This window comes from Bradyrhizobium sp. SZCCHNPS1003 (genome assembly GCF_032381555.1).
Taxonomy (GTDB): Bacteria; Pseudomonadota; Alphaproteobacteria; order Rhizobiales; family Xanthobacteraceae; genus Bradyrhizobium.
The window spans coordinates 57,672-114,852 of the sequence record NZ_JAUHIU010000018.1 but is presented as its reverse complement, the minus strand read 5'-3'; the positions used below and the strand labels follow the sequence as shown (position 1 = coordinate 114,852).

The window sequence follows — 57,181 nt, the reverse complement described above, 5'->3', positions numbered from 1 at the left end:
CGCTCGGGTTCGGTGCGCGGCTGAAGCTTCTGGAGCCCAGTGTGAGGACGGTGATCGCCTCGTCGTCCAGCTCCTCGCAATGAGGCGGAAAAGATCAATCCCGACGGAACACGATCGAGGCCATCCATCCCGTCATCAGTGCCATCGCGGCGGTGACGAGACCAAAGACGAAGCCGTTCTGCCGCGCTGAGTTCGCGACGAACTGCTCGAAGCCGACCTTGACGATCTCGAACGCGGTCTCGGTCTTGGTGACCAGCGCGCCGTCGGCGAGCAGCTTGATCTCGACCTCATAGGTGCCGATCGGCACCGCAGCGGGCAGAGGGATGCCGGTACGGAACAGGGTCGGCGTCAGGAGGGTCACCGCGGACGTGTCCTCGCGATACAGGCCGTGCTGCGACTGCAGTCGCACGAATGCGCTGCGGAACGCGTCGTTCGGGACCACGTCGGCATAGTCGGGACCGACGCGCTGGGTCAGCAGCACGTTGTTGAGTCCGAGCTGCTGCCGGCGCAGCACCTCGGGCGCGGCCATCGCATCGAACGGGCGGTTGGCGAACAGCGCCAGATAGCCGGGCACTTTGAGGAACTGGCGCGAGTCGGTGTTGATCCAGATGCCGAACTTGCGCTCCTTGCGCCGCGTCACCATGTCGGCGCGCGGGCCCCGGACGGTGACGACGAGGTCATAGGCGGTGCGACCCGGCGGGGTCTGGACGTCCTTCTCGACCGAGCCGAACAGCACCAGCTCCTCCCCGGAATAGTTCGGCGTCACCGTCACGCGATGGTTGGAGACCGAGACGATCAGCCGCTCGGCGCGCGCCGATGCGGCGCCGGCAAGCAGCAGCATGAAGGTGAGGCTGGCGAGGCGGAGCGGCGTCATCGGCTGATCTCGGTCTCGCGGATCGTGAACAGGTCGTCGGGCTTGATCACGAGCTCGATCGCGAACCGGATGCCGACGGCGAGGATCAGCAGGCCGAGCAGCAGCCGCAGCTGCTCGCCGCGGATCATTTGGCCGGCGCGGGCCCCGAACTGCGCGCCGGTGACGCCGCCGACCATCAGGATCAGCGCCAGCACGGCGTCGACCAGATGATTGCTCATCGCGTGCAGCATGGTCGCGATCATCATGGTCGCGAGCGTCAGGACCATCGAGGTGCCGATGACGGTCGAGGTCGGCACGCGCAGCAGGTAGATCAGCAGGGGCACCAGAATGAAGCCGCCGCCGATGCCCATCACGGCGCCGAGGAAGCCGATGATGAGGCCGATGGCGACCACCGGAATGACCGAAACGTAAATCTTCGAGCGCTTGAAGCGCATCTTCAGCGGCAGGCCGTGGATCCAGACATGGCTGCCCGGACGCCGCACGGTCGCGACCGCGCCCTGGCGCGCGCGCATCATCGCGCGCAGGCCTTCCCAGAACATGGTGCCGCCGACGCTCGTCAGCAGGGCGACATAGGACAGCGCGATCATCAGATCGAGCTGGCCGAGCGAACGCAACAGGGTGAAGGTGGCGACGCCGAGCCCGGTGCCGAGCGCGCCGCCGATCATCAACACCGAGGCCAGCGAGGGATCGATCGCGCGCCGCCGCCAATAGGACAGCGCGCCGGAGAACGAGGAGGCGGCGATGTGGCTGGAGACCGAGGCGACCGCGACCGCGGGCGTGATGCCGACGAAGATCAGAAGCGGCGTCATCAGGAACCCGCCGCCGATGCCGAACATGCCGGAGACGAAGCCGACGGCCGCGCCCATCGCCAGCAACAGGAAGATGTTGACCGGGATGTCGGCGATCGGAAGATAAATCTGCATCGGCGCGGCCTCTGCGAACCTTCGAGCGAGCATCCCGCGCATGCGAAGCAGGACGCCGGGCTCCTGCATAACCGAAAATGGGAGCGAAGGGATCAGTCATTCCCACCCAAAGTGACATCCACCGGCGCCGAGCGTGGGGGTCTGGGCGCTCCGTCAGAGGGCCTTGAGCGGCGCGGTCACCAGCCTCATGGCCTCGGCATCGCTCGGATCGAGCCAGCGGATCTCGCGGGTCTGCGACATCGCCTCGATGACCTGCGACGATACGCCCATGCGTGTCATATAGCCGAGGATGGCGCCGGTCACGCGCTGGGTGTCGGCGACCGCGTCGGCGCCACGGGCCTCCGACGTGAAGCGGTGCACGCCGAGCGCCGAGCCATCGAGGCCATAGCGGGTCTGCCCGCCGGCAAAGGCGAACACGCAGGCGCTGGCGCAGAAGCCCGGACGGATGCGGCCGGAATTGTCGGCCACGCCGACGGCGGTGGCGAGTCCGTGAGCGCGGATGATCTCGCCCATCAGCACTCCCTGGTCGAGGTTGCCGCCGGGTGAGGACAGCAGGATCACGTCGCCCGGCTTGAGATGGGCCTCGCTGATCCGCTCGCGCAGCCAGCCGGCCGCCGCGGGTCCGATGTGGCCGCTGACGGCGAGCACGGCGCGCCTGTCGCCCAGCCCGGCAAGCACGGGGTCGGCGACCAGCGCCGCCGAAAGACTCGGCGAGATGTACTGATCCTTCCAGAACGACCAGGCGTCGGGTCGCGACAGGTCGCGGTAGGCGCGAATGCCCCCGCCGAGTAGGATTGCAACGAAGAAAATGACGGAAGCCAGCCGACGCCATCGGAACGCCGCAGGATAGCCGTCGGTCACTTGCTGGATTGGTTGGCGAGGAGGCGGAGCGGGGGCGACGTTCGCCGTGGTCCGCGGCGGCACGCGGGGGCCCGTCGGCGACTGCAGGAAGCGCGCGCCGTCGTGTTGTTCGTTCCCCGCTGACACGCGTCGATGCTCCCTCGCGGCGCTCGTGATGATCCGCCGCGACAACCTATATCGATCGACCGCGCGACACTATGGCGGCGCGGTCGCAAGCCGGGAGGATTTTGCAGGCCGCGCGCGAGCGCTCGTCAGCCTGCCCAGAGAAATGCCCTCGTCAGCGCAGCGCCGTCGCAGCCGCGCGCTTCGCCAGCGCCGCCTTGGCCGCGGCTGCCTTGGCGATCGCCTGCGTGCCATCCCAGCCGCCGGCGGGTGCCGGCACATTCACGGCGTCGTCGGGCTGCGGTTCGACCGTGAAGGTCTGGATCGCGAGCTTGGCCGCGGCGAGCGACTGGACATCGAGCCGCTTGGCGACATCGTCGCGCTTGCGCCCGGCATCGACGTCACCCTGCGCTGCGGCCAGGGTGAACCATTTGTAGGACTCGGCGAGGTTCTGTTCGACGCCGATGCCACGGGCATAGAGAATGCCGAGGTTGAACTGGCTGTCGGCGACGCCGCGCTCGGCGGCCTTGCGGAACCATTGCGAGGCGCTCTTGTAGTTCGCGCCCTTGCCGCCGCCGTCGGCATCCAGCACGGCGAGATTGTGCATCGCCTTGGCGCTGCCGCGCTCGGCGGCGACGACGTAGTAGCGGCGGGCGATGTCGGCGTCCTTCTTCACGCCGAGACCCTTCTCGTAGAAGGTGCCGAGACGGAAGACCGCCGGGATCAGCCCCGCCTGTGCCGCGCGGTCATACCACTTCGCGGCTTCCTCATAGTTCGCCGCGACACCCTTGCCCTCGGCAAAGCGCACGCCGACCTCGTAGGCGGCGGTCGGATCGCCCTTCAGAGCGGCGTTGCGCAGCGCCAGTCCGCCGACGGCATCAGGCAGCTTCTCGGAGGCGGGCACCTGCACCAGCCCGAGCTTCTGGCCGTTGGCGGCGGTTGGGATCGTGCCGGTGACATCAGTGGGGACGGCAGCGGGTACCGTGGCCGGCTTTTCGACGTCCTGCGGGATCGCGAGCATCGCGATCGTCTCCGCTTCGCTCGGCATGGCCCGGTTGTAGGACTGACGGTCGATCGGCGTCGGCGACGTCAACGACGGCACGCTCTGGTCGGGCGTCGTCGGCCGCGGCGACAGGCCCGGCGAGGCCGACGGCATTTGCGCCCGCGGCGCTTCGCCCTGGGTTTCCATCGGCGAGATCGGCGGCGGCGTGCTGCCGCTGTCGAGCAGCGACATCGCAAATTTGAAGGTGCCGAGCACGATCACCACGACGCTGGCACCGACCAGCAGCGAACGGATCTTCGACCCGATGGTCGAGACCTCCTCGTCACCCTCAGCTGTGAGAGCGAACGTCGGCTTGTCCTTGGGTTTGGCCTTGGGCTTGGCGACGTCGCTGGCGACTTCCTTGACGACGTCCTTGGGCGGCTCCTTGGCCTTCTCCTTCGGCTTGTCCTTCTTCGCCTTCTTGGCGTCAGCGGGCTGTGCGGCCGCCGCGGCCTGCGCCGCGCGGCGCGCAGCCGCGATGAAGCTCGACGTCGAGACCGGCTCCCGCTTGCCGGCGGGAAGCTCACTCAGGGCATCCTCGGACGCGGCGATCCGCTCCGCGGGCGATGCGGTCCGGCCAGGGGGACGGGTGCCCGGTTCGAGCGGATGATCCGGTGGCAGCTCGGGGACGATGACGGTCGCGCGGGGCGCCTGTGCCGCGTGCGGCTCCAGGATGTCGGCGATCGCTTTCGGCGGAATCGGCGGCGGCATGGTAGCCGCCGGCGCCTGAGCGGCGTGGAAGTCGCGCGAGGCGGCCGCGAACGCCTGTTGACCCGCGGCCGGAGCGACAATCTGTCCCGCTGGCTGCTCGGCCGCCGGATTGGGCAGCTCCGGCCGGTAGGCAGGCTCTGGCCTGGCCGGCTCGGCATGGGCCTGGGGCGCCGGCGCGCGTGCAGCCGGCATCGGCGACTCGATTGGCGGTGCCAGCGGCGGCAGCGCGGCCGGCGGGCCCGCGGTGGCGCGCACATTGCGCAGGTCGCCTTCGATCATGGCGAGGCGGTCGACGACGTGCCCCAGCGTGTTGTGGACGGCCTCGAGCGAGTCCTGGGTGTTGCGGTCGGTCTCGGTCTGGCTGAAGCGGATGTCGGACAGCTCGCGCTTGACCATGTCGATCAGGCCGCCGTCCTGCGACGTTTCGCGCTGCGACCGGCTCTCCGCCAGCGCTGCGAATGTCGCCTGCTGCCGTTCGAGATAGCGCAGGATGTCCTGCAGGCCGTCCTCGACGCGGGTCATGTTGCCGCCGCGCGGGTCGTTGGCGGCCTCGAGCCGCTCCAGCAGATAGCTGATCCGCTGTTCGAGATGGGTGATCGCCGATGAGCCGTCGTTGCCGACCTGCAGGCGGTCGATGCGGTCGGACAGGCCGCGCAGCGCGTCCTCGATCTGGGCGGTGTTGTCGCGCGCTGCCGGCGGCGGCTCGCGGCTCTCCAGCGTCGAGGTCAGCGCGGCGATGCGCTGTTCGAGCGCCGCAAAGGAATCATGGAACGACTCGTGATTGTCGCGCGCCTGCGTGACCTGGTCGACCTTCGACGACAGCTGCCGAAGATCGTCCGACAGCCGTTCCAGGGCGTCGTTGGAGGCGACATTGGCGACGATCGCACGCAGCGCCGCGATGGCGCTTTCGAGCTGCTGCACGGTGCCAGGGTCGTCATTGGCGCGCAGGATCAGGTCGAGCTTGGCGCCGAGATTGCGGATCGCCTCGTCATAGACGGCGAGCTGCTCGGCAGGCTTCAGCGAGCCGACGACCTCGCGGATGTCGGTCAGCGCGCGCTCGATCCCGGCCAGTGCCTGGCCGTCGACACCGGTGTTGCGGTTCTCGTCGATGCGGCGCGACAGCGAGCGAATCTCGTTCTCGATCGACTCGATCGCCCGGCGCGGCATCGCCTCGGTGATGGCGTGACGAATCTCGGAGAGCTCGTTGCGGAAGCCGGCGATCGACTGCTCGATGCCGTCGTCGGGGCGATGCAGCGCCTCGATCTGGCTCGTGATCTTCAGCAGATGGCGTTCGAGCAGTGAGAAATCGGGCGTGGGGGCGGCCGGTTGCGGCGGCGTCAGCGGCGCGCTGATCGGGGTCATCAACGGCGCTGCTGCGGATGCCATGGCAGGCGCGGTCGGCGGCGCCTGGTGCGGCGGCAGCGGGCGCGCATTGTCGAGCTCGCTCTGGCGGGCGCTGATCTCCGCGACGGCCACGTCGAACGAACCCGCGCTGAGCGGCTGGGCGGGCCGGTAGAGCTGCGCAGCGGCGCGCTCGACGCCGTCAGGACCACGATAGCGGTCTTCGGTGTCCGGCTTGCGCAGCGGCGTCGAGATCTGTGACAGGCGGGCGTCGAGCCGCGAGATCGCATCGTTCAGCTGACGCGCGACGCCCTGCTCGTCGCGTGGCGCATCCTTGCGCGCGACGGGGCGCGACATCTGCTCGATCTGCCGTGCGATGGAGTCGAGCCGCTGGTGGATGTCGGTCACCTCGCGGGCATCGCGGCTGACGGTCGGCGTGCTGCGCGGCGCGTGGCTGCCACGGAAGTCGGGCGGGGTAGATGCGCCGAGCGTGGAGTTGATCCAGTCGTTCAGCGTCATGCCGGCGCGTTGCGCCGCGGCCTCGGCCCTTTCACGGACGGACGGGTCGATGCCTTCATTACTCCACGGTACGCGCGAATTCATGTCTCGTCCGGTTCCGCTTCCAGCGCTCCACCAAGCGCCTCCAGCCTCTCCACGCGTCCCGGACATGAACATGAACGGGTCCGCGCAGATCGTCTGCTCCAGGTCCCGACTTTTGACTTTTACGGTAAATAACGCGTTAAGTTTACCGCCGGCGCGGTCAGAAGTTTTGCCCTATCGAACGGCGGGTATCAGCCGGCATTTTCACGCGATGATGGATCGAGCGATCGTGCGCTGCTGGCGCCGGATATCGTCGAGAGCGCGGTGATCGCTTCCTCGCACCATTCGGCCACCATGCGTTCGTGGCGCAGGCCGAGACGCAGGTTGAGGAGCTTGCCCATATCGGCCGGGGCCACGTTGCCGTCCGCATAATGCTTCTTGAGGATGCGATCGTAGCGCTCGGCGCGGTCGCGATGATGCTCGAGCCGCGCCATCAGGTCGGCCCGGATCGGCCCGATGTCGGCGGCGCCCAGTGCATAGAGCCGGACGAGAAGATCGTCCTTCGTCGAGGCCGGCGTGCTCGGCCGCGCCGCCCAGCTGCGAAACGCCGCGCGGCCCTCCGCGGTCAATGTGTAGACCAGCTTGTTGGGCTTGCCGGTCTGCACCACCTCGCGACCCTGGATGTAGCCGCGGTCGCGCAGCCGCGACAGCTCGCGGTAGATCTGCTGGTGGTCCGTCTTCCAGAAGAAGCCGATCGAGGAATCGAACGTCTTGGCGAGCTCGTAGCCCGTCATCGGATGTTCGGTGAGGCAGGCGAGGATGGCGTCGCCGAGGGCCATGGCCGGAAACTGCTCCCGTTTTTCTGATCGTGTTCTGCCCCGCTCCACGCTTGACATTATGCACATTGGCGCATATGCGTCAATGTGCATATGGGGTGGTTGTGGTGCTGGCCTGTTCCGCCCTGAGGAGACGCCCAATGACAATGACCGGCCTCGATGGATGGTACGGCTATATGAGGTCTCACGATCTCGGCGCGCTGCGGGAGCTGCTGCACCCGGACGCCGTGTTCGAGAGTCCCGTCGTGCATACGCCGCAGCGCGGCCGCGACATCACCTTCAAATATCTCGCGAGTGCTGAGAAAGTCTTAGGCGGTCCCGGATTCAAGTATGTCGGGGAGTGGCGTAACGCCACGGGCGCCGTGCTCGAATTCGAGAATGAGATCGAGGGCATCAAGCTCAACGGCGTCGACATCATCACCTTCGATGACGCCGGCCGCATTACCCATTTCAAGGTCATGGTGCGGCCGCTCAAGGCCATCAACCTGCTGCACCGCCTGATGGGCGAACAGCTGGCCGCGATGAGCAAGCCGTCGTGATGTGACCGACAGCCGCAAACGAATGGCTGCCGCAAGCTCTTAGAAGTCGCTACAGTCCGCGGCCAGCATTGCCTGCCGCGTCCGCACAATTTCAGTCTGAAACTTCAGCCTTCCTGCCGGAGACGCCGATGCCGATCTACAAAGCCCCCGTGGAAGATGTCACCTTCCTGCTCAACGACGTGTTCCAGATCGACCGCTACGACAATCTGCCGGGCTTCTCCGATGCCTCGGCCGATGTCCGCGAGGCGATCCTCGGCGAGGCCGCCAAGCTCGCCGAAGAGGTGCTGCACCCCCTGAATCGCGTGGGCGATCTCGAAGGCTGCAAGCGCCATGACGACGGCAGCGTGACCACGCCGAAGGGCTTCAAGGAGGCCTACAAGCAGATCGTCGAGGGCGGCTGGCTTGGCCTGTCGGCGCCGACCGAATATGGCGGGCAGGGCCTGCCGGTGACATTGAGCCAGACCGTCAACGAATTCCAGTGCTCTGCCAACATGGCGTTCTCGATGTATGGCGGCCTCACCATGGGCGCCACCGCCGCGCTGATCGTGCATGGCAATGAGGAGCAGAAGAAGACCTACGTGCCGAAGATGGTGGCGGGCGAGTGGACCGGCACCATGAACCTCACCGAGCCGCATTGCGGCACCGATCTCGGTCTCTTGCGCACCAAGGCGGTGCGCCAGCCCGACGGTAGCTTCAAGATCTCCGGCACCAAGATCTTCATCTCGGCCGGCGAGCATGACTTGGCTCCCAACATCATCCACCTCGTGCTCGCCCGCATCGAGGGCGCGCCGGCGGGCATCAAGGGCGTGTCGCTGTTCGTGGTGCCGAAATTCCTGGTCAATCCGGACGGCAGCGTGGGCGCGCGCAACGGCGTCAGCTGCGGCTCGATCGAGCACAAGATGGGCATCCACGGCAACTCGACCTGCGTGATGAACTACGACAACGCCACCGGCTGGCTGATCGGCGAAGAGAACAAGGGCATGCAGGGCATGTTCGTGATGATGAACGAGGCCCGGCTCGGCGTCGCCGTGCAGGGGCTCGCGCAGTCCGAGGTCGCCTATCAGAACGCGGTTGCCTATGCGCGCGAGCGCATCCAGGGCCGCTCGCTGACCGGCGCCAAGGCGCCGGACAAGGCGGCCGATCCGATCATCGTGCATCCCGACGTGCGCCGCACGCTCTTGTCGATCCGCGCCTTCAACGAGGCTGCGCGCGCCATGGTGGTGTGGACCTCGCTGAAGAGCGACGTCGCGCACCGCTCGCAGGATTCGAAGGATCGCCAGGCCGCCGACGACCATATGGGCCTGATGACTCCGGTCATGAAGGGCTACATGACCGACATGGGCTTCGCCAACGCGGTCCAGGCGCAGCAGATGTATGGCGGTCACGGCTACATCGCCGAGCACGGCATGGAGCAGTTCGTGCGCGATGCCCGCATCGCGATGATCTACGAAGGCGCCAACGGCATCCAGGCGCTGGATCTCGTCGGCCGCAAGCTGCCGCGCGACGGCGGCCGCGCCGTGATGGCGTTCTTCGCCGAGGTCGGCTCCTTCGCCAAGGAGCAGGGCGGCAATGATGCGATGAAGCCGTTCGTCGCTCCGTTGTCGACCGCGCTCGGCCATCTGCAGCAGGCCACGACCTGGCTGATGCAGAACGCGATGACCAAGCCGGACAATGCCGGCGCCGCCGCGACGGACTACATGCATCTCTTCGCGCTGGTCACCTTCGGCTACATGTGGGCGAAGATGGCCAAGGTCGCGCAGGACAAGATTGCGGCCGGCGACAGTTCGCCCTATCTGACCACGAAGCTGGTCACGGGCCGCTTCTTCATGGAGCGCGTGATCCCTGAGACGGCCGCGCATCTCGCCCGCCTGCAGGCCGGCTGTGCGACCGTGATGGAGCTGCCGGCGGAAGCCTTCTGATGCTGCGGCGGGAGCCGGTGCGCCGCTCGCGCGCCGGCTACCGTCGAACACCAACAACAACGAATCCGATCAGATGAGGAGGGCGTGATGCCTGAGGCCTTTATCTACGACCACGTGCGTACCCCCCGCGGCCGCGGCAAATCCGATGGCAGCCTGCATGAGGTGACCGCGCTCGCGCTCGCCACGGTGCCTTTGAAGGCGCTCAAGGACCGCAACAACATTCCCGAGGACGCGGTCGATGACGTCGTGCTCGGCGTGGTCGATCCGGTCGGCGAGGCCGGCTCGGACATCGCGCGTTTCGCCGCGCTGAATGCGGGTCTCGGCGACGCCGTCCCGGGCATTCAGATCAGCCGCTTCTGCGCCTCCGGCCTCGACGCCGTGAATTTCGCCGCCGCGCAGATCATGAGCGGCCAGCATGAGCTGGTCATCGGCGGCGGCGCGGAGTCGATGAGCCGCGTCGGCATCGGCGCCTCCGGCGGCGCCTGGCCGATGGACCCGTCGATGGCGGTGCCGGCCTACTTCATGCCGCAGGGTGTCTCCGCCGATCTGATCGCGACGAAGTACGGCTTCTCGCGCGACGACGTCGACGCCTACGCGGTGCAGAGCCAGCAGCGCGCGGCGAAGTCCTGGGAGGAAGGCCGCTTCGACAAGTCTGTCGTTCCGGTCAAGGACATCAACGGCCTGACCATCCTCGCCAAGGACGAGCACATGCGACCGTCGACGACGATGCAGTCGCTGGCGCAGCTGCAGCCGTCATTCGCGGCGATGGCGCAGATGGGCGGCTTCGATGCGGTGGCGATCCAGTCGCATCCGGAGATCGAGCGCGTCAACTACGTGCATCACGCCGGCAACTCCTCGGGCATCGTCGACGGCGCCGGTGCGGTGCTGCTCGGCAGCAAGGAGGCCGGGGCGAAGTATGGCATGAAGCCGCGCGCGAAAATCCGCGCCTTCGCCAATATTGGATCCGAGCCGGCGATGATGCTGACCGGCCCGGTCGACGTCACTGAGAAGCTGTTCGAGCGCTCCGGCATGAAGACCTCGGACATCGACCTGTTCGAGCTCAACGAGGCGTTCGCCTCGGTCGTGCTGCGCTACATGCAGGCGTTCGAGATCGACAAGGAGAGGATCAACGTCAATGGCGGCGCGATCGCGCTCGGCCATCCGCTCGGCGCCACTGGCGCGATGATCCTGGGCACCGTGCTCGACGAATTGGAGCGCACCGGCAAGGCCACCGCCCTGGTCACGCTGTGCATCGGCGGCGGCATGGGCACCGCGACCATCATCGAGCGGGTGTGACGAACCCCTAACGTAGGGTGGGCAAAGCGAAGCGTGCCCACCATCGTCTTCATCGACACCGTCGGTGGGCACGGCGCAAGGGCGCCTTTGCCCACCCTACGATCGCAGGATTTTTTGCCGCGCCGACCGGCTGCAGGCACGAGGGAGCACCACATGGCCTTCAAGAACTTCAAGCTCGAAACCGATGCCGACGGCATTGCGCTGATCACCTGGGACATTCCGGGACGTTCGATGAACGTGCTGGACGAGACCTCGGCGATCGAACTCGAGACCATCGTCAAGGAGACCACTGCTGACGCCGCCATCAAGGGCGTCGTCATCACCTCGGCCAAGGAGGCGTTCTGCGCCGGCGCCGACCTGTCCATGCTCGAGGGCATGAACCGCACCTATGCCGAGGTGCTGAAGGGCAAGGGCGAGGAAGCCGCCAACCAGATGCTGTTCGACAACAGCCGGCGCTTCTCGCAGATCTACCGGGCGATGGAGACCTCCGGCAAGCCGTGGGTCGCCGCGATCAACGGCCTCGCGCTCGGCGGCGGCTTCGAGCTGACCTTGGCCTGCCATCACCGCGTCGCGGCCGAGAACCCGAAGACCCGTCTCGGCCTGCCCGAGATCAAGGTCGGCCTGTTCCCCGGCGCCGGCGGCACCCAGCGCGTGCCGCGCATCGTGCAGCCGCAGGACGCGATGAACCTGCTGTTGAAGGGCGAGGCGCTGACGCTCGACAAGGCCAAGGCGCTGAAGCTGGTCGACGCCATCGTTCCGGCGGCTGACCTCATCAAGGCCGCCAAGGACTGGATCAAGGGCGGCGGCAAGGCCGTTCAGCCGTGGGACGAGAAGGGCTTCAAGCTGCCCGGCGGCCCGGTGTTCTCGAAGAACGGCATGATGATGTTCCCGGCCGGCAACGCCATCTACCGCCGCGAGACCTACGACAACTATCCGGCCGCGCGCGCGATCATGAGCTGCGTCTATGAGGGCCTGCAGTTGCCGATCGACGCCGCGCTGCGCGTCGAGTCGCGCTACTTCGCCCACATCCTGCGCTCCAAGGAAGCCGCAGCGATGATCCGCAGCCTGTTCCTGTCGATGCAGGAATTGAACAAGGGCGCGCGTCGTCCGGCCGACGTGCCGCCAAGCAAGCTGAAGAAGATCGCCGTGATCGGCGCCGGCTTCATGGGCGCATCCGTCGGCTACGTCTCGGCGCGCGGTGGCCTCGAGGTCGTGCTGATCGACCGCGACCAGGAGAGCGCCGACAAGGGCAAGGCGCATGCGCAGAGCGTGGTCGATGGTCTGGTCAAGAAGGGCCGCGCCAAGCCGGGCGAGGCGGAGGCGATCATGGGCCGCATCACCGCGACCGCCGACTACGCCGCGCTGAAGGATTGCGACCTGGTCATCGAGGCCGTGTTCGAGGACCGCAAGGTCAAGGCCGAGACCTACGCCAAGGCGCAGCAGCATCTGAAGGACGGCGCGATCTTCGCCTCCAACACCTCGACCTTGCCGATCACCTCGCTGGCCGAGGAGTTCAAGGACCAGGGCCGCTTCATCGGCATTCACTTCTTCTCGCCGGTCGAGAAGATGATGCTGGTCGAGATCATCATGGGCAAGGCCACCGGCGACGTCGCGCTCGCGACCGCGCTGGACTATGTCCGCACCATCGGCAAGACGCCCATCGTGGTCAACGACTCCCGCGGCTTCTTCGCCAACCGCTGCGTGATGCGCTACATCGCCGAGGGCAACGAGATGTTCCTCGAAGGCGTGCCGCCGGCGATGATCGAGAACGCGGCCAAGATGGCCGGCATGCCGGTTGGTCCGCTGTCGCTGTCGGACGAGGTCGCGCTCGATCTCGGCCTCAAGATCATGAAGGCGACCGAGCACGATCTCGGACCCAACGCGATCAACCAGGACCACAAGAAGCTGATGGTCGAGCTGGTCGAGAAGCAGGGTCGCTTCGGCCGCAAGAACGCCAAGGGCTTTTACGACTATCCCGAGAAGGGCAAGGGTCAGAAGAGCCTGTGGCCGGATCTCGCCAAGCTCCAGCCCAAGCATCTCGATCCCGACACGCTGGACGTCGAGGAGCTGAAGCAGCGCTTCCTGGTGGTGCAGGCGGTGGAGGCTGCGCGCACCGTCGAGGACCACGTCATCACCGACGTGCGCGAGGCCGATGTCGGCTCGATCCTCGGTTTCGGCTTCGCGCCGTTCACCGGCGGCACGCTGTCCTACATCGACTTCATGGGCACCAAGAAGTTCGTCGAGCTGTGCCACAAGTTCACAGAGAAGTACGGCTCGCGCTTCGCCCCGCCGAAGCTGCTGGAAGAGATGGCCGCCAAGGGCGAAACCTTCTACGGCCGCTTCCCGCCGAAGAAGGCGGCGGCTTGACGATTGCGGGCTGCCTGATGAGTCTCGATAGCACCGCATCGACGGTGCGCTCTCCTCCCCGCAAGGGGGAGGGGAGCTCACCGGCTTCGTGGCATCGCAATCGCTTCGGTAAGAAGCAATCGCTCACCCCGCCTTCATCAGCCCTTCCTTGGTCAGCGCCTCCTGCACCTTCGGCCGCGCGGCGACGCGGTTCTTGTAGGCCACCAGATTCGGCATCGCCGACAGGTCGAACTTCATCCGGTCCGCCCAGGTCAGGATGGTGAACAGATAGCCGTCGGCGACCGTGAACTGCTGGCCCATCAGATAGTCGTGGCCGGCAAGCTGGCCGTCGATATATTTGAACTTGCCGATCACGCGGTCCTTGAAGAACGCCTTGGCGTCGTCGGCGAGCACCGGCGAGAACATCGGGCTGAAATTCTTGTGCAGCTCCGAGGTGATGAAGTTCAGCCACTCCAAGAGCTTGTAGCGCTCGCCGCTGTCGCGCGCCGGGGCGAGGTTCTTGGTCGCCGCCCGGTCGGCGATCATCTGGACGATGACCGGGCCTTCGGTCACGATCTCGCCGCTCGGCAACCCGAGCGCCGGCACCTGGCCCTTCGGATTGACCTTGAGGTAATCGTCGCCATTTTCCAGGGTCTTGGCGCGCAGATCGACCTTGACGAGATCGTAGGGCAGGCCGGCCTCGAGCAGGGCGATGTGGGGCGAGAGCGAGCAGGCGCCGGGTGAATAATAAAGCTTCATTGGGTATTCCCTCCGTGAGACCATCGTCGTGGTTGGAACCGATCGCGGCGTCACACCCGCCCTTACATGCACTTGCATGGAATAGTCAAGATTGATGCAGGTGCATCGAATGCGCTAGAACGAGGACCTGAAGGATACGAGCCGGCCCATGAAACGCAAACCATCGACCGAGGCGACCGCCGCCTGGATCCGCCTGATGCGGGTCCAGAGCCGGGTGCTGGACTGCGTCGAGCAGGAGCTGAAGAAGGCCGGTTTTCCGCCGCTCGCCTGGTATGATGCGCTGCTGGAGCTGTCCCGGGCCCCCGCGGGCGAGCTGCGCCCGGTCGAGCTCGAGCGGCAGATGCTGATCCCGCAATATTCCACTTCCCGGCTGATCGACCGGCTGGTCGAAGAAGGTCTGGTCGTCCGGCGCGAATGCAAGATGGACAAGCGCGGCCAGTTCGTCGAGATCACCGAGGCCGGACGCGAGCTGCAGAAGCGGATGTGGTCGGCCTATTCCGCCGCGATCGAGAAGCATGTCGGCTCCAAGCTGTCGGATACCGACGCCGCCAAGCTTTGCATGCTGCTGGATCGGCTTGGCTGCTCCTGTGGTCAGGCCGCTCCGTTGGCGGCTGGAGAGGGCGCGGCGACCCGATGAAGCATCCGTTCCCATTCACATCCGCGGCCCCCTGGGGTCCGCGGCCTTTCCTGTCACCACGCGCGACCCTCGAAGCGCTTCTGAACCGAGACTCCCATGGCGCGTGACCAGATCGATATGACCCCGCTGCAGTCGCGCGACGAGCTGGTGGCGTGGCTCGCGGCCGGCGTGAAGCCGCCGTCCGCCTTCCGCATCGGGACCGAGCACGAGAAGACGCCGTTCACGCTCGACGGTCACCGCCCGGTCCCTTACGAGGGTGCGCGCGGCATCGGCGCGCTGCTCGAAGGCATGAAGCTCCTGCTCGGCTGGGAGCCGATCATGGAGCGCGGCAACATCATCGGGCTCTATGATGTCACCGGCGGCGGCGCCATCTCGCTGGAGCCGGGCGGCCAGTTCGAGCTGTCGGGCGCGCCGGTCGAGACCGTGCACCAGACCCATGCGGAACTAATGGCGCATCTGGCGCAGGTACGCGAGATCGCAACTCCGCTCGGCATCGGCTTTCTCGGCTTGGGCATGACGCCGTCCTGGTCGCGCGCCGAAATTCCCCTGATGCCCAAGGGCCGCTACAAGATCATGACCAGCTACATGCCGAAGGTCGGCCGTTACGGCCTCGACATGATGTACCGGACCTGCACCGTTCAGACCAATCTCGACTTCTCCTCCGAAGCCGACATGGTCAAGAAGCTCAGGGTCTCGGTGGCGCTGCAGCCGATCGCGACCGCACTGTTCGCCAATTCGCCATTCACCGAAGGCAAGCCGAACGGCTTCCTGTCGTTCCGCTCCGAGATCTGGCGCGACACTGACAATCAGCGCTCGGGCATGATCCCGTGGGCGTTCGAGGACGGCATGGGCTTCGAGCGCTGGGTCGACTACGCGCTCGATGTTCCCATGTATTTCGTGAAACGCGAGGAGACCTATATCGACGTCTCCGGCACCTCGTTCCGCGACTTCTTCGAAGGCAAGAACCCGGCGATGCCGGGCGAGCGTCCGACGCTGTCGGATTGGGCCAATCACCTCTCGACGATCTTCCCGGAGGTGCGCCTGAAGCGCTATCTGGAAATGCGCGGTGCCGACGGTGTGCCGTGGGGCCGGCTGCCGGCGCTGCCGGCGTTCTGGGTCGGCCTGCTCTACGACGACGTCAGCCTCGACGCGGCCTGGGACCTGGTCAAGACCTGGACCGCGTTCGAGCGCCAGAACCTGCGCGACGACGTGCCGCGCCTCGGCTTCAAGGCGCGTATTCGCAATCGCTACGTGTTCGAGATCGCCAAGGAATGCCTCACCCTGGCGCATCTCGGCCTGCGCCGGCGCGGCCGCATCGACCATCTCGGCCGCGACGAGAGCCGCTATCTCGAGCCGCTCGACCAGATCATCGATTGCGGCCGCTCGCCGGCCGAGGAGATGCTGGAGAAGTTCGACGGCCCGTGGGGCGGCTCGGTCGAGCCGGCCTACGACGAATATGCGTTCTGATCGGAACGGCTGAGCCTGCGACCGTCGCAGGTTCGCTGCGCCGCCTGCTCCACGTTGAGGCGGCTGGCGGCTTGGGTCCGCTGTTTTTTGTTGCGATTTGTGTCCCAGGTTCGATTCAGCGCCTGGGCGCCGCTGCGTTGCCTTCCGCTGCTCCCACCGGTCCGAGCCGTTCATCCGCCATACAGGTTCGTGGCGATCAAATGACTGCCTAAAAACTCGCAAGAAAACTCGAACACTAACAATGGGTCGGATGGTTCAGCGGCGGCGCGTGGGGCGCTTCATCGGGGCATGGCTGAGGGCACTGGCGTGCCTGTTCGCGGCTGTGTGCCTGACGCCGGCTTCAGCCCAGACCTATTCCGATCGCCCCGGCGGCGACTATATGAGCGCGCCGATCACCTCCGGCGACCCGGCCGATTGCGCGCTGCTGTGCGAGCACGACCGGCGGTGCCGCGCCTGGAGCTTCAACTATCCGACCGTGATGGAAGCGGGTGCGGTGTGCTGGCTCAAGAACAGCGTGCCGGCGCGCGTGCCGGACAATTGCTGCGTTTCCGGCGTGCGTGGCGCGGGCGTCGTCGAGATCCGCAACGATGCGGTCGAGACGTCGATCGACCGTCCCGGCGGCGACTACCGCAGCTTCGACATCAAGACCACCGATCTGAAGGGCGGCGACAAGGCCGAGAAGGCCGCCGACAAGGGCGACAAGAGCAGCGGTGACAAGGCGGCGGACAAGAAGGAAGAGAAGGCCGCCGACGCCGAGGAGATCTGCAAGGCCGCCTGCACCGGCGACAACAAATGCCGGGCCTGGACCTTCTCGCGGCCCGGCTATGCCGGCAAGGAGGCGCATTGCTTCCTGAAGAAGGAGATCAAGCCGCCGCGGCGCCGCGCGGGGTTCACGTCAGGCGTGGTGCGATAGCGCGGGGCGACGAGGGCCGCTATTTTGCGGGCCGGCTATAGGACGGCAAACAAAGATGCCTGCGTCCCTGTCGTTTCACGTGTTGGTCCAACAATGTTAGTCTTCCGCGACGATCACGGTGATCTCAGGCCACAGTGCCTTCCAACGTTCCGCCTTGGCGATGTAGTTCGTCGCCGAGAAATTGGCCGTGTGGTTCGGCCGCACGATCATCTGCGCGATGTCACCGAGGCCCTTGGGCGCATAGAGCTCATATCCATCGGCGGCGGGGCGGAGCCCGACCTGCGTGTTGACGGTGAGAAACCGGTCGATTCCATCGGTTGATCGCGACACGGCGGAGTAGGGACGACCGTGCTTGGCGGGATACCAGAGATGGACGCGGGCCTGGTTGCGCACCTCCACCTTGGCTTCGATGTCATGGAGGCAGGATGTGATGCGCCGGATGACGGCGTCCTCAGCATCCCACGACGTATCCGGATCGAAATAGAAGATGTCGTAGTCGTTGATGCCGTGATCGATCGGACGGCCGGTCCGCACGTTCCAGACGCTCTGAGTCAGGCAGCCGGCGACGACCCAGGCATCGGGCACGGCCGTTTCACGCAGCACGCGCATGATCGCGGTGTTGACGGGGTTGCGCAGCGCGGCTGCGATGAAATCGTCTTTGGTCATGATGGTCGAAGGCATCAGAACATGGGTGCCGTCGACACGTTCAATACACGAGATGGAGAACGGCGTGCAGCCCGTTTCAGCCGCGATCGAACACGGCTACGGCTCTCCTTGACGCCAGGGCCCGCCACTGCCGGCGCAACAGCGGCTCTGCGTCGGCGCGCTTCGCCTTCGACAGGCGCAGCAACACGATCGGATAGTCGCGGTAGTGATCGGTGAAATAGAACAGCTTTGGGCGCGTCTCGACCAGCATCGCGCGTTCATCCAGCAGTACGCCGGGCAGGACGAGGCTGTCCCCGTCCTCCTTCAGCCGCGCCAGCATCTTCTTGCGCACCTTCAGCGCGGGCGTCCCGTAGGACGTGCCGTCCTCGACCTCCGGCCATGTCAGCGCAAGCGCCCTGACATCGTCGAAGGTCACGGCCGCGATCCGCTCAGCGCACCGCGGTGAAGAAGCGATCCAGCCGGAAGCCCGACAGCCAGGCCCAGACCGGCTGGTTCTTGAAGCCGAGGTCCCAGGAGCCGACCACCGCATCGGCGCGGCCCACGAGGTTGTCGATCGGCAGCAAGCCAACGCCGCCGTCGCGCAAGGCAACGCGGCTGTCGGCGGAGTTGTCTCTGTTATCGCCGAGCACGAACAGCTTGCCGGGCGGAACGGTCACCTCCGGGGTGTTGTCGAGCCGGCCGTTGTCGCGCATCTTGAAGATCAAATGCGACACGCCGTTCGGCAGCGTCTCGACGTAACGATAGGCCGGCTCGTTACGGCCGGTGTCGTCCTCGGCATCGCCGATGCCGTCCGGCTTCAGCGCGGCTGCCTGGCCGTTGATGTAGAGCTGGCCCTGGCGCATCTGGATGCGGTCGCCGGGCAGGCCGACGACGCGCTTGACCCAGGCCTGTGAGGTGTCGCCGGGCCAGCGGAACACGACGACGTCGCCCCGCTTCGGCGTTTCGCCGAACAGGCGGCCGGTCTCGGGCAGCGTGATCTGCATCGGCAGCGACGAGGTGCCGTACCCATAGGGGAATTTCGACGCCAGCAGGGCGTCGCCGATCATCAGGGTCGGCTCCATCGAGCCGGACGGCACGTAGAACGGCTCGGCGATCGCGCCCTTGGCGACGAACACCACCATCACCACGGCGGCGAGTTGCGCAAGCTGACCGCCCCAAGTGGTTTCCTTACGCACGGCCTTGGTTCCGATCTTGCTCGTGGACATCTTGTCGAGGCTCATCGGCCCGTGCCTCCAACGGTGATGCGATCCATGCGAAGCGTCGGCTGACCGACGCCGACCGGCACGCCCTGGCCGTTCTTGCCGCAGGTGCCGATGCCGGTATCGAGCGACAGATCGTTGCCGATCATGCTGATGCGGTTCAAATCCGTCGGGCCGTTGCCGATCAGCATCGCGCCCTTCACCGGCGCACCGACCTTGCCGTTCTCGATCCTGTAGGCCTCGGTGCACTGGAAGACGTATTTGCCCGAGGTGATGTCGACCTGGCCGCCGCCGAAATTGACGGCATAGATGCCGTTCTTGACGGATGCGATGATTTCGGCCGGGTCGTGCTCGCCGGCCAGCATGTAGGTGTTGGTCATGCGCGGCATCGGCACATGTGCGTAGCCCTGGCGGCGGCCGTTGCCGGTCGGCGCCATGTTCATCAGCCGCGCGTTCTGGCGGTCCTGCATGTAGCCGACGAGAATGCCGTCCTCGATCAGCAAGGTACGGCTGGTCGGCGTGCCCTCGTCGTCGATCGACAGCGAGCCGCGGCGCGAGGCCATGGTGCCGTCATCGACCACGGTGACGCCCTTGGCGGCGACCGGCTTGCCCAGCAGTCCGGCAAAGGCCGAGGTCTTCTTGCGGTTGAAGTCGCCCTCGAGGCCGTGGCCGACGGCCTCGTGCAGCATCACGCCGGGCCAGCCGGCCCCTAACACGACGTCCATCTCGCCGGCGGGGGCGGGGACAGACTCCAGGTTGACCAGCGCCTCGCGCAGCGCGCCGTCGGCGGCCTCGCGCCACGCCTTGGTCTCGATGAAGCGCGCATAGGCCTCGCGGCCGCCATAGCCCTTGCCGCCGCTCTCCTGGCGATCACCCTGGCCGGCGACGACGGAGATGTTCACGCGCACCAGCGGGCGGATGTCGCGATAGCTCTCGCCGTCGGGCCGCAGGATCTCCACGACCTGCCAGGTCGCGCCCAGGCTCACCGTCACCTGGCGCACGCGCGGATCCTTGTCGCGCAGATACGCGTCGATCTCGCCGAGCAGCTTGACCTTGGTTTCGAAGCCCGGGGCGTCCAGCGGATTGTCGTCGCCATAGAGCCGGACGTTGGTGTGCGGCGGTGCGCTCGCGAACGTGCCGGAATAGCCGCCCCTGACCGCGCTCACCGCATCGGCGGCGCGCATCAGGGCCGGCAGCGACACGTCGGAGGAATGGGCATAGCCGACCGCGTCGTCCTTCACCGCGCGCAGGCCGAAACCCTGGCTGGTGTCGTAGGTCGCCTGCTTCAGCCGGCCATTGTCGAAGGTCAGCGCCTCGGTCTGGCTGTATTCGAAGAACAATTCGCCGTCATCGGCGCCGGCCAGGCCGCGCGCGACCTCGCTCCGGACCGCATCGCGATCCAGATTGGCGCGCTCGAGCAGGGAAGTGGTGGGAGCAGTCATGTTTCAATCCGTTGTCGGAGCGTTCATTCCAAGATAGTTGTTTTGACGCCGGGGCGCGAGGGGCTGGATGATTACCGAACTGACATGGTTGAGATCGTTCCCATCACGTCCGCTCACATCGAGAGCTTCCACCGCACGCTCGATCGTGTCGCGCGCGAGCGGCGCTATTTGTCGTTCGTGCAGGCGCCGCCGCTGGAGTCCACGCGCGCCTTCATTCTGAACAACATCCACGAGGGATATCCGCAATTCGTCGCTCTCTCGGCCGGGGAGGTGGTCGGCTGGTGCGATGTGACGCCCAAATCGGGGCCAATCGATGCCCGGATCGGGGTGCTCGGCATGGGCTTAATGCCGCAGTTCCGGCACCAGGGCCTCGGCAGGCGACTGATGGCGGCGGCGCTCGAGGCCGCGCGGGCGGCCGGCTTCTCGCGTGTCGAGCTCACGGTTTATCGCAGCAACACCAACGCTATCCGGCTGTACCAGAAGGCCGGATTCCTGCTCAAGGCGGTGCAGCCGCGGGAGCCCGGCGATGACGGGTTCGACAAGACCCTGCTGGTGATGGCGCTGGCGCTCGACGGCCCGCGCTGAGGCCGCGGCGCGCGCATACAGACGCGCGAACTCACGGCTCGATCACGGCATCGTGCGCGGGAGGGGCCTGTCAATCGTGGCCAACGTCAGGGCAGCTTGTCGAAGCCTTCGGCGAGTCCGTTGAGGCTCAGCGGGAAGCCGATCCCTTCCTCCGGCGTCTCGAAGATGATGAAGGTCGCGGTCTTCGCCGTCTTGAGCTGGCCGAGCAGCTTGTCCTCCAGCACCACCTCGGCGACGCAGCCATTGGGCAGGCAGCGCACGAAGCCGGCGCGGCCGACGTCCTGGTTGTCGAGCTTCAGGCCGAGGCCGGAGGGCAGCAGCACGCCCAGCGGCGCCACCACGCGCATCAGCCGGCTCTTCTGGTCGGCGGTCTTCAGCATGATCACGGTGAGGCCGGCATTGGAGCGGTCCTCGGCCACGACGCTCTGGATCAGCGCGCACTGCTCGCTCTGCGCGCCCGGCGGCGTGTCGCAGCGGATCTGCCAGTCGCCATGCACCGAGCGCACCGCGCCCTGCGCCAACGCCGCGTGCGGCGCGCCGATCACCGTCGCGGCCATCAGCGCGATCGCCGTTGCTGCGGCGGAGGCCATTGCGGCGACACGCGTGAGTCGCGCGCGCACCGCGCTGAATCGGTACAAACGGCGCGAGTCATTCGCAGCTGGGGTCGACATGTCAGCTGTCCTGTCCGTTGAAACCCTGATCCGGGTCGGTGCCATGACAATTTCCTGTGGGTGATCTGCGCGTCCGACGCCATGATACGGCAATGATGGCGTCTTGAGGACAGCGTCACCGGCGTAAGGCACGAAACGATACCAAATATGGCCGCACCCCAGTGGGCGCTGCCGCAGCGCCTCGCCGAATCAGCCTCGCAAACGGCCGTGTCCCGTTTGCCTACATCGCGCCGCACGCCTGTCAAGCGCCCGTTGCCCGCGAAATCACGGCATGCGGCAATCTCCCGGAAAATACGCCTGTCGCAACGAACAGCGCGGCGCGCGATATCCGGCGCAAGACTGCATTGCGATAGATCAAGAATTATGGTTTGAGAAGAAAGATTTCGTCATTCCAGTGAACTGGCCCAGGTGCTTTTCTATGCATCCGCCCGAAGGCCATTTGTCAGGAGAGCGGATCGAACGGCGCGCCGCCGCGTGAAGCGGGCGGTGCGCTGAGGGGGAAAGTTCTGAAGGGAGCGCGACGGCATGAAGATGTCGAAAGGCCAATTGAGCGCCTTGCTGGGATTGGCTGTAACGGGCATGACGCTCGTGTCGGGTGGAGCGGCGTTTGCTGAAACGGGGCAGCCGGCGCCATGGGAAGTCAAGCTGCAGGAGGCTGCGACGCCGGTGATGGAGAACATCACCTGGTTCCACGGTCTGCTGCTGACGATCATCACCATCATCACGCTGTTCGTGCTGGCGCTGCTGATCGCCGTGGTGGTCAAGTTCAACGCGCGCGCCAATCCGGTGCCGTCGCGGACCACCCACAACACGCTGCTCGAAGTGGCGTGGACGCTGATCCCGGTGCTGATCCTCGTCACCATTGCGGTGCCGTCGTTCCGCCTCTTGTTCCTCGAGCTCGACGTGCCGAAGGCCGACCTGACCATCAAGGCGACCGGCAAGCAGTGGTACTGGAGCTACGCCTATCCCGACAACGGCAAGTTCGAGTTCGACTCGCTGATGGCGCAGGACAAGAAGCCGCGCCTGCTGGCGGTCGACAATGAGATGGTCGTGCCGGTCAACAAGGTGATTCGCGTCCAGACCACCGGCGCCGACGTCATCCACTCCTTCGCCGTGCCGTCCTTCGGCATCAAGATCGACGCCATTCCCGGCCGCCTCAACGAGACCTGGTTCAAGGCGACCAAGGTCGGCATGTATTACGGCCAGTGCTCCGAGCTGTGCGGCAAGGATCACGCCTACATGCCGATCGCGGTGCGCGTCGTGAGCGACCAGGAATTCACCGCCTGGGTCGAGGACGCCAAGAAGAAGTACGCCAGCGCGCCCGCGAGCACCTACGCGTCGGCTGCGGGCATATCGCAGTAGCGCGCGGGGACGAGCGCTTAGGATTGAGGGCCGCCTCGCGCGGCCTACGGGGACACTGAGGATTGGACAATGGCGACGAACGCGACGACCCTGACCGGCCATGACGATCACGCGCACGACCATCCGACCGGATGGCGCCGCTGGATCTATTCGACCAACCACAAAGACATCGGCACGATGTATCTGATCTTCGCGGTGTGCGCCGGCATCATCGGCCTCGTCATGTCGGTCGCGATCCGCATCGAGCTGATGTATCCGGGCGTGCAGTTCTTTCACGAGAACCACACCTACAACGTGTTCGTGACCTCGCACGGCCTGATCATGATCTTCTTCATGGTCATGCCGGCGATGATCGGCGGCTTCGGCAACTGGATGGTGCCGCTGATGATCGGTGCGCCGGACATGGCGTTCCCGCGCATGAACAACATCTCGTTCTGGCTGCTGCCGGCCTCGTTCGCGCTGCTGCTGACCTCGACCTTCGTCGAGGGCGAGCCCGGCGCCAACGGCGTCGGCGCCGGCTGGACGATGTATGTGCCGTTGTCGACCTCGGGTCATCCGGGACCGGCGGTGGATTTCGCGATCCTGTCGCTGCATCTCGCCGGTGCGTCGTCGATCCTCGGCTCGATCAACTTCATCACCACGATCTTCAACATGCGTGCGCCGGGCATGACCCTGCACAAGATGCCGCTGTTCGTGTGGTCGATCCTGGTGACGGTGTTCCTGTTGCTGCTGTCGCTGCCGGTGCTCGCCGGCGCCATCACCATGATGCTGACCGACCGCAATTTCGGCACCACCTTCTTCGATCCGGCCGGCGGCGGCGACCCGCTGCTGTTCCAGCATCTGTTCTGGTTCTTCGGCCATCCGGAAGTGTACATCCTGATCCTGCCCGGCTTCGGCATGATCAGCCAGATCGTGTCGACCTTCTCGCGCAAGCCCGTGTTCGGCTATCTCGGCATGGCCTACGCCATGGTCGCGATCGGCGGCATCGGCTTCGTGGTGTGGGCGCACCACATGTACACGGTCGGCATGTCCTCGGCGACGCAGGCCTATTTCGTCGCCGCCACCATGGTGATCGCGGTGCCCACCGGCGTGAAGATCTTCTCCTGGATCGCCACGATGTGGGGCGGCTCGATCGAATTCCGCGCGCCGATGCTGTGGGCGGTGGGCTTCATCTTCCTGTTCACGGTCGGCGGCGTCACCGGCGTCGTGCTGGCGAATGCCGGCGTCGACCGCGTGCTGCAGGACACCTATTACGTCGTCGCGCACTTCCACTACGTGCTGTCGCTCGGCGCGGTATTCGCCATCTTCGCGGGCTGGTACTACTGGTTCCCGAAGATGTTCGGCTACATGTACAACGAGACCATCGCCAAGGCGCACTTCTGGGTGACCTTCGTCGGCGTCAACCTGGTGTTCTTCCCGCAGCACTTCCTCGGCCTGTCGGGCATGCCGCGCCGCTACATCGACTATCCCGATGCCTATGCCGGCTGGAATCTGGTGTCGTCGATCGGCTCCTACATCTCGGCCTTCGGCGTGCTGATCTTCATCTACGGGGTCGTCGACGCCTTCATGCGCAAGCAGCAGGCGGCGAACAATCCGTGGGGACCGGGCGCGACGACCTTGGAATGGACCCTGTCCTCGCCGCCGCCGTTCCACCAGTTCGAGGTGCTGCCGAAGGTGCAGTAAGCCCGATCTCTCCGACGCGGCGCCCATCCGGCGCCGCGTCGATATCCGCCGGTGGTGCGCCCGATGGTTTGCCGGATGGAGTCTTGAATCGAGGTTCTGGCGCGCCCTGCGTCAGAGCCGTTTGAATTGAAGCCTGTGAATTGAAGTCTGGATTCGTCGTGTCGGTCATCGATCAGAACGCCATTGCCGTCGGCCCGCGGATTTCCGAGGCCGATGTCGGCGATTATCTCGCGCTCCTGAAGCCGCGGGTGATGTCGCTCGTGATCTTCACGGCGTTGATCGGCCTGCTGATCGCCCCGGGCCATTTCCACCCGGTGCTCGCCATCACCTCGCTGCTGTGCATCGCGGTCGGGGCCGGGGCCTCCGGGGCGCTGAACATGGCGCTGGAAGGCGACATCGACTCGCTGATGTCGCGCACCGCCAACCGCCCGATCCCGCGCGGCCGCGTCACCCGCCAGGAGGCCCTCGCCTTCGGCATCACGCTGTCGTTCTTCTCGGTGCTGACGCTGGGCATCCTCGTCAACTGGTTCGCCGGCGCGCTGCTCGCCGTCACCATCTTCTTCTACGTCGTCATCTACACGCTGTGGCTGAAGCGCTGGACCGCGCAGAACATCGTCATTGGCGGCGCCGCCGGCGCCCTGCCGCCGGTGGTCGCCTGGGTGTCGGCCACCGGATCGATCGCGCCGGAGCCGCTCTGGCTGTTCCTGATCATCTTCTTCTGGACCCCGCCGCATTTCTGGGCGCTGGCACTGTTCCGCAGCGACGATTACGCCCGCGCCGGCGTGCCGATGCTGCCGGTGGTCGCCGGCCCCGATGCGACCCGGCTGCAGATCCTGCTCTACACGATCGTGCTGGTGGCGGTCGCGCTGGCGCCCTGGCCGCTCGGCTATTTCGATGCCGTCTACGGCGTCGTCTCGCTGGCGCTCGGCGCCGGCATGCTATGGCTCGCGATCGAGGTGTTCCGCAAGCGCGAGCGCAGCACCTCGCTGCGCGCCAACCGCAAGTTGTTCGCCTTCTCGATCCTTTACCTGTTCGCGCTGTTCGCGACGCTCGGGCTCGAAGCGGTCGCGCGCATGATCGCGCCGCTGATCTGGTAAGAGGCGCGAGACTGGAAAACATGGCGATTACGATGGCAGATCCGAACGAGCAAGAGGGCATCGTCCTCACCGAGGCGCAGCTGCGCAGCCGCCGTCGCCGCTCGATCGCGATTGCGCTCGCGCTCGGCGTGCTGGTGGTGCTGTTCTTCGCGGTGACCATGGTGAAGGGTCCCGCGGTGCTGAATCGGCCGATGTAGAGACGCGATGCAGGACAGGGCGAAGCAGACCGCAATGGAGACAACCGACCAGATCGTTCCGGCGACAGCGCCGGCCGCGCCGCGCCGCGGCCTCGGCCGCGATGCGCTGGTCGGCGGCATCTGCGGCGCCGTCGTGGTGCTGATGGTCGGCGCGTCCTATGCCGCCGTGCCGTTCTACAACTGGTTCTGCCGCGCCACCGGCTTCAACGGCACCACGCAGGTCGCGACCGCGGCGCCGTCGTCGGCGCCGCTGGCGCGCCGGATCGGCATCCGTTTCGATGCCAATGTCGCCGGCGGGCTGCCGTGGAAGTTCGAGCCGGAGAAGACCGAGATCGAGGTCGCGATCGGCGAGGTGGTCACGGTCTACTACAAGGTCACCAACCAGGCGGCGCGCACCACCATGGCGCAAGCGGCCTACAACGTGACGCCGCTGACGTCGGGCGCCTATTTCCAGAAGATCAACTGCTTCTGCTTCACCGAACAGACCATGGCCCCGGGCGAGACCCGTGAGATGCCTGTCGTGTTCTACGTCGATCCGGCGATCACGGCCGATCACGAGAATGACGGGCTGAAGACGATCACGCTGTCCTACACCTTCTATCCCGTTCGCGACGCCGAGCCCAAGCCGATCGCCGCGGGCGAGCCGGACAAACCGCGGGGCAACCTGTGACCGCGCGGACGTCCGATATCCGGGGACCATTGCTGTTGAACGACACCGTGCCGGCGCGACCGGCATCGATCTGGGGAGAGACCTGACATGGCTGAGGCGCACGCCAAGCATCACGACTACCATCTCGTCGACCCGAGCCCCTGGCCGTTCGTCGGCTCGGTCTCGGCCTTCATCATGGCGTTCGGCGCGATCGGCTGGATGCACAAGATGTTCGGCGCCGCGCCGGTCGTGTTCGGCATCGGCACCATCGGCGTGCTCTACACCATGGCGAGCTGGTGGGGCGACGTCATCAAGGAAGCGCAGTACAAGGGCGATCACACCCGCGTGGTGCAGCTCCATCACCGCTACGGCATGATCCTGTTCATCGCCTCCGAGGTGATGTTCTTCGTTGCCTGGTTCTGGGCCTATTTCAATGCCGCGCTGTATCCGAACTTCGAGGTGCAGGCCACCCGCGACGCCCTGTTCGGCGGCGTCTGGCCGCCAAAGGGCATCGAGACCTTCGATCCCTGGCATCTGCCGCTGCTCAATACGCTGATCCTGCTGACCTCGGGCACCACGGTGACCTGGGCACACCACGCGCTGCTCGAGGGCGACCGCAAGGGCCTGAAATACGGCCTGATCCTCACCATCCTCCTGGGCGCCACCTTCACCTGCGTGCAGGCCTATGAGTACAGCCACGCGACGTTCTCGTTCGCCGGCCACATCTACGGCTCGACCTTCTTCATGGCGACCGGCTTCCACGGCTTCCACGTCCTGGTCGGCACGATCTTCCTGATCGTCTGCCTGGCGCGTGCCTATGCCGGCCACTTCACGCCCAAGCAGCATCTCGGCTTCGAGTTCGCCGCCTGGTACTGGCACTTCGTCGACGTGGTCTGGCTGTTCCTGTTCATCTGCATCTACGTCTGGGGCCACGGCGCCGAGGCGATGGCCCACGGCGCGCACTGAAGCTGGCGCGCACCGCTTCCGCCGAACGTGCTAAGAAAGGGCGGCCGTCGGGCCGCCCTTTCTCGTTGCGGCGGCGCCCGGCGGTTGATCGAAATGTGATCCGCTCTCGTCGCCTCCGGTTGTATCACCATGAGGCGTCGCCCGGCCGCCCAGGGGGCAAGACACCATGACCACCCATCCGCCCGTCACTTTAGCCCAGACCGTCCTGCGCGGGCTCGCCTGCCGCTGCCCGCGCTGCGGCCGGGGCAAGCTGTTCGACGGCTTCCTCAACCTGCGCAAGCGTTGCGAAGCCTGCGATCTCGACTACGCCTTCATCGACACCGGCGACGGTCCGGCGATCTTCATCATGATGCTCGCTGGCGCCATCGTGGTCGGCGCCGCCCTGATCGTCGAGGTGAAGTATCAGCCGCCGTTCTGGGTCCACGCCGCGCTATGGGGACCGCTGATCCTGGTGACGACGCTGCTGCCGCTGCGCGCGATGAAGTCGCTGCTGATCGCCCTGCAATTCCATCACAAGGCCGCCCCCGGCCGCCTGGTGGACAAAACGCCGCGATGAGGGACTTAACTGATCGCCGCCGGCGCGGTGCGCTCCCTCCCCCCTTGTGGGGGAGGGGTGGGGAGGGGGGTAGCTCCGGCGGCAGTCTTTGTGGGGCTACCCCCACCCCCAACCCCTCCCCGCAAGGGGGAGGGGAGCGCACCGTCTGCGCCGGCAGAGCGTGCAGCCTGTCGTTGGCGGCCCTGCAACAATGACCTCGACCCGCCCCAACACCTCATCTCGCGCCTTTGCCGCCTTCACCCTCGTCATGGTCGCACTGTTCATCGGCCTCGGCGTCTGGCAGTTGCAGCGCCGGGCAGCGAAGCATGCGCTGATCGCCGCGCTCACCGATCGCGTCGCCGCTGCGCCCGAGCCGCTGCCGCCACAGACGGAATGGCGCACGCTGACGCCGGAGCGCGACGAATTTCGCCGCGTCAGCTTCACCGCCACCTACACCAGACTGCCGGATGCCATGGTCTACAGCGCCGGCTCGGCCGTGCGCGAGGACGTCTCCGGGCCGGGCACCTGGGCGTTCCTCCCGGCGCGCTTGCCGTCCGGCGAGACCGTCGTGATCGACGCCGGCTTCGTCGCCAACACGATGCAGGAACGCAGCGTCCAGGATCGCCAGGTGGGCAAGCTCGTCACCGGCGCCCCCGTGACCCTGACCGGCTATCTGCGTTTCCCGGAAGCCGCCGGCCTGCTCACCGCGGCGGAAAATCACGACAAGCGCCTGTGGTTCACCAGGGATCATCAGGCCATGGCCAACGCCCTCGGCTGGGGAGAGGTCGCACCGTTCTACATCGATCTGGAATCGCCGGTGCCCGACAATGGCATTCCCAAGCCCGGCCCGCTGTCGCCGCATCTGCGCGACGAGCACATGCAATACGCGATCACCTGGTTCTCTCTGGCCGCCGCGTTGATCGTCGCGTTCGCGGTGTGGGCGCGGGGCCGGCGCGCGTCGCGTCGATGACCCCGTAGCCCGCGAAACGGCGCTTGACTTAGAGCGCGCTCGAACCCGTAGCCTGCCGGGCGTCGTGAATGGAGATGAGCGCGCATGAAGATCGGCGAGCTGGCGAGGCAGTCGGGGCTCACGCCCCATACCATCCGCTACTATGAGCGGATCGGGCTGCTGCCCAGGGCCGATCGCGATCATGCCCGCCAGCGGGACTACGACGCATCGATCCTGACCTGGATCGAATTCCTCGGCCGTCTCAAGGCCACGGGAATGCCGATCCGGGACATGCTGCGCTATGCCGAGCTGCGCGCGGGCGGCGCTGCCACGGAGCCGGGCCGACGCCGGCTCCTGGAGCGCCATCGCGACGCAGTCCGGGCGCGCGTCGCCAGCTTGCAGGATTGCCTTCTCGTTCTCGACGCCAAGATCGCCGGCTATGCCGGCGCGAACGAGAGGACGAACGATGATGACGCAATCAACGCCCAGCCAAACCACGACGATGAGCCCGATACCGGGCGGCAAGCAATCGGGCGCCAACAACGATCAGGATCGGCTGGCGCGCGGCCGGCGCGCGCTCGATAGCATCGACGGCGAGGCCGGCCACAATGTGATCGCGGCGCTCGCCGACATCGCGCCGGATTTCGCGACCTACGTGATCGAGTTTCCGTTCGGCGACATCTATTCGCGGCCCGGCCTCGATCTGCGCAGCCGCGAGATCGCGACCATCGCGGCCCTGACCGCGCTCGGCAATGCCAGCCCGCAGCTCAAGGTTCATATCCATGCGGGCCTCAATGTCGGCCTCAGCCGCGACGAGATCACCGAGGTGATCATGCAGATGGCGGTCTATGCCGGCTTTCCCGCCGCGCTCAACGGCCTGTTCGCGGCCAAGGCCGTGTTCGCCGAGGCCGACGTCAAAGGCGTGGAGGCCGCCCAGGTCTGAGCGGCCGCCGGGTCACTCGTAGCCCGCATGAGCAACGCGACATGCGGGACCGGTGCCGACCCCGCATGTCGCTGTTGCTCATGCGGGCTACGGTTGCGGGCTACGGCTTGGTCCCGATCGACCGCACGCTCCCCGAGACCTTCACCGGCGCACCGGCCGATCCGTCGAGATCGACCTGCAGGCAGCAGGGCACGCCCATGTCCTCGCCCTGCCGGATCACGATCGGCCCCTCGGCCGCCCAGGCGAGCTCGTGCAGATACCCGGCAGACGACGATCGTCAACATTTCTACCGAACGCATTGAACCGCGCGATGACGGCGGAGCGGGAGGCTGGTTCAGAGCGCCACCATGCGCTGCGCTCCCGCGCCGGCGTCCGTAACGCCGCCGTAACCCGGAGCCGCGACCATTGCTGTGCCAACAACCGGTTTCGCGCACGGGCCAAAACCATTATGGTGCCGGACCATGTTGCCGCCAGGCGGTTCCGATTTCGAATTCAATCAACGGGTTATGGCCTGGTGACGCAGGTCAGGAGAGCGGTTTGACGCGCTATGTTTCGACCCGCGGGGAAGCCCCCGCGCTCACCTTCTGCGATGTGATGCTGACCGGGCTCGCCCGCGACGGCGGCCTGTACGTGCCCGAGACCTGGCCGCAGCTGACGCCCGAGACGATCGCTTCGTTCTTCGGCCGGCCCTATTGGGAGGTCGCGGTCGAGGTCATCAAGCCGTTCGTCGCCGGCGAGATCTCGGATGCCGAGCTCGGCCGCATGGCCAACGAGGCCTATGCGACCTTCCGCCACCCCGCCGTGGTGCCGCTCGACCAGAGCGCAGCGCACCAGTTCGTGCTGGAGCTGTTCCACGGCCCGACGCTGGCGTTCAAGGACGTGGCGATGCAGCTGATCTCGCGGCTGATGGACCACGTGCTGGCCAAGCGTGGCGAGCGCACGACCATTGTCGTGGCGACATCAGGCGATACCGGTGGCGCGGCGGTCGAGGCTTTCGCCGGCCGCGACTATGCCGATCTGATCGTGCTGTTCCCGCATGGCCGCATCTCCGAGGTGCAGCGGCGGATGATGACGACGTCGGGTGCAGCCAACGTGCATGCGCTGGCGATCGAAGGTCATTTCGATGACTGCCAGGCGATCGTGAAGGGCCTGTTCAACCATCACGGCTTCCGCGATTCGGTCAGGCTGTCGGGCGTCAACTCGATCAACTGGGCGCGCGTCGTCGCCCAGGTGGTCTACTACTTCACCTCGGCGGTCGCGATCGGCGCGCCCCACCGCGCCGTCGACTTCACCGTGCCCACCGGCAATTTCGGCGACGTCTTCGCCGGCTATGTCGCCAAGCGCATGGGCCTGCCGGTGCGCACGTTGCGCGTCGCGACCAACGTCAACGACATCCTCGCCCGGACGCTGACGACCGGCATCTACGAGGTGCGCGAAGTGCATGCGACGGCTTCGCCCTCGATGGACATCCAGGTGTCATCGAATTTCGAGCGGCTGCTGTTCGAAGCCGGCGGCCGCGATGCCGGCACCGTGCGGCGGCTGATGGACAGCCTCAAGCAGTCCGGCCGCTTCGTGCTGCCGGATGCCATGCTGGCGGCGATCCGCGCCGATTTCGATGCCGGCCGCGCCGACGAAACCGAGACCGCGGCGGCGATCCGTGCCGCCTTCCGCGAGGCCGGCGATCTCGTCGATCCGCACACCGCCGTGGCGCTGGCTGTAGCCGATCGCGACGGCACGGATCTGTCGGTGCCGAATATTGTTCTGTCGACCGCCCATCCCGCCAAATTCCCCGATGCGGTCGAGGCCGCCTGCGGGATGCGGCCGCACCTGCCGGTGTGGCTCGAAGGGCTGATGAGCAAGCGCGAGGACATCAGGATCATGCGGAACGACCAGGCCGAGGTGGAGAAGTTCATCCGCTCGGTCAGCCGGGCCGCCAAGCAGGGAATTGCATGATGGGTGTGGAAGTCACCAAGCTGCCGACGGGGTTGACGGTCGTCACCGACACGATGCCGCATCTGGAGACGGCGGCGCTCGGGGTCTGGGCCGGCGTCGGCGGTCGCGACGAGAAGCCGGACGAGCACGGCATCTCGCATCTGCTCGAGCACATGGCGTTCAAGGGCACGACGACGCGCAGCGCCCGCGAGATCGTCGAGACGGTCGAGGCGGTCGGCGGCGATCTCAATGCCGGCACCTCGACCGAGACCACGGCCTATTACGCCCGCGTGCTGAAGGCGGACGTGCCGATGGCGCTCGATGTGCTCTCCGACATTCTGGCCAATCCGTCATTCGTGCCGGAGGAGCTGGAGCGCGAGAAGAACGTGATCGTGCAGGAGATCGGCGCGGCACAGGACACGCCCGATGACGTCGTGTTCGAGCATCTCAACGAGCTGTGCTTTCCGGACCAGCCGATGGGCCGCTCGCTGCTCGGCACCGCCAAGACGCTGGAGGCGTTCGATCGCGACAAGCTGCACGGCTATCTGTCGACGCATTATCGCGGACCCGACATGGTGGTCGCGGCCGCCGGCGCCGTCGATCATCAGCGGGTGGTCGAGGATGTGACGAAGCGATTTGCCAGCTTCAATGGCGGCCCGGCGCCGAAGCCGCTGCCGGCGACATTCGGCAAGGGCGGCTCACGCGTCGTGCACCGCGATCTCGAGCAGGCGCATCTGACGCTCGCGCTCGAGGGCGTGCCGCAGGCCGATCCGTCGCTGTTCTCGCTGCAGGTGTTCACCAACATCCTGGGCGGCGGCATGTCGTCCCGGCTGTTCCAGGAGGTGCGCGAGAACCGGGGGCTCTGCTACTCCGTCTACACGTTCCACGCGCCCTATAGCGACACCGGCTTCTTCGGCCTCTACACCGGGACAGATCCGGCTGACGCGCCCGAGATGATGGAGGTCGTGGTCGACATCATCGGCAATGCGGTGGAGACCTTGAGCGAGGCCGAGGTCGCCCGCGCCAAGGCGCAGATGAAGGCCGGGCTGCTGATGGCGCTGGAGAGCTGCAGTGCCCGTGCCGAGCAATTGGCGCGGCATATCCTGGCCTATGGACGGCCGCAGACCTTGCAGGAGATGGTCGCCAAGATCGAGGCGGTCAGCGTCGAGAGCACGCGCGATGCGGCGCGAGCGCTGCTCGCACGCAGCAAGCCGGCCGTCGTCGCGCTCGGCACCGGCAGGGGTCTGGACACAGCGGTAACTTTCGCCGAAGGTCTGACCGGTTCGAGATCGAAGGCCCAACTGCACTGAACGTGGTGCGGCTCGGTGCGGTCTTCGCATTGAATTCCGCCAGGACTCGGCGCCGGAGATCTGGGGTGGGTCGGAGCAGGCTTCGACCCGGAAAGAGCAGGGGGAGCATCACAGATGGCCCTGTTTCGCTTGCCATCCAACGGACCGGCTGCGCTGGCTCCGCGCGGCCAGGGCCTGCTGCTGCGCGCGCCGCAGATGGCCGATTACGCGCAATGGGCGCGGCTGCGCGAGATCAGCCGCGACTATCTCACGCCCTGGGAGCCGATCTGGCCGTCCGACGACCTGACGCGCTCCGGCTTCCGCCGCCGGCTGCGCCGCTATGCCGAGGACATCTCGGCCGACCGCTCCTATCCGTTCATCCTCTTCCGCGAGCAGGATGGCGCCATGCTCGGCGGCATCACGCTCGCCAATGTCCGCCGCGGCATCGTTCAGGCCGGCACCATCGGCTACTGGATGGGGCAGCCGTTCGCGCATCATGGCTACATGACGGCGGCGCTGCGGCTGCTGCTGCCGACCTTGTTCGGCGAGCTCAATCTGCACCGGGTCGAGGCGGCCTGCATCCCGACCAATACGCCGTCGATTCGCGTGCTGGAGAAATGCGGCTTCACCCGCGAGGGCCTGGCGCGTCGCTACCTGTGCATCAACGGGGTCTGGCAGGACCATTACCTCTATGGCCTGTTGCACGAGGATTTCCGGGGGTAGCAATCGTGATCGGGATGGCCGCGGGAGAGGCCGATCGGGGCTGGTTCCGGCCTCTGAATTGGGTATAGACGCCTGGGCTGGGCGACCGAGTTGCCGGGGATATCAGACGATGCGAGAGACGAGCGTGATCAGGGTTGGGACGTTGGCAGCCGTGCTGCTGGCCTTGGGAGCCGCGGGCGCGGCGCCGCCGGCGGCCGCCCAATCGCTGACCGACCGCTTCAAGAGCCTGTTCGGCGGCGGCTCCGACAACAAGGGACAGGAGAACTTGCCGGCCGGCGGCGGACCGCAGGCCGATCCGACCGAGGGCCTGACCTGTCCGCCGGTCAGCATTCGCGCCGGCGCCTCGACCTACGCCGTGGCCGCGCCCGGCAAGCAGGCGGTCGGCAATGACGTCCGGTTCCAGGCGTCGATCACGAAGACCGCGCGCGAATGCAATCTCAACGGGGCCGAAATCATCGCCAAGATCGGCATCCAGGGGCGCATCGTTGCCGGACCGGCGGGCGCGCCGGCGAGCGTCGACATTCCCATGCGCATCGCCGTGGTCCAGGGCGGCATCGGCGAGAAGGTGATCGCGACCAAGTCGTATCGCACCACGGTGCAGATGACCGAGGACGGCAGCGTGCCGTTCACGATCGTCGCCGAGGACATGGTCTATCCGGTCCCGCCGCCCGGCGCCAATGCCGACAATTACGTCTTCTACATCGGCTTCGACCCGCAGGCCCTGACCCCGGAGCGGCCGCACGGCAAGAAGCGGAGGTGAGGCGAGTGAACGACGGCGAGGCCGCGCTCGGCACGTCCGGGGCTGATGGCCTTCAACGCAAAAGGCCGGCGCGATGAAATCGCCCCGGCCTTTTGAAGATTCTGGATCAGATGGACTGCCGCTCAGTTCAGCTTGCGGCCGACTTCCGCGATGCCTTTGGCCACGAGGTCTTCGCCAAGAGCGCCCTTGACCGACTGCGACAGCACGGTCGCGGCGGCCTGGACGGCGGCATCCGCCGCAGCGGACCTGACGTCGGCGAGAGCCTGGGCCTCGGCGAGGGCGATCTTGCTCTCGGCGGCCTTGGTGCGACGGACGACGAAGTCTTCCATCTTGGCCTTGGCCTCCGCCGCGATGCGCTCGGCTTCCGCCTTGGCGCTGGTGATGATCTCCTCGGCCTCACGTTCGGCACTGGCGCGGCGGGTCTTGTAATCGGCGAGCACCTTGGCCGCCTCTTCCTTGAGCCGCTTGGCCTCCGCCAGCTCGTTCCTGATGCGCTCGGAGCGATTGTCGAGGGCCTTCAGGACCGTGCGGTGGACACCGAGATAGGCGAACAGGCCCATCAGGATCACGAAGGCAATCGCAACCCAGGTTTCCGGATCAGCAAGCAAATGCATCAGGCTGTTCCCTTCAACGAAGCATCGACCGCAGCCTCGACCGTCTTGGCCGCAGGGGCCTTACCGGTGAGCTGCTTCACGATCGCGCTGGCTGCGTCTGCGGCGATGCCGCGGACATTGCTCATTGCGGTCGTGCGCGTGGTGGCGATGGACTTCTCCGCCGCCGCGAGCTTGGCTGCGAGGCTGTCTTCCAGCGCCTTGCGCTCGGCGTCCGAAGAAGCCGCGAGCTTCTCGCGGGTCTCGGCTCCGATCGCCTGGGCACGGGCACGAGCCGTCGCCAGCTCGCTTTCATACGCCTTCATCGCGGCTTCGGATTCATCCTTCAGCCGCTGCGCTTCAGCCAGATCGCCGTCGATCGACTTCTGGCGGGCGTCGATGACGGCCCCGACCTTCGGCAGCGCCACACGCGAGACGATCACGTACAGCGCCACGAAGGCGATCACCAGGGAGACGATCTGGGAGGGAAAGGTTTCCTTCTGGAAGGGAGGGAAACCATGCCCGCCATCGGCCTCAGTATGGGCGCTTGCGGTGCCCTTGGCCTCGCCGCCCTTGGCCTCGCCATGACTTTCAGCCACGGGCTTCTCCTGTCCGGCTCAGGCCGTCTTAGACGGCGTACAGCAGGAGCAGCGCGATCAGCAGCGAGAAGATGCCGAGCGCTTCGGTCACCGCGAAGCCGAAAATCAGGTTGCCGAACTGGCCCTGGGCAGCCGACGGATTGCGCAGAGCGGCCGACAGATAGTTGCCGAAGATGATGCCGATGCCGGCACCCGCGCCACCCATGCCGATGCAGGCAATGCCCGCGCCAATGTACTTCGCTGCAACCGGATCCATGAAACGAACTCCTTTGAGGGGTTTGGTAGAGAGGGCCGGATCAGTGGCCCGGATGGATAGCATCGTTGAGATAGATGCAGGTGAGGATCGTGAAGACGTAGGCCTGGAGGAACGCGACCATCAGCTCGAGGCCGGTCAGCGCGACCGTGAGGCCGAGCGGCAGCAACGCGCCGACCTTGCCGACGAAGCCGAGCGCGCCGAGCATGGTCACGAAGCTCGCGAACACCTTCAGCGTGACGTGGCCGGCCAGCATGTTGGCGAACAGACGGACGCTGTGCGAGATCGGGCGGGAGAAGAAGGAGATGATTTCGATCACGACCACCAGCGGCAGGATCACCGCGGGGATGCCGGACGGCACGAACAGCTTAAAGAACTTCAGGCCGTTCTTGTAGAAGCCGTAGATGATGACCGTCAGGAACACCAAGAGCGCCAGCGAGAAGGTGACGATGATGTGGCTGGAGACGGTGAAGGTGTAGGGGATGATGCCGACGATGTTCGAGACGAAGATGAACATGAACAGCGAGAACACCAGCGGGAAGAACGTCATGCCGTGCGAGCCGGCGCTGGTTCTGATGGTGTTGGCGACGAATTCGTAGGACAGCTCGACCACCGACTGGAACCGGCCCGGCACGAGCGCGCGCCCGGCCGCCATCATCATGACGGCGATGAGCACGACCGCGAGCAGCATGTACGCGGACGAGTTCGTGAAGGTGATCTCCTGATTGCCGATGTGGCCGATCGTGAAGATCTTGTTGAGATGGAATTGGTGGATCGGATCGATCATCCGCGTGGCGTCTCAGTTGTTCACCGGCCACGCCGGCGCTTTGCAATTCACTCGACGATCTTCCGCGCTGATCTCACTGGCGGGGCCTGTCGGGAGCTATGCCTGCGGATCTCACCACGTTCAACACGCCGGCGGCAAAGCCGAGCAGGAAAAACACGATGAAACCGAAGGGCGATGTCGACAGCAAGCGGTCGAAGCCCCAGCCAAGCAACGCGCCGACGAGGACACCGGCGATCAACTCGGACGACAGTCGCAGGCCACGCGCCATGGCCGAAGCCCGGGCTGCAGTGTCACCGCTGCCGTTTCCAGGTTGATCAGCCCCGATCTTTCGGCCGTCGCGAATTTCGGACAACCGTTGGTCGAGACTTCCGAGCCTTGCGGAAAGCGCAGCCTCATCGGGCGACTTGTCGCGATCCTTGTGTCCGCTGCTCTCGTTCGTGTCATCCGCCATGTGCCATCCGCCACGTGTGGAGACCCGACCCGGTGCCGCGAGTTTCAGGAATTAGCGCCCCATCGCCCTTTAAAGCCGGGCGGACCATACTGACCGCATCCCCCCAAGTCAAGATTGCGTGTTGAACTGTTAGATGCCTGAATTTACACGTTTTCTCGGCTTTTTCGTCAGATCGGTCGCGCGTGTCACCGCGCCGCATCAACAGTGTTGTGTGCGGCTGCGATCTTGCACCCGTCAGGACCCTCTGATCAGCTCTCGCTGAGCTCCAACCGACACGGGAACCCGCATGGCGCGCCAGATCGACTACTATTTCTCGCTGCAGTCGCCATGGGCCTATATCGGCCACCGGCTGTTCCGCGACATCGCCGCGAGCCACGGGGCGACCGTCAACCTCAAGCCGGTCATGCTGGTGGATCTGTTCGCCGAGACCGGCGGGCTTCCACTGGCCAAGCGCCATCCGGCGCGGCAGCGCTATCGCATCGTCGAGCTGAAGCGGTGGCGCGACAAGCGCGGTCTTGATTTCCACATCCAGCCGAACAACTGGCCCTTCAACGCCCGGCTCGCCGACGGCGTCGTCATCGCGGCGCAGCAGGCCGGCCTCGATCCGGAGCCCTATCTGCAGCGCGCCTTCCCGGCCATCTGGGAGCAGCAGCTCAATCTTGCGGATGCCGAGGTGATCGCCGGCTTGGCCGATGCAGCCGGACTGCCGGGCCGCGATCTCGTGACGCAGGCGGCGACGGACATGGTCGGGGCGGCCTACGAGCAGAACCGGCAGGACGCGATCGCGGCCGACGTGTTCGGCTCGCCGGCCTATGTGCTGGACGGCGAGATCTTCTGGGGGCAGGACCGGCTCGAGCTGCTGGCGGACGCGTTGAAATCCGGTCGCTCCGCCTATACGTCCGAAACATAGGTGCGGCCTGTGGCAGGGGATCGCACCTGGGGCAACGTCATGGCCGCGACACAATGTCGGCGTGCATGGCGGCGGTTGCGAATGCGCCTGGGAGAGCCAGCCATGAGTCTCACGAAGCCCTACCGGCCGCCCCTCCTCGCGCTGTTGGCGTTGAGCTGCCTGGGCGGAGAGGCGTTTGCGATCGAGGACACCGCGCCTGACGGCGACAAGGGACGCTACACGATGTCGACGACATCGGATGGCGTGATCCGGCTCGATACGAGGACCGGTGCGGTCTCGATGTGCAACAACAGCGGTGGGTCGGGCTTCGCCTGTTACGCGGTGCCCGATGAGCGCGCCGCGCTGGATGCCGAGATCGGCCGTCTGCAGGCGGAGAATGAAAAGCTCAAGGGCCAGCTCGCGTCGCGCGACCAGAGCATCTCCGGCAAGATCGATGAGCCGCTGCCGAAAGATCAGGCGCTGCCCAAATCCGATCAGTTGAAGAAAGTCGAACCCAAGACGGGGGACAAGCCCGGTGAATCGAAATCCTCCGATGCAACGCGCAAGCTCGAGATCCCGCTGCCCAGCGACCAGGACATGGATCGCATGATGGGGTTCCTCGAACAGGCTTGGCGCCGGCTGCTCGACATGGCGACGCGGGTGCAGAAGGACGTCTCGGGCAGGATCTGAGACCGCTTCGAGGAGGCTGAACGCATGCCAGCCAGATCGATGTCGCGCAGCGCGCCCTCGGTGAGCGTCATCAACACGATCGTAACCTCGACTCTGACCGTACAGACTTCGGGCCGCGGCTTCACCGATCTCACGCGCGAGGTCGAGGCGTTCCTGCGTGAAGTATCCGCCAGGGAAGGCGCGGTGACCCTGTTCATTCGCCACACCTCGGCGTCGCTGACGATCCAGGAGAATGCCGATCCCACCGTGCTGCACGATCTCGCCACGGTGCTGGCGCGGCTGGCGCCGGAGAATGCCGGTTGGGTGCACGACACAGAGGGACCCGACGACATGCCGGCGCACGTCAAGACCATGTTGAGCGCGGTCTCGCAGCAGGTGCCGGTGCAGGACGGCCGCATGATGCTCGGCACATGGCAGGCGCTCTATCTGATCGAGCATCGCGCGCGTCCGCATCGGCGCGAGGTGGTGCTGCAGTTCATCGGCGCGGCCTGAGGCCATAAAAGAGAAAATCCCTGGCGCAAAAAGCGGAACGGCCGCGGAGCGATCCGCGGCCGTTCGTCGTTGGAAGCAGATGCGAGCGGGGTGCCGCTCGCCTCGTGATCAATCGGCCTGGATGTCGACGTCCTTGGTCTCCGGCAGGAAGATGAAGCCGACGACCGCGGTGATCACGGCGAACGTGATCGGGTACCACAGGCCGGCATAGATATCGCCGGTCGAGGCCACGATTGCGAAGGCGGTGGCGGGCAGCAGGCCGCCGAACCAGCCGTTGCCGATGTGGTAGGGCAGCGACATCGAGGTGTAGCGGATCTTGGTCGGGAACAGCTCGACCAGCATCGCTGCGATCGGGCCGTAGACCATGGTGACGAAGATCACCAGGATCAGCAGCAGACCGATGATCGCCGCGACCTGCGGACGGAAGATGTCGAACGGATGCGCCATTTTCACGATCGTCGGGTTGCCGGCCTTCGGATAGCCGGCCTCGCCGATCGCCGCCGTCAGCGCCGGGTTGCTGGTCTTGGCGTCGGTGTAGGGCACTTCCTTGCCGTTGAAGGTAACCTTCACGCCGGAGCCGGCCGGACCGTACACGGTCGAGTACTTGACCGAGGACTGGGCCAGGAAGGCGCGGGCGGTGTCGCAAGGCGCGGTGAAGACGCGGGTGCCGACCGGGTTGAACAGATCGCCGCAGCCGGCGGGATCGGCCACCACTTCCACCTTCGTCGCCTCGATCGCCTTCTCCAGCGCCGGGTTGGCGTTGGTGGTGATCATCTTGAAGATCGGGAAGAAGGTCAGCGCCGCGATGAGGCAGCCGCCCATGATGATCGGCTTGCGGCCGATCTTGTCGGACAGCATGCCGAACACGACGAAGAAGCCGGTGCCGAGCAGCAGCGACCAGGCGATCAGCAGGTTGGCGGTGTAGCCGTCGACCTTCAGGATCGATTGCAGGAAGAACAGCGCGTAGAACTGGCCGGTATACCAGACCACGCCCTGGCCCATGGTGGCGCCGATCAGGGCCAGCAGCACGATCTTGGCGTTGCCCCAGTTCGCGAACGCTTCCGTCAGCGGCGCCTTCGAGCTCTTGCCCTCGTCCTTCATCTTCTGGAACACGGGCGACTCGTTGAGGCGCAGACGGATCCAGACGGAGACGCCGAGCAGCAGCACGGACACCAGGAACGGAACGCGCCAGCCCCATTTGGCGAAGTCGGCCTCGCCGATGATGGTGCGGGTGAACAGGATGACCAGCAGCGACAGGAACAGGCCCATCGTCGCCGTGGTCTGGATGAAGGAGGTGTAGTAGCCGCGCTTGCCCATCGGCGCATGCTCGGCGACGTAGGTGGCCGCACCGCCATACTCACCGCCGAGCGCGAGGCCCTGCAGCAGGCGCAGACCGATCAGGATCACCGGCGCAGCGAAGCCGATGGTCTCGGCGTTCGGCAGGATGCCGACGATGAAGGTCGACAGACCCATGATCAGGATCGTGACCAGGAAGGTGTATTTGCGGCCGACGATATCGCCGATGCGGCCGAACACGATGGCGCCGAACGGGCGGACCAGGAAGCCGGCGGCGAAGGCCAGCAGCGCGAAGATGTCGCGGGTGGCCGGCGGGTAGGCGCTGAAGAACTGCGCGCCGATGATCGAGGCCAGCGATCCGTAGAGATAGAAGTCGTACCACTCGAACACGGTGCCGAGAGAGGAAGCCAGAATGACGAAGCGTTCGTCCTTCGTCATGCCTCCCGATCTCGCTTGTGTGGCTACCATTGTCGACATCGGCATTCGCTCCCCATGATTGTTGTGATGATGGCTTTCGCCTCCGCATGCCGGACTTGGACGGCGCAGGTCGCGGAGACCTTGGCCTTCAGTAACATTGCAGTGAAACCCGCCCCAATACGACTTTCGGCTCTGCCCTCTGCGGCGCGCGGGAAAGATGGGGACATTGCGGCGGATCAAGTTCGGTGAAAGGCCGTCGCGTTACCGATGTTGCGTTGCACAAGGTTCGGATTAACCGCCTTCCCTGCAAGTGGAATTGGACGCTTGCATGCAACCGGTGGCCGGGCGAGTATTTCCGGAAAACCGGGCGCGTGCAGTTGCAGCATGTCGTCGGTCTCGCAAGGTCAAATCTGGATTCATGGCGGCTGCCAGCACCCATCTCGTCATTGCCGATGATCACCCGCTGTTCCGCAACGCTTTGCGGCAGGCGGTCGCGAGCGTGCTCGCGGAGGCCGTGGTCGACGAGGCCGGTTCGTTCGAGGACCTCACCGCACTGCTGGAAAAGGATTCCGAGGTCGATCTCGTACTTCTCGACCTCACCATGCCCGGCATCTCCGGCTTCTCGGGCCTGATCTATCTGCGCGCGCAATATCCGGCGATCCCGGTGGTCATCGTGTCGGCGAGCGACGACGGCGCGACGATCCGCCGCTCGCTCGATTTCGGCGCGTCCGGCTTCATCCCGAAACGGTTCGGCGTCGATACGCTGCGCGATGCCATCAAGAAGGTGATGGACGGCGACGTCTGGGTGCCGCCCGACACCGACCTCGCCGCCGGGGCCGATCCGGAGATGACGAAGCTGCGCGACCGGCTGGTCACCTTGACCCCGCAACAGGTGCGCGTGCTGATGATGCTGTCGCAGGGCCTCCTCAACAAGCAGATCGCCTACGAGCTCGGCGTCTCCGAGGCGACCATCAAGGCGCATGTTTCGGCCATCCTGCAAAAGCTCGGCGTCGAGAGCCGCACCCAGGCGGTGATCGCGGCCGCGAAGATCGCGGGCAGCGCTTGGCGACAGGACACGCCGACGGGGAAGTAGGCGACGGGAAAATCTGGATGAGCCGTCATTCCGGGATGGTCCGAAGGACGGGGCCCGGGATCTCGAGATTCCGGGCTCGGCTCTGCGAGCCGCCCCGGAATGACGATACCCCGCAGCTGTCTGCCGGAGGCGCGATTGGCCGGCGCTTGATGCCGCCTTGCAGTGTATGTGGACAGCGTCCATTCCGCACGCCTTCTGCTTCACTCGCGACACACCTTCACGGCCTCGCGGCGCACAGCGCGTCCGAGCTTTGCCAATCATCGGCCCTCTTGAAGATAGAGGGCGCAGGGAAGGCCGGGCGCTGGCCGCGCCCGTGGCCCGCCTGCAGAAAAAAAGCAGGCGGCAGTCACCACAGGTCTGGCCGAAACACCCGGCCTTCCCTGCGCGATGGCTTTAACGGCTGCTCCGCGCTCTCCTCGGGGACCGGCTTTCTTGCCCCCGTCATCCGCAACACCGTCGTCACGGATTTGGCATCAGCAACGGGATGCCAGGACCACACGGCTTGACCGTGCGCGCCGGATCGTTCGTCGGCATGCCAAAGCACGCTGCGACCCGACGCGCCCACCGCATCCCGCGCCCCACGTTCGTGACGATCGCGAAGCGCCCCTCATGGCGGGCACGGGATGGCGCGACTCGTAGCATGATTTCTGGAAAAAAGAAACAAGATTTTGGGCCAGCGAGAGCAGGAGATTCTGATCCAGTTGACGTGACAAGACGAAATCAAACTCCGTCGCAAGTTGCATCGGACGTGCGAGTGCCGGTGCAGCATGCTCAAATCCGGAGACGTCGTCGCCGGTCCAGTCACACTCCACTCATTCGGCGGAGACAGCTGGTGCACATGCTCCTCCGGGCAATGCGTGCATCGGCAACCAAGGGAGATTTTTCAGGGTCGATTGAGCAGAACGAATGCCACAGCGGTGAGACCAAGCATGCACGCCGCCACCGCGGCGAAGGCCGTCGCGTAGGCGTGCGGGTCGTCGCGCTGCAGCAGGGCGCCGATCAGCGCGATCCCGAACGCGAAGCCGATCTGTCGCATCGTCACGCAGATGGCCGATGCCGTCGCGGCACGATCAGGTGGTACGGCCGAAACGGCCGCAGCCGTGATCTGCGCGTTGAACAACGCGCAACCGCTGCCGCCGATCAGCAACGCGCCGACGACGGCCCAGATGGCCAGCGTCGTGCGGAGGTCGTAGGTCGCGAGCGCGAGCAGGAGATCGGCTCCGCCCACGATCGCGAGCCCACCTGCGAAGTACCAGCGCGCCGGCAGCGTCGCGGCCAGCTTGGCCCCAATGGATGGAAGCAGCACCATGGGCACCGTCAAGGTTGTCAGCAGAAGGCCGGTGGCCGCCGGGCTGAGTGCCATGGGCCCGCGCGCCATTTGCGGCAAGTGGACGAGAAGGGCCCAGAATCCGATCGAGCCAGCGATGGGGACCAGGCACATCGCCACGAATCGTGGCGAGCCGAACAGCGCAAAATCGAACGCGGGCGCAGCGTGCCGCCGCTCGATGCGGACAAAGAGCGCGAAGGCGGCGATACAGCCGCCGAGCACGGGAGGCGTTGCAATGAGGCCCGATCCTTCAGGGCCATGATCAGCCAGCATCAGGAACGCGAGCAACCCGACGCCCAGCGCAAGTGCCGCGGGCCCGGCCCAGTCTAGTGGCGCAGATGTCCTTGAAGGGCAATGGTTGCTGGCGGTTCGACCCGTCAGCAGCACCAGCGCGACGCAGATGGGGATGTTGATCCAGAACACCCACGGCCATCCCAGCGTCGCCGCAATGAGCGCGCCGAGCGGTGGCCCGGCCACCATCGACGCGCCGATGACGGTCCCCGATATGCCGAAGGCCCAAGCCCGGCGAGAGCCAGGGTAGGCGGCGGCGACGAGGGCCGACGCAGATGCCGTCAGCGCAGCGCCGGCAATCCCCTGAAACACGCGCCAGGCCAAGAGACCGAACAGGGTGGTCGCGGTCGCGCATAGCGCCGACGCGAGGGCGAAGAGAATGGCGCCGGTCATGAACACGCGCCATCGCCCATACCGATCGGCGACCGGGCCTGCCAGCGGAAGCGCAAAGATCAACGCCAGACTGTAGACGTCGATCACCCAGGCTTGCTGCGCAACGTCAGCGGACAGGCTGGATGCAATGTCCGGCAACGCCGCCGAGAGCGCGGTGAGATCGAATTGAAACAAGAAGCCGCTCATGCATGAGGCGATCAGCGTCGACAGGGCGCTGCCAGTGGGCTGCGAAGCTGCGGTCGTGCTGTGACTTGGATGATAAGATGCGGGTGTACGCTTCGTAGAAGGTGCGTTTGGCATGCGGCTTTCATGCCTCACCACCTCCTGCCAACGCGAATGATCGTTCCTCAAAGCGGCATGAATCTATATCATGCTCCTGGAGAACGAGCCCGATGACCCGACGCCTGCCGCCCTTCCGCCCGCTGATTGCGTTCGATGCGGTCGCTCGCCATCGCTCCTTTACGCGCGCCGCCGACGAACTGGGCGTGACACAGAGTGCGATCAGTCATCAGGTCCGCCGTCTGGAAGAGTTTTTCGGCGTGCAACTCTTAAGGCGACTGAATCCCGGGATCGAACTGAGCGAGGACGGCGCGAGATTGCAGGGCGAGCTTGCAGGCCTGCTGGATGGGATCGCGGGCCTCGGGACCAGTCTGCGTCGTCGACCTGGCCGGCAGACGCTGCGCTTGGGGGCCGGCTCGTCGTTGGCCGCGTGGTGGCTGGTTCGCCGGCTGAGAGCCTTTCGCGCGCTCCATCCGGACATCGAGATCGATTTCGTGCCCGTCGAGTCCGAGGCTGATGGCGAGCCGCCGCTGGACGTGCGGATCTTGTGGACCACACTCACCGAGTCCCGCGCCACGTCGGTGCAAGCACCACTGTTTCGCGAGCGTGTCTTTCCGGTCTGTGCGCCGTCGTTGCTGCCGCAGGCGAGGCCGCTGTCGGACCCCGCGGCGCTGCTCGACCTTCCATTGATCCAGAAGCGCCATACCCCGGGCGAGTGGAGTTGGTCCTACTGGTTCCAGAAGCTCGAGATCAAGCGCGCCGAGCCGCGCGGTCTCGTGTTGGGAGACATGGGTCTTTGTCTAACGGCCGCCGTGGAAGGAGCCGGCGTTGCCATTGGACGCTCCCTGCTCGTCGCCGATGCGATCAGCGACGGGCGTCTCGTTCCTGCACTTGCAGCCGCTCCAGACGTGCTCTCGACTAAGGTTCACATTGCACGTTGGAGCCCGGAACTCATTGGAGATCGCAACACGAAGGTTCTGGTCGGCTGGCTCGCTGACGCCGCCGAGGAGACGAGCCTCGGGGTGTTCGCCGATCGAAATCTCACCTAACCGGGCTGCGTCCGAAGCCCTGCACGAGTCGGCAGCTCTCTGATGAGGTCGCCAACCTCCTGCTGCGCCAACCGCAATTCTTACATCTTCTGCAGGTTGATCCAAAAGTCCGCCGCCAGCTGGTCGCGCAGAAACTCCGAGCAGCTGCCACGCGCGACCATGGTCCCGCACGCTACTCCGCCGCCACCATCTGCTGGATCCGCCACTGGCCGAGCAGCGCCCGCAGCGACGCCGGCTTCAGCGGCTTGTTGAGCACGGCGATGTTGTCGTCGCGGGCGGCGGCGCGGACGTGGGGGCTGCGGTCGGCGGTGATCAGGATCGCGGGCAGCGCCTCATTGAAGCGGCGGCGGATGTCGCGGATGGCGGCGATGCCGTTGCCGCGGTCGAGGTGATAGTCGACGAGCAGGCCGGTGACGGCGCCGTCGCGTGCCGCGATCGCCTCCACCGCGGACTCCGGATCAGGGACGGCGATCACCTCGGCGTCCCACGCCGTCAGCAGCGTCTTCATGCCGTCGAGGATCGCGGGATCGTTCTCGATGCAGACGATCAGGGCGCCCGCGATCGGCGTCGTTGCCAGCGGGGTCGCGGTGGTGACGGCGGCGGTGTGGTTGATCGCCTTGGCGATCGGCACCGTCACTGAGAACACCGAGCCGCGGCCGGGCCGCGAGTCCAGCGCAATGCCGTGATTGAGCACACGCGCGATGCGCTCGACGATCGACAGCCCCAAGCCGAGGCCGCGCGCGATCCGCGCGCCCTGCTCGAGGCGGTGGAATTCCTTGAAGATCTCGCCACGCTTGACCGGGGGGATGCCGACGCCGGTGTCGTAGACGCCGATCTGCAGCGACTGGCCGTGGCGGCGGCAGCCGACCAGCACGCGGCCCTTGGGCGTGTACTTGATGGCGTTGGAGATGAAGTTCTGCAGCAGCCGGCGCAGCAGCAGGCGGTCGGATTCGACCGGCAGCGACGACGGCACGAACACCAGCTCCAGACCCTTGGCGCGCGCGGCCGGCGCGAACTCGATCTCCAGCGAGCGCATCAGGTCGGCCATCTTGAAGCTCGAGATCGAGGGCGTCATCGCGCCGGCGTCGAGCCGGGAGATGTCGAGCAACGCGCCGAGAATCTCCTCGATCGCCTCGAGCGAGTCGTCGATGTTCTCGACCAGGCGCGAATCCTCGCCCGCCGTCTGCCGCTCGACCAGGCTCGTCACGTAGAGCCGCGCCGCGTTCAGCGGCTGCAGAATGTCGTGGCTGGCGGCGGCGAGGAAGCGCGTCTTGGAGATGTTGGCGTCCTCGGCGGCGCTCTTGGCCAGCGCGAGCTCCGAGTTCAGCCTTGTCAGCTCCTCGGTGCGGTCGCGCACGCGCTTCTCCAAGGTCGCATTGGCGCGCTCCAGCGCTTCGGCGGCCTCGAACGAGGGCGTCACGTCGGTAAAGGTGATGACGAGGCCGCCATCCGGCATGCGGTTGGTGCGGACCTCGATCACCATGTGGCGGTCGGCGAGGCGTTCCAGATAAGGCTCGCCCTCGGTGGTGTAGGCGGCGAGTCGGCGCGCCAGCAGCGCCTCGCTGTCCTCATAGGTCGGCGCGCCGATCGTGCCCATGAATTCGAGGATTTCCTTCAACGGGCTGCCGATCTGCACCAGATCCGGCGGCAGCCCGAGCAGGTCGACGAACTGGCCGTTGGAGCAGATCAGTTGCAGGTCGGCGTCGAACACCGCGATGCCCTGGCGCACATGGTTCAGCGCGGTCTGCAGGATCTCGCGGTTGAAATGCAGCGCGGCATGGGAATCGTCGAGCAGCTTCAAGGCGGCCTTGGCCGACACCGTGCGCTTGCGCAACAGCAGCGACATCACGAGGCGCGACGACGCCGCGCCAATCGAGGAGGCGATCAGGTGCTCGGCATGGCGCAGCAGCTCGAAATCGGCCGGCGCGGCCGGATCGAGCGGGAGGTTGCGCTGGGCGGCGAACGCCTCGAACGAGGCGCGAGCGCGGTCGGGACCGAGATATTGGCCGACCGTGCTCTGGATGTCCTGCACCGTCACGGTCGAGCGCCAGCGCCGGAAGCTCGGCGCACTCGGCGTCAGCTCGGCCGGTACGAAGATGTCCGCCTGCAAGAGCTCGATCGACGACGGCTGCCGCGCCAGCGACAGCACGATGTAGGTCAGGAGATTGAGCGACAGGCTCCACAGCACGCCATGCAGCAGCGGCGGCAGATCGGTGCCGAGCAGCGCCTGCGGCCTGAGTGCCTCCAGCCCGAACGGGCCGTGCTGGAGAAACAGGATGCCCGCGGTCGAGGTGTCCAGGAAGCTCGGGATGAACAGCGTGTAGAGCCAGACGGCGAAGCCGACCAGCATGCCGCCCATGGCGCCGCGCGCGGTCGCGCGCCGCCAGAACAGACCGCCGAAGAAGCTCGGCGCGAGCTGCGCGATGGCGGCGAACGACAGCAGACCGATCGCGGCGAGCTGGGTGTTGCCGAGCGCGCGGTAGTAGAAATAGGCCATCACCATGATGGCGAAGATCGCGATGCGGCGGGTGCCGAGCAGGAAGCCCGCGAAGTCGCGGCCGATCTCGCGCTGCTCCTGACGCTGCAGCACCAGCGGCACGACGATGTCGTTGCACACCATGATCGACAGCGCCACGCATTCGACGATGACCATCGCGGTCGCCGCCGACAATCCGCCGACGAAGACGAGGATCGACAGCCATTGCGAATTGGCCTCGATCGGCAACGCCAGCACATACATGTCGCTGTCGACGGCGCCGAACGGGAAGGTGACGAGGCCGGCGAGCGCGATCGGAATCACGAACAGATTGATCGCGACGAGATAGAACGGGAACAGCCAGCGCGCGCGCGACACCTCGGCGTCGTCGGCGTTCTCGACCACGCTGACATGGAACTGGCGCGGCAGCAGCATTGCGGCGCAGAACGACAGCAGGGTCATGGTGAGGAAATTGCCGATGCCCGGCACATATTCCAGCGCGCGCTCGGCCTCCGGCGATTTCATCGCGCGCTCGATCAGCTCGACCGGCGAGAACATCCAGAAGGTGACGAAGGCGCCGGCGGCGATGAAGGCGACGAGCTTGATGATCGACTCGGTCGCGACCGCCAGCATCAGGCCATGCTGATGCTCGGTGGCGTCGGTCTGTCGCGTGCCGAACAGCACCGCGAAGACGGCCATCGCGAGCGTGACCATCAGCGCCATGTCGCCGACGATCGGGATGTGGGCGAAGGCGCGGTCGTCGATCAGGATGGTCTGCAGCGAGGAGGCGACGGCCTTGAGCTGCAGCGCGATGTAGGGCACCGAGCCGATGATCGCGATCAGCGCCACCGTTGCTGCGACCGCCTGGCTCTTGCCGTAGCGGGCGCCGATCAGGTCGGCCACGGACGTGATGTTCTGCGACTTGGCGAGCTGGATCACCCGGCGCAGCAGCGGCGTGCAGGCGCCGACCATCAGGATCGGCCCGAGATAGATCGCAAGGAAGTCGACGCTGGTGCGCGAGGCGAAGCCGACCGAGCCGAAGAAGGTCCAGGAGGTGCAGTAGATCGCCAGCGACAGCGGGTAGATCAGCCCAGCCAGCCGGCCACGGCTTTCCGCCGGCCGCCGTTCTCCGGTCCGGTTGCCGCGGCTGGCGACCAGGAACAGGAAGCCGATATAGCCGAACGCGGCTGCGATCACGCCCCAGTCATGCAGCATGGCCTTCGCGAACTCCTCGATCGCTGCGCCCCGTGAATTGGCTGCGAACTTAGCGCTTTGCGAGAGGCGGGGCGATAGGGATGTGGCGAGGGACGCAGGGAACGAGGAGGCGTCGTTAAGGGCGGCGCGATGTATCGCTTCGACGGCGGCGGTCCGTTCCATATCCAGACGGATCGGTGGAGTCGTGACGATCTGAGCCCGTGTCTCGCGGCGTGGCCGGTCAGCTCCCCTCCCCCTTGCGGGCTACGGGATGCCCGAAAGCGATTCCAAGCGATTTCTGGATGTGATTCAAAGTTTTCGACCGGTTCGGTGGAGAGCTTTGAATGTCATTTGGCGATATTCGAGTTGCGGAGCGGGCTGACTGGCTGATCGAACGGGTGGCGACAGCAGGCACGCTGGTCTTGCGGAAGTTGGGGGAGACGCGAGCCGGCGAGAAGGCCATTCACCGATTTCTGTCCTCGCACCACGTCTCGGTCGATCGGATCGTCGAGACGCTGGCGGCTCGGACTGCGGCTCAATGCGTGGGACGGCGTATTCTGGCGATCCAGGACACGAGCGAGATCAATTTCTCCGGCCGTGACAAGAAGCGGCGCGGCTTCGGTCCTGGCGGGGACGGAAAAACACCCGGCTTCTTCATCCATCCCGTGATTGCCCTCGACGTCGAGAGCGAGGCGGTGTTGGGACTTGTCGACGCGGAAATCTGGACGCGCTCAGCCGGACGAGTTCCGGCTCGCCGCAAGCGAGCGATCGAGGATAAGGAGTCGATACGCTGGCTGTATGGCTGTCAGGCGGCTGCCGGCGTCTTATCGGAGGCGGCCAGCGTCACGATGGTCGCCGATCGCGAAAGCGACATCTACCCGTTGTTTACGCGTAAGCCGGAAGGGCTCGATCTGATCGTGCGTGCTGCGCAAGATCGCTGCCTGTCCGATGGCAAAATGCTGTTTGCAGCGCTTGCCGAGACGAAGGTGCTGAAAACAAGCCTCGTCAAGGTGGCGCCGCGCGGCCCCGGCGATAAAGGGCGCGGGGCGACCGTCGAGCTTCGCGCCGGAAGCGTGTCTCTTGCCCGGCCACAGAGCCTGAAACGATCAGAGGCCTGCGATGCCATCGAAATGACTTTGATACAGGCGCGTGAGATCGATGCGCCCGCCGGCAAAACACCGTTGTTGTGGCATCTGCTCACGACCCATTCCGTTGCCAGCGCGGCAGATGCCGAACAGATCGTGCAACTCTATCGATTGCGCTGGCGCATCGAACAGGTCTTCCGTGCTCTCAAGAGCGATGGCTTGGCTCTCGACGACAGTCAGGTCATCGATGCCGATCGCATGTTCAATCTCGCGGCGATCGGGCTTGCTGGCGCTATCCGGACCATCCAGCTTGTCGACGCCAGAGACGGCAGTCCCCGTCCCATGAGCGACGTGATCGACCCGGCCTTCAGACCAGCTCTGGGGCACCTATCAAAAACGCTCGAAGGCAAGACCGCGCGGCAGCAGAACCCACATCCTCCCGATTCCCTCGCGTTCGTCGCATGGATCGCGGCACGCCTCGGCGGCTGGAATTGCTACGGTAAACCACCAGGGCCAAAGACAATGCGAGACGGCTGGGATCGTCTCGCTGCAATGCTTGAAGGCTATCTACTTGCAACCCAAAGCATAAAACCGGGAATCCCGTAGCCCTTGCGGGGAGGGGTTGGGGGTGGGGGGCCCCGGGCACTGAATTGAATTAGACGCGCGCCTCGGCCTTATCGTCAGCAGCTGGACTCTTCGCTCCTTTAGAGAGCTCAGGCTGTCTCATGGAGAGCGGGACTCTGACCGACCGGGTTGATCCCTGACATTTTGGACCGGGCTGATCCCTGACACTATTCGATCACTGCTGTGTTGTCTCCGCCGTTTCCTGCGCGACGCGGAGCCGCGCACGCGGCGGAGCAAAGCGCAGGAAACGGCGGTCGCGGTCGATCAGCCCGAGGTCTCGGCCCCAGAAGCGGACGATGTGGCCGCCGGTATCGTGCTTGGCGAGGCCGATGAGTTCGCCGGCGAGCGCTTCGCCAACGAAGACGTGCTCGCCTTGCCATTTGATGTCCCCGGTGGGACGCACGCGGCGGACCTCGTGATCGGCGTCGTACCAGGGATCATCGAGACGGTCTGGCATGAAGCGCACCGGCCTGCGCCAGAGCTTGACGGGGGCCACCTGGTCGAGCGCCTCGTGCGGCCGCTCCTCGTTGAAGTGGCGGCGAAAGGCGTCGAAGCGTCGCTGCTGCTCGGCGGCCGTGTCTGCCGGTGGCTTCGACGTCTCGGCCTTCAGCGTGCGGTGCATGCGCTCGTGCCGGCCGTTGTCCTGCGGGCTCGCTGGTGGGATGTAGCGTGGCTCGATGCCGAGCTTGAGCCACCACACCGAGAGCGCCGAAAGGCCGCCAGCTCCCGTCGATCCGAACGGTACTCCATTGTCGGAGCGGATCGCGTCGGGAAGGCCGATATCCTTGAAAACGCGCTCCAGAGCGCCCTTCACGCCAGCCCAGGTCGGATCGACAATGCGCACCTCGATGAGATAGCGGCTCGCCGCATCGGTGATGGTGAGCGGATCGCAGCGCGTGCCATCGCCAGTGCGGAACCAGCCTTTGAAGTCGATCGCCCACTCGTCATTGGGGCCCTCCGCCGGCGTGATCAGCTCGCCTTGCGCGATCGCCCGACGTCGGCGTGGCCGCGCTTCGACCAGGCCTTCACGCTTCAGGAGGTCGCCGATCGTCGAGGCCGCCGGCCAGTCGACCTCCGGCCGCTCGCGCGCGAGCCAGGCCTTGATCTTCTTGGGGCCAAAATGCGGAAACCGTCGTCGTGTTGCGATGATGCGCCGTGCCAGCCGGTCCGCTGTGGCGTGCGGGCAGTTCTGCACGGCGTGGCTCTTCTCCTCGAACCACTGCGGATCCCCGCTCGCGCGGCGGCGCTCCCAAACGTAGAACGTCTCCCGGCTGATGCCGTGCCGCGCGCACAGCTCCGTCACCGAAAAAGCTCCCGTGTCGTACTCCCGAAACAACCCGATACGCTGCTCCACAGGACTGCTCTCCCTGAAAGGCATCGACCGATCCTCCTTCGAATCGGACGAAGCTTGCCTGTCAGGAATCAACCCGGTCTGAATTGTCAGGACTCAGCCCGGTTCATACCCCCGGGAACCCCCACCCCCGACCCCTCCCCGCAAGGGGGAGGGGAGCGCAGTGGCGCGTGAGGTGATCGCGTAGCCAGCTCAGCCGCGGGCGCGCGTAGCCCGGATGAGCGGAGCGATATCCGGGGTCCTATGAGCTGCCGAGGCGAACCCGGGTGTCGCTGCGCTCACCCGGGCTACGAAGGGCTACTCCGCCGCCATCGCCTTCTTGTGCAGCGAAAGGCCCAGCCGCTCCCAGACCTGCAGCAGGGCCTCGGCGAGGCGGTCGATCAGGCCGTCGTCGTGATAGGGCGAGGGCGTGATGCGCAGGCGCTCGGCGCCCTTGGCGACGGTCGGGTAGTTGATCGGCTGGATGTAGATGCCGTGCTCTTCCAGCAGCAGGTCGGAGGCCTGCTTGCACTTCTCGGGATCGCCGACGAACAGCGGCACGATGTGGGTGTCGTTGGTCATCACCGGCAGGCCGGCGGCGTTAAGGATCGCCTTCACCCGCGCGGCGCGGTCCTGGTGGCGTTCGCGCTCCCAGCTCGACGATTTCAGGTGCTTGATCGCAGCCGTGGCGGCCGAGCAGATCGGCGGCGGCAGCGCGGTCGTGAAGATGAAGCCCGGCGCATAGGAGCGCACGGCGTCGATGATCTCGCCCTTCGCGGCGATGTAGCCGCCGAGGCAGCCGAACGCCTTGGCGAGGGTGCCTTCGAGGATGTCGATGCGGTGCATGACGCCGTCGCGCTCGGCGATGCCGCCGCCGCGCGGGCCGTACATGCCGACCGCATGCACCTCGTCGACATAGGTCATCGCGTTGTAGCGCTCGGCGAGATCGCAGATCGCCGCCAGTGGCGCGACGTCGCCGTCCATCGAATACAGGCTCTCGCAGGCGATCAGCTTCGGCCGGTTCGGGCCGGCCGCGATCAGGAGCTCTTCGAGATGGCCGAGGTCGTTGTGGCGCCAGATCTGGCGCTCGCAGCCGGACTGGCGCACGCCCTCGATCATCGAATTGTGGTTCAGCGCGTCCGACAGGATCAGGCAGTCGGGGATCAGCTTGGCGAGCGTGGCGATGCCGGTCTGGTTGGAGACATAACCGGAGGTGAACAGCAGCGCCGCTTCCTTGCCGTGGAGGTCGGCGAGTTCGGCCTCGAGCTGCACCAGGGGATGATGGGTTCCGGCGATGTTGCGGGTGCCGCCGGCGCCGGTCCCGACGCGGGTCGCGGTCTCGACCATCGCGCCGACCACCTTCGGGTGCTGGCCCATGCCGAGATAGTCGTTGGAGCACCAGATCACGACATTGCGTGGTCCGCTCGGCGAGTGCCAGGTCGCATGCGGGAACCGGCCGGCGATGCGTTCGAGATCGGCGAAGACACGGTAGCGACGCTCATCATGCAGGCGACCGAGGGCGGCACTGAAGTACTGGCTGTAGTCCATCACGAAACCCGAACTGGCGCGCTGCAGTGCAGCATCTAAAGTGAAGACCTCGCGGCATGCGTGGCGTGAGGTCTTCTTAGAGCGTTTCCAGAGCGGCTGTCGAGCCGGAATCCCACGGCGGGAATTGGGCGATTTGTCCAAGGGAGGAGTGATCTCGGCCGAACGGCGCCCGGATTGCGGCGACGCGGCGGCGGCACGGCTTCGCAGCCTCAGGTGGTGCGATAATGCAGCACGGCGTCGACGTCCTGGCTGGTCAGCCGGCCCTCGACCAGCATGTAGTTGACGTGGGCGATCAGTTCGCCGGCGGCAAAGCCCATCTGGTGCGGGTCGAGCACGTGCTTGTGGAACACGACCGGCACGAGCTGCGCCGAGGTCTTCGGCTCGTCGCGGCAGGCGTCCGCGATCATCCGGCAGCGTTCCTCGTGGTGGTCGGCGAGCTGCTTGATGCGCGTCTTCAGCCCGTAGAACGGCACGCCATGGCCTGGCAGCACCAGCACGTCATAGGGCAGGGTGGTGGTGAGGCTCGCCAGCGAGGCCAGATATTCGCCGAGCGAGTTCTGGTCCGGCTCGACCGCCCAGACGCTGACATTGGGCGAGATCTTGCTCAGCACCTGGTCGGCGGACAGGAACAACTTGTCGGCGGCGCAATACAGCATGACCTGGTCGAGCGCGTGGCCGCCGCCGGTGATGACCTTGAAGCGCCGGCTGCCGATCTGGATCTCGTCGCCATGGGAGATGCGGCGGTAAGAGGCCGGCAGCACCGAGACGCGCTGCAGATATTCCTGGCCGCGGCCGAGCAGCTTGTCGGTCAGGGTCTCGTCCATGCCGTGGCGGCGGAAGAACAGCCGCTGGGCATCGCGACGCTCCTCGGTGCCGCGGTTCTGGTGATAGACCGACTGCAGGTACTCGACCTGCGACATCACCAGCGGGCAGTTGAAGCGCTCGACGATCCAGCCGGCGAGCCCGACATGGTCGGGATGCGAATGCGTCACGATCAGCCGACTGATCTTGACGTGTTTGAGCGGGCCATCGAGCAGCCGCGTCCAGGCGGCGATCGACTCCTCATTGCCGAAGCCTGAGTCCACCGCGACCCAGCCGTCGCCATCGGCGAGCAGATAGATGTTCACATGGTTGAGGCGGAACGGCAGCTTCAGGCGCAGCCACAGCACGCCGGGCGCGACCTCGACGACCTGGTCCTCACCGGGATGCTGCTCCCAGGGATAGCGCAGGGCTTCGGCGGAGGAGTGAACGGTGTCTGTCTTCGTCATGCCTCATCGATTAACGGCCGCTGCGGGCGAGCGCCAGCCGAAAAACACATGGCTGGACGGCATTCCGGGGTACGGAAGGTGCTTCGGGTCGCGCCAGCATGACCTGCCTCGACGCCTTCTGCTTCGCCACGCCCCCATCATTCCGGGGCGAGGCCGCAGGCCTCGAACCCGGAATGACCGGCGAGTAGCAACTACGCCGCCCGGATGTTGGTCAGGAACGAATCGACCTCGGCGCGCAAGGTGTCGGCCTCGCGGCGCAGCGCCTCCGAGGCGCTGAGCACCTCGTTGGCGGAGGTGCCGGCCTGGGCCGAGGCGCTGGAGACGCCGGTGATGTTGTTGGAGACCTCGGTGGTGCCGGAGGCCGCCTGCTGGATGTTGCGGGCGATCTCGTGCGTCGCGGTGCCCTGCTGCTCGACGGCGGCGGCGATCGCGGTGGTGACGTTGTCGATCTCGGCGATGGTCTCGCCGATGTTGCGGATCGCCGACACGGCCGACGAGGCGACCTGCTGCATGCCTGCGATCTGGGTGCGGATCTCGTCGGTGGCCTTGGCGGTCTGGCTCGCCAGGCTCTTCACCTCCTGCGCGACCACCGCGAAGCCGCGGCCGGCCTCGCCCGCGCGCGCCGCCTCGATGGTGGCGTTGAGCGCGAGCAGGTTGGTCTGCGAGGCGATCGCCTGGATCAGGTCGACGACGACGCTGACGCGGCTCGCATTGTCGGCGAGTCCCTGCATCGTCGAGTCGGTGGCGCCGGCTTCCTCGACCGCCTTCTTGGCGATCTGGGCCGAGGTCACGACCTGGCGGCTGATCTCCGCGATCGACGACGACAACTGCTCGGTGCCGGCCGACACGGTCTGGACGTTGACCGAGGTCTCCTCGGCAGCCGCCGCGACCGCATTGACCAGCGAGTTGGACTGGTCGGCGGTCTGCGACATGCTCTGCGCGGTCGCCTGCATGGCCGTGGCGGAGTTCTGCAGCGTGCCGAGGGCGCTGCGCACCGTCGCCTCGAACGTGGCGATCTGCGCCTCCATGCGCGCGGCGCGCTCGGCCTTGGCGGCATTCTCGCGGTCCTGCTCGGCGGCCAGGGTACGGGCACGGACCATGTTGTCGCGGAACACCTGCAGGGTGTCGACCATCGCGCCGATCTCGTCGCGCTGCTTCGAGGCCGCAATCTCGGTGTCGAGATCGCCGCTCGACAGCGTCTGCATCGCCTGCTGCAGCCGCTTGATCCGGCGCAGGATGTTGCCGCCGACATAGAGCCAGACGAACAGCACCGAGCCGAGCAGCGTGGCTGCGCCGGCACCGACCATGCCGAGCGTTGCGAGCTCGATGTCACGGCCCGCCGTGCTGGTGGCGCTTTCGGTCGACTTGCGCACGCCTTCGACGAGCTGCTGCACGCTGATGTCGAGACCGACATTGAGCTTTCGCGTCTCCTCCAGCACGGTCTGCCCGTAATCGTTGGCGTCGAGCTCCTTCTCGCGCGTCTTGAACACGCGGGCCTTGCCCTCGCCGAGCGCGGCGAGCTTCAGCGCGGCATCGTGGATTGCCTTGGTGCTGCGGCCGGTCGGCAGCAATTCGAGATTGGATTTGAGCTGCGCCAGCGCCTCCTTGAACTGCCGCTCGATCGTCTCCAGCGTGTCGCTGTCGTTGGCCGAGAGCGCGGCGGCCATCTGCGCCACCAGCAGGTTGCCGGACGCGATCACGTTGCCGAGCTGTTCGACGAACCGTGCGGCCGCCGTTGCATCGTCTGCCGACACCTCGGCTGCGCCGAGCACGGCGTTGAGCTGCGTCTGGGCATCCAGCATCGGCTCGTTGGCGGCGGCAGTGAAGTCCGCCTGCGCCTTGCGCAGCGCGTCATACTGCTTGTTGTGCAGGGCCGCCACTTCGAGCCGCTCGCGTGCGGCCGACACCAGGCTCTGATTGGCTTCGTTGATGTTCTTGATGGTCTCCGCGAGCGGCGCCACCACGCTTTTCGCGGCGCCGAGCGCGCTGATCTCGCTCAGGCGCTC

Annotated in this window: 52 protein-coding genes (2 of these 52 only partly in view); 29 read left to right on the top strand and 23 right to left on the bottom strand. The window is 66.1% G+C overall.

Features of this window, described 5'->3' with window-relative positions; all coding sequences use genetic code 11:
* A protein-coding gene (locus tag QX126_RS26675; protein ID WP_315784793.1) for an MBL fold metallo-hydrolase crosses the window boundary here: on the top strand, positions 1–83 show its 3' end. The gene continues 697 nt to the left of window position 1, outside the view; the window shows 83 of its 780 coding nt (coding positions 698–780); the start codon falls outside the window, past its left edge; the stop codon is at positions 81–83.
* An 11-nt stretch (positions 84–94) separates the two neighbouring features.
* Here the strand turns inward: QX126_RS26675 and QX126_RS26670 are convergent, their stop codons facing one another.
* From QX126_RS26670 to QX126_RS26650, 5 genes are all read right to left on the bottom strand, one after another.
* The gene (locus tag QX126_RS26670; protein WP_315784790.1) at positions 95–874 is read right to left on the bottom strand and encodes a TIGR02186 family protein; all 780 of its coding nucleotides are present in this window, start codon (positions 872–874) and stop codon (positions 95–97) included.
* On the bottom strand, positions 871–1,797 hold the full coding sequence (locus QX126_RS26665; protein WP_315773984.1) for a sulfite exporter TauE/SafE family protein: 927 nt from the start codon (positions 1,795–1,797) through the stop codon (positions 871–873). Before QX126_RS26665 ends, QX126_RS26670 begins: the two co-directional genes overlap by 4 nt.
* Before the next feature lie 153 nt (positions 1,798–1,950).
* Positions 1,951–2,784 (bottom strand): hypothetical protein, encoded by an 834-nt coding sequence (locus tag QX126_RS26660; RefSeq protein WP_315784787.1) that lies wholly within the window; start codon positions 2,782–2,784, stop codon positions 1,951–1,953.
* 151 nt (positions 2,785–2,935) lie between these two features.
* Entirely contained in the window at positions 2,936–6,457 is a 3,522-nt protein-coding gene (locus tag QX126_RS26655; protein ID WP_315784784.1) for a hypothetical protein, read from the bottom strand.
* Positions 6,458–6,645: 188 nt separating this feature from the next.
* On the bottom strand, positions 6,646–7,233 hold the full coding sequence (locus tag QX126_RS26650) for a PadR family transcriptional regulator (RefSeq protein ID WP_315757610.1): 588 nt from the start codon (positions 7,231–7,233) through the stop codon (positions 6,646–6,648).
* A gap of 137 nt (positions 7,234–7,370) precedes the next feature.
* On the opposite strand from QX126_RS26650, the gene QX126_RS26645 reads away from it, so the two are divergent.
* The 4 genes from QX126_RS26645 (at position 7,371) to QX126_RS26630 (ending at position 13,351) form a co-directional block, all read left to right on the top strand.
* On the top strand, positions 7,371–7,769 hold the full coding sequence (locus QX126_RS26645; RefSeq protein WP_315735843.1) for a nuclear transport factor 2 family protein: 399 nt from the start codon (positions 7,371–7,373) through the stop codon (positions 7,767–7,769).
* Positions 7,770–7,897: 128 nt separating this feature from the next.
* Positions 7,898–9,688: an acyl-CoA dehydrogenase C-terminal domain-containing protein gene (locus QX126_RS26640; RefSeq protein ID WP_315784782.1), complete on the top strand. Its 1,791-nt coding sequence runs from the start codon at positions 7,898–7,900 to the stop codon at positions 9,686–9,688.
* A gap of 87 nt (positions 9,689–9,775) precedes the next feature.
* The gene (locus QX126_RS26635) at positions 9,776–10,984 is read left to right on the top strand and encodes an acetyl-CoA C-acetyltransferase (RefSeq protein ID WP_315784779.1); all 1,209 of its coding nucleotides are present in this window, start codon (positions 9,776–9,778) and stop codon (positions 10,982–10,984) included.
* A 153-nt stretch (positions 10,985–11,137) separates the two neighbouring features.
* On the top strand, positions 11,138–13,351 hold the full coding sequence (locus tag QX126_RS26630) for a 3-hydroxyacyl-CoA dehydrogenase NAD-binding domain-containing protein (RefSeq protein ID WP_315778361.1): 2,214 nt from the start codon (positions 11,138–11,140) through the stop codon (positions 13,349–13,351).
* 123 nt (positions 13,352–13,474) lie between these two features.
* Here the strand turns inward: QX126_RS26630 and gstA are convergent, their stop codons facing one another.
* Positions 13,475–14,089: a glutathione transferase GstA gene (gene gstA / locus QX126_RS26625; RefSeq protein WP_315784776.1), complete on the bottom strand. Its 615-nt coding sequence runs from the start codon at positions 14,087–14,089 to the stop codon at positions 13,475–13,477.
* Between the two features lie 148 nt (positions 14,090–14,237).
* Between gstA and QX126_RS26620 the strand changes: the two genes are divergently transcribed.
* From QX126_RS26620 to QX126_RS26610, 3 genes are all read left to right on the top strand, one after another.
* Positions 14,238–14,726: a helix-turn-helix domain-containing protein gene (locus QX126_RS26620; protein ID WP_315735855.1), complete on the top strand. Its 489-nt coding sequence runs from the start codon at positions 14,238–14,240 to the stop codon at positions 14,724–14,726.
* 96 nt (positions 14,727–14,822) lie between these two features.
* On the top strand, positions 14,823–16,193 hold the full coding sequence (locus QX126_RS26615) for a glutamate--cysteine ligase (RefSeq protein ID WP_315784773.1): 1,371 nt from the start codon (positions 14,823–14,825) through the stop codon (positions 16,191–16,193).
* Between the two features lie 250 nt (positions 16,194–16,443).
* Positions 16,444–17,106, top strand: a complete 663-nt coding sequence (locus QX126_RS26610; RefSeq protein WP_315784842.1) for a PAN domain-containing protein — start codon at positions 16,444–16,446, stop codon at positions 17,104–17,106.
* Positions 17,107–17,202: 96 nt separating this feature from the next.
* Here QX126_RS26610 and QX126_RS26605 read toward each other — a convergent pair whose 3' ends face one another.
* The 4 genes from QX126_RS26605 to tldD form a co-directional block, all read right to left on the bottom strand.
* The gene (locus tag QX126_RS26605; protein ID WP_315778357.1) at positions 17,203–17,772 is read right to left on the bottom strand and encodes a nucleotidyltransferase family protein; all 570 of its coding nucleotides are present in this window, start codon (positions 17,770–17,772) and stop codon (positions 17,203–17,205) included.
* Between the two features lie 76 nt (positions 17,773–17,848).
* Positions 17,849–18,187: an MmcQ/YjbR family DNA-binding protein gene (locus QX126_RS26600; RefSeq protein ID WP_315778356.1), complete on the bottom strand. Its 339-nt coding sequence runs from the start codon at positions 18,185–18,187 to the stop codon at positions 17,849–17,851.
* A gap of 13 nt (positions 18,188–18,200) precedes the next feature.
* Entirely contained in the window at positions 18,201–18,992 is a 792-nt protein-coding gene (gene lepB, locus QX126_RS26595; RefSeq protein WP_315757600.1) for a signal peptidase I, read from the bottom strand.
* Positions 18,989–20,413: a metalloprotease TldD gene (tldD, locus tag QX126_RS26590; RefSeq protein ID WP_315735865.1), complete on the bottom strand. Its 1,425-nt coding sequence runs from the start codon at positions 20,411–20,413 to the stop codon at positions 18,989–18,991. Before tldD ends, lepB begins: the two co-directional genes overlap by 4 nt.
* A gap of 84 nt (positions 20,414–20,497) precedes the next feature.
* On the opposite strand from tldD, the gene QX126_RS26585 reads away from it, so the two are divergent.
* Positions 20,498–20,998 (top strand): GNAT family N-acetyltransferase, encoded by a 501-nt coding sequence (locus QX126_RS26585; protein WP_315784839.1) that lies wholly within the window; start codon positions 20,498–20,500, stop codon positions 20,996–20,998.
* 86 nt (positions 20,999–21,084) lie between these two features.
* On the opposite strand, the gene QX126_RS26580 is transcribed toward QX126_RS26585, so the two are convergent.
* Complete coding sequence (locus QX126_RS26580; protein WP_315784767.1) at positions 21,085–21,714, bottom strand: invasion associated locus B family protein; 630 nt, start codon at positions 21,712–21,714, stop codon at positions 21,085–21,087.
* 480 nt (positions 21,715–22,194) lie between these two features.
* Here QX126_RS26580 and coxB point away from each other — a divergent pair, with 480 nt between their 5' ends.
* The 14 genes from coxB to QX126_RS26510 all read left to right on the top strand — a co-directional run bounded on the left by coxB (position 22,195) and on the right by QX126_RS26510 (position 34,754).
* Positions 22,195–23,031: a cytochrome c oxidase subunit II gene (coxB, locus tag QX126_RS26575; RefSeq protein ID WP_315784764.1), complete on the top strand. Its 837-nt coding sequence runs from the start codon at positions 22,195–22,197 to the stop codon at positions 23,029–23,031.
* A 69-nt stretch (positions 23,032–23,100) separates the two neighbouring features.
* Positions 23,101–24,714, top strand: coding sequence for a cytochrome c oxidase subunit I (ctaD, locus tag QX126_RS26570; protein ID WP_315735873.1), 1,614 nt, complete (start codon positions 23,101–23,103; stop codon positions 24,712–24,714).
* A gap of 158 nt (positions 24,715–24,872) precedes the next feature.
* Positions 24,873–25,811 carry a heme o synthase gene (locus QX126_RS26565; RefSeq protein WP_315784761.1) on the top strand — a complete coding sequence of 313 codons (939 nt, stop codon included), beginning with the start codon at positions 24,873–24,875 and terminating at the stop codon, positions 25,809–25,811.
* 20 nt (positions 25,812–25,831) lie between these two features.
* Positions 25,832–26,008, top strand: coding sequence for a CoxF protein (locus QX126_RS26560; RefSeq protein ID WP_315735877.1), 177 nt, complete (start codon positions 25,832–25,834; stop codon positions 26,006–26,008).
* A 34-nt stretch (positions 26,009–26,042) separates the two neighbouring features.
* A complete protein-coding gene (locus QX126_RS26555; protein ID WP_315735879.1) occupies positions 26,043–26,678 on the top strand; it encodes a cytochrome c oxidase assembly protein in 636 nt (211 codons plus the stop codon).
* A gap of 87 nt (positions 26,679–26,765) precedes the next feature.
* Complete coding sequence (locus QX126_RS26550; protein WP_315757594.1) at positions 26,766–27,623, top strand: cytochrome c oxidase subunit 3; 858 nt, start codon at positions 26,766–26,768, stop codon at positions 27,621–27,623.
* Between the two features lie 166 nt (positions 27,624–27,789).
* On the top strand, positions 27,790–28,179 hold the full coding sequence (locus QX126_RS26545; RefSeq protein ID WP_315735883.1) for a DUF983 domain-containing protein: 390 nt from the start codon (positions 27,790–27,792) through the stop codon (positions 28,177–28,179).
* A 190-nt stretch (positions 28,180–28,369) separates the two neighbouring features.
* A complete protein-coding gene (locus tag QX126_RS26540; RefSeq protein ID WP_315784758.1) occupies positions 28,370–29,128 on the top strand; it encodes an SURF1 family protein in 759 nt (252 codons plus the stop codon).
* 84 nt (positions 29,129–29,212) lie between these two features.
* Entirely contained in the window at positions 29,213–29,692 is a 480-nt protein-coding gene (locus QX126_RS26535) for a MerR family transcriptional regulator (RefSeq protein WP_315784755.1), read from the top strand.
* Positions 29,610–30,050 (top strand): carboxymuconolactone decarboxylase family protein, encoded by a 441-nt coding sequence (locus QX126_RS26530; RefSeq protein ID WP_315784753.1) that lies wholly within the window; start codon positions 29,610–29,612, stop codon positions 30,048–30,050. The genes QX126_RS26535 and QX126_RS26530 overlap by 83 nt, the downstream gene beginning before the upstream one ends.
* A gap of 537 nt (positions 30,051–30,587) precedes the next feature.
* Entirely contained in the window at positions 30,588–32,003 is a 1,416-nt protein-coding gene (gene thrC, locus QX126_RS26525; protein ID WP_315784751.1) for a threonine synthase, read from the top strand.
* Positions 32,003–33,292 (top strand): pitrilysin family protein, encoded by a 1,290-nt coding sequence (locus QX126_RS26520; RefSeq protein WP_315735902.1) that lies wholly within the window; start codon positions 32,003–32,005, stop codon positions 33,290–33,292. The genes thrC and QX126_RS26520 overlap by 1 nt, the downstream gene beginning before the upstream one ends.
* A gap of 114 nt (positions 33,293–33,406) precedes the next feature.
* Positions 33,407–33,994 (top strand): GNAT family protein, encoded by a 588-nt coding sequence (locus tag QX126_RS26515; protein WP_315735904.1) that lies wholly within the window; start codon positions 33,407–33,409, stop codon positions 33,992–33,994.
* 142 nt (positions 33,995–34,136) lie between these two features.
* Positions 34,137–34,754, top strand: a complete 618-nt coding sequence (locus tag QX126_RS26510; protein ID WP_315737009.1) for a hypothetical protein — start codon at positions 34,137–34,139, stop codon at positions 34,752–34,754.
* Between the two features lie 122 nt (positions 34,755–34,876).
* Here the strand turns inward: QX126_RS26510 and QX126_RS26505 are convergent, their stop codons facing one another.
* From QX126_RS26505 to QX126_RS26485, 5 genes are all read right to left on the bottom strand, one after another.
* Positions 34,877–35,368 (bottom strand): ATP F0F1 synthase subunit B, encoded by a 492-nt coding sequence (locus QX126_RS26505; RefSeq protein WP_315784750.1) that lies wholly within the window; start codon positions 35,366–35,368, stop codon positions 34,877–34,879.
* Complete coding sequence (locus QX126_RS26500; protein WP_315717910.1) at positions 35,368–35,943, bottom strand: F0F1 ATP synthase subunit B'; 576 nt, start codon at positions 35,941–35,943, stop codon at positions 35,368–35,370. The genes QX126_RS26505 and QX126_RS26500 overlap by 1 nt, the downstream gene beginning before the upstream one ends.
* A 28-nt stretch (positions 35,944–35,971) precedes the next feature.
* Complete coding sequence (locus QX126_RS26495; protein WP_006615622.1) at positions 35,972–36,199, bottom strand: F0F1 ATP synthase subunit C; 228 nt, start codon at positions 36,197–36,199, stop codon at positions 35,972–35,974.
* 40 nt (positions 36,200–36,239) lie between these two features.
* Entirely contained in the window at positions 36,240–36,983 is a 744-nt protein-coding gene (locus QX126_RS26490; RefSeq protein WP_315735910.1) for a F0F1 ATP synthase subunit A, read from the bottom strand.
* Between the two features lie 73 nt (positions 36,984–37,056).
* Positions 37,057–37,434 (bottom strand): AtpZ/AtpI family protein, encoded by a 378-nt coding sequence (locus QX126_RS26485; protein ID WP_315784748.1) that lies wholly within the window; start codon positions 37,432–37,434, stop codon positions 37,057–37,059.
* Between the two features lie 286 nt (positions 37,435–37,720).
* Here QX126_RS26485 and QX126_RS26480 point away from each other — a divergent pair, with 286 nt between their 5' ends.
* The 3 genes from QX126_RS26480 to QX126_RS26470 all read left to right on the top strand — a co-directional run bounded on the left by QX126_RS26480 (position 37,721) and on the right by QX126_RS26470 (position 39,505).
* The gene (locus tag QX126_RS26480; protein ID WP_315735914.1) at positions 37,721–38,344 is read left to right on the top strand and encodes a 2-hydroxychromene-2-carboxylate isomerase; all 624 of its coding nucleotides are present in this window, start codon (positions 37,721–37,723) and stop codon (positions 38,342–38,344) included.
* A 102-nt stretch (positions 38,345–38,446) separates the two neighbouring features.
* Positions 38,447–39,013, top strand: a complete 567-nt coding sequence (locus QX126_RS26475) for a hypothetical protein (RefSeq protein ID WP_315773769.1) — start codon at positions 38,447–38,449, stop codon at positions 39,011–39,013.
* Positions 39,014–39,037: 24 nt separating this feature from the next.
* Entirely contained in the window at positions 39,038–39,505 is a 468-nt protein-coding gene (locus QX126_RS26470; RefSeq protein WP_315784746.1) for a secondary thiamine-phosphate synthase enzyme YjbQ, read from the top strand.
* Positions 39,506–39,613: 108 nt separating this feature from the next.
* On the opposite strand, the gene QX126_RS26465 is transcribed toward QX126_RS26470, so the two are convergent.
* Complete coding sequence (locus QX126_RS26465; protein ID WP_315735921.1) at positions 39,614–41,284, bottom strand: MFS transporter; 1,671 nt, start codon at positions 41,282–41,284, stop codon at positions 39,614–39,616.
* A gap of 352 nt (positions 41,285–41,636) precedes the next feature.
* Between QX126_RS26465 and QX126_RS26460 the strand changes: the two genes are divergently transcribed.
* Positions 41,637–42,311 (top strand): response regulator, encoded by a 675-nt coding sequence (locus QX126_RS26460; protein ID WP_008961908.1) that lies wholly within the window; start codon positions 41,637–41,639, stop codon positions 42,309–42,311.
* A gap of 883 nt (positions 42,312–43,194) precedes the next feature.
* On the opposite strand, the gene QX126_RS26455 is transcribed toward QX126_RS26460, so the two are convergent.
* Positions 43,195–44,508, bottom strand: coding sequence for an MFS transporter (locus QX126_RS26455; RefSeq protein WP_315784744.1), 1,314 nt, complete (start codon positions 44,506–44,508; stop codon positions 43,195–43,197).
* A gap of 206 nt (positions 44,509–44,714) precedes the next feature.
* Here QX126_RS26455 and QX126_RS26450 point away from each other — a divergent pair, with 206 nt between their 5' ends.
* Positions 44,715–45,650 (top strand): LysR substrate-binding domain-containing protein, encoded by a 936-nt coding sequence (locus QX126_RS26450; RefSeq protein ID WP_315784741.1) that lies wholly within the window; start codon positions 44,715–44,717, stop codon positions 45,648–45,650.
* 172 nt (positions 45,651–45,822) lie between these two features.
* On the opposite strand, the gene QX126_RS26445 is transcribed toward QX126_RS26450, so the two are convergent.
* Positions 45,823–49,341, bottom strand: coding sequence for a PAS domain-containing hybrid sensor histidine kinase/response regulator (locus QX126_RS26445; protein WP_315784739.1), 3,519 nt, complete (start codon positions 49,339–49,341; stop codon positions 45,823–45,825).
* A 323-nt stretch (positions 49,342–49,664) separates the two neighbouring features.
* On the opposite strand from QX126_RS26445, the gene QX126_RS26440 reads away from it, so the two are divergent.
* Positions 49,665–51,011 carry an IS4 family transposase gene (locus tag QX126_RS26440; RefSeq protein WP_315781472.1) on the top strand — a complete coding sequence of 449 codons (1,347 nt, stop codon included), beginning with the start codon at positions 49,665–49,667 and terminating at the stop codon, positions 51,009–51,011.
* A 193-nt stretch (positions 51,012–51,204) separates the two neighbouring features.
* Here the strand turns inward: QX126_RS26440 and QX126_RS26435 are convergent, their stop codons facing one another.
* From QX126_RS26435 to QX126_RS26420, 4 genes are all read right to left on the bottom strand, one after another.
* Complete coding sequence (locus QX126_RS26435) at positions 51,205–52,332, bottom strand: integrase core domain-containing protein (protein WP_409998081.1); 1,128 nt, start codon at positions 52,330–52,332, stop codon at positions 51,205–51,207.
* Between the two features lie 345 nt (positions 52,333–52,677).
* The gene (gene hemA / locus QX126_RS26430) at positions 52,678–53,907 is read right to left on the bottom strand and encodes a 5-aminolevulinate synthase (protein ID WP_315778420.1); all 1,230 of its coding nucleotides are present in this window, start codon (positions 53,905–53,907) and stop codon (positions 52,678–52,680) included.
* 209 nt (positions 53,908–54,116) lie between these two features.
* The gene (locus QX126_RS26425; RefSeq protein ID WP_315784736.1) at positions 54,117–55,175 is read right to left on the bottom strand and encodes an MBL fold metallo-hydrolase; all 1,059 of its coding nucleotides are present in this window, start codon (positions 55,173–55,175) and stop codon (positions 54,117–54,119) included.
* Positions 55,176–55,366: 191 nt separating this feature from the next.
* Positions 55,367–57,181, bottom strand: partial view of a HAMP domain-containing methyl-accepting chemotaxis protein gene (locus QX126_RS26420; RefSeq protein ID WP_315784733.1) — the 3' portion only. The gene runs 324 nt beyond the window's last position; only the last 1,815 of its 2,139 coding nucleotides appear in the window; its start codon lies off the right edge, out of view; its stop codon occupies positions 55,367–55,369.

Excerpts from the sequence above, each read along its gene's own strand:
- QX126_RS26670 (WP_315784790.1), bottom strand. The coding sequence starts at position 874 with ATGACGCCGCTCCGCCTCGCCAGCCTCACCTTCATGCTGCTGCTTGCC.
- QX126_RS26665 (WP_315773984.1), bottom strand. The coding sequence starts at position 1,797 with ATGCAGATTTATCTTCCGATCGCCGACATCCCGGTCAACATCTTCCTG.
- QX126_RS26655 (WP_315784784.1), bottom strand. The coding sequence starts at position 6,457 with ATGAATTCGCGCGTACCGTGGAGTAATGAAGGCATCGACCCGTCCGTC.
- QX126_RS26650 (WP_315757610.1), bottom strand. The coding sequence starts at position 7,233 with ATGGCCCTCGGCGACGCCATCCTCGCCTGCCTCACCGAACATCCGATG.
- QX126_RS26645 (WP_315735843.1), top strand. The coding sequence starts at position 7,371 with ATGACAATGACCGGCCTCGATGGATGGTACGGCTATATGAGGTCTCAC.
- QX126_RS26640 (WP_315784782.1), top strand. The coding sequence starts at position 7,898 with ATGCCGATCTACAAAGCCCCCGTGGAAGATGTCACCTTCCTGCTCAAC.
- QX126_RS26635 (WP_315784779.1), top strand. The coding sequence starts at position 9,776 with ATGCCTGAGGCCTTTATCTACGACCACGTGCGTACCCCCCGCGGCCGC.
- QX126_RS26630 (WP_315778361.1), top strand. The coding sequence starts at position 11,138 with ATGGCCTTCAAGAACTTCAAGCTCGAAACCGATGCCGACGGCATTGCG.
- gstA (WP_315784776.1), bottom strand. The coding sequence starts at position 14,089 with ATGAAGCTTTATTATTCACCCGGCGCCTGCTCGCTCTCGCCCCACATC.
- QX126_RS26620 (WP_315735855.1), top strand. The coding sequence starts at position 14,238 with ATGAAACGCAAACCATCGACCGAGGCGACCGCCGCCTGGATCCGCCTG.
- QX126_RS26615 (WP_315784773.1), top strand. The coding sequence starts at position 14,823 with ATGGCGCGTGACCAGATCGATATGACCCCGCTGCAGTCGCGCGACGAG.
- QX126_RS26610 (WP_315784842.1), top strand. The coding sequence starts at position 16,444 with ATGGTTCAGCGGCGGCGCGTGGGGCGCTTCATCGGGGCATGGCTGAGG.
- QX126_RS26605 (WP_315778357.1), bottom strand. The coding sequence starts at position 17,772 with ATGACCAAAGACGATTTCATCGCAGCCGCGCTGCGCAACCCCGTCAAC.
- lepB (WP_315757600.1), bottom strand. The coding sequence starts at position 18,992 with ATGAGCCTCGACAAGATGTCCACGAGCAAGATCGGAACCAAGGCCGTG.
- tldD (WP_315735865.1), bottom strand. The coding sequence starts at position 20,413 with ATGACTGCTCCCACCACTTCCCTGCTCGAGCGCGCCAATCTGGATCGC.
- QX126_RS26585 (WP_315784839.1), top strand. The coding sequence starts at position 20,498 with ATGGTTGAGATCGTTCCCATCACGTCCGCTCACATCGAGAGCTTCCAC.
- QX126_RS26580 (WP_315784767.1), bottom strand. The coding sequence starts at position 21,714 with ATGGCACCGACCCGGATCAGGGTTTCAACGGACAGGACAGCTGACATG.
- coxB (WP_315784764.1), top strand. The coding sequence starts at position 22,195 with ATGAAGATGTCGAAAGGCCAATTGAGCGCCTTGCTGGGATTGGCTGTA.
- ctaD (WP_315735873.1), top strand. The coding sequence starts at position 23,101 with ATGGCGACGAACGCGACGACCCTGACCGGCCATGACGATCACGCGCAC.
- QX126_RS26560 (WP_315735877.1), top strand. The coding sequence starts at position 25,832 with ATGGCGATTACGATGGCAGATCCGAACGAGCAAGAGGGCATCGTCCTC.
- QX126_RS26555 (WP_315735879.1), top strand. The coding sequence starts at position 26,043 with ATGGAGACAACCGACCAGATCGTTCCGGCGACAGCGCCGGCCGCGCCG.
- QX126_RS26550 (WP_315757594.1), top strand. The coding sequence starts at position 26,766 with ATGGCTGAGGCGCACGCCAAGCATCACGACTACCATCTCGTCGACCCG.
- QX126_RS26545 (WP_315735883.1), top strand. The coding sequence starts at position 27,790 with ATGACCACCCATCCGCCCGTCACTTTAGCCCAGACCGTCCTGCGCGGG.
- QX126_RS26540 (WP_315784758.1), top strand. The coding sequence starts at position 28,370 with ATGACCTCGACCCGCCCCAACACCTCATCTCGCGCCTTTGCCGCCTTC.
- QX126_RS26535 (WP_315784755.1), top strand. The coding sequence starts at position 29,213 with ATGAAGATCGGCGAGCTGGCGAGGCAGTCGGGGCTCACGCCCCATACC.
- QX126_RS26530 (WP_315784753.1), top strand. The coding sequence starts at position 29,610 with ATGAGCCCGATACCGGGCGGCAAGCAATCGGGCGCCAACAACGATCAG.
- QX126_RS26520 (WP_315735902.1), top strand. The coding sequence starts at position 32,003 with ATGGGTGTGGAAGTCACCAAGCTGCCGACGGGGTTGACGGTCGTCACC.
- QX126_RS26515 (WP_315735904.1), top strand. The coding sequence starts at position 33,407 with ATGGCCCTGTTTCGCTTGCCATCCAACGGACCGGCTGCGCTGGCTCCG.
- QX126_RS26505 (WP_315784750.1), bottom strand. The coding sequence starts at position 35,368 with ATGCATTTGCTTGCTGATCCGGAAACCTGGGTTGCGATTGCCTTCGTG.
- QX126_RS26495 (WP_006615622.1), bottom strand. The coding sequence starts at position 36,199 with ATGGATCCGGTTGCAGCGAAGTACATTGGCGCGGGCATTGCCTGCATC.
- QX126_RS26490 (WP_315735910.1), bottom strand. The coding sequence starts at position 36,983 with ATGATCGATCCGATCCACCAATTCCATCTCAACAAGATCTTCACGATC.
- QX126_RS26485 (WP_315784748.1), bottom strand. The coding sequence starts at position 37,434 with ATGGCGGATGACACGAACGAGAGCAGCGGACACAAGGATCGCGACAAG.
- QX126_RS26480 (WP_315735914.1), top strand. The coding sequence starts at position 37,721 with ATGGCGCGCCAGATCGACTACTATTTCTCGCTGCAGTCGCCATGGGCC.
- QX126_RS26475 (WP_315773769.1), top strand. The coding sequence starts at position 38,447 with ATGAGTCTCACGAAGCCCTACCGGCCGCCCCTCCTCGCGCTGTTGGCG.
- QX126_RS26470 (WP_315784746.1), top strand. The coding sequence starts at position 39,038 with ATGCCAGCCAGATCGATGTCGCGCAGCGCGCCCTCGGTGAGCGTCATC.
- QX126_RS26465 (WP_315735921.1), bottom strand. The coding sequence starts at position 41,284 with ATGCCGATGTCGACAATGGTAGCCACACAAGCGAGATCGGGAGGCATG.
- QX126_RS26460 (WP_008961908.1), top strand. The coding sequence starts at position 41,637 with ATGGCGGCTGCCAGCACCCATCTCGTCATTGCCGATGATCACCCGCTG.
- QX126_RS26455 (WP_315784744.1), bottom strand. The coding sequence starts at position 44,508 with ATGAGCGGCTTCTTGTTTCAATTCGATCTCACCGCGCTCTCGGCGGCG.
- QX126_RS26450 (WP_315784741.1), top strand. The coding sequence starts at position 44,715 with ATGACCCGACGCCTGCCGCCCTTCCGCCCGCTGATTGCGTTCGATGCG.
- QX126_RS26445 (WP_315784739.1), bottom strand. The coding sequence starts at position 49,341 with ATGCTGCATGACTGGGGCGTGATCGCAGCCGCGTTCGGCTATATCGGC.
- QX126_RS26440 (WP_315781472.1), top strand. The coding sequence starts at position 49,665 with ATGTCATTTGGCGATATTCGAGTTGCGGAGCGGGCTGACTGGCTGATC.
- hemA (WP_315778420.1), bottom strand. The coding sequence starts at position 53,907 with ATGGACTACAGCCAGTACTTCAGTGCCGCCCTCGGTCGCCTGCATGAT.
- QX126_RS26425 (WP_315784736.1), bottom strand. The coding sequence starts at position 55,175 with ATGACGAAGACAGACACCGTTCACTCCTCCGCCGAAGCCCTGCGCTAT.